General features: G+C 59.0%; 44 protein-coding genes and 8 pseudogenes (1 of these 52 running past the window's edge). 29 read left to right on the top strand and 23 right to left on the bottom strand.

Annotated features, from left to right (window positions below; all coding sequences use genetic code 11):
• A protein-coding gene (locus ASC85_RS01255) for a HupE/UreJ family protein (RefSeq protein ID WP_057447919.1) crosses the window boundary here: on the top strand, positions 1-160 show its final stretch. The gene continues 578 nt to the left of window position 1, outside the view; 160 of the gene's 738 nt are visible here — the last part of the coding sequence; its start codon lies off the left edge, out of view; its stop codon occupies positions 158-160.
• Positions 161-172: 12 nt separating this feature from the next.
• The gene (locus tag ASC85_RS01250) at positions 173-811 is read left to right on the top strand and encodes a hypothetical protein (RefSeq protein ID WP_057447918.1); all 639 of its coding nucleotides are present in this window, start codon (positions 173-175) and stop codon (positions 809-811) included.
• Between the two features lie 519 nt (positions 812-1,330).
• On the opposite strand, the gene ASC85_RS01245 is transcribed toward ASC85_RS01250, so the two are convergent.
• Positions 1,331-2,476: a GNAT family N-acetyltransferase/peptidase C39 family protein gene (locus ASC85_RS01245; protein ID WP_057447917.1), complete on the bottom strand. Its 1,146-nt coding sequence runs from the start codon at positions 2,474-2,476 to the stop codon at positions 1,331-1,333.
• A gap of 92 nt (positions 2,477-2,568) precedes the next feature.
• Between ASC85_RS01245 and ASC85_RS01240 the strand changes: the two genes are divergently transcribed.
• Both ASC85_RS01240 and ASC85_RS01235 read left to right on the top strand, forming a co-directional pair.
• Positions 2,569-4,155, top strand: coding sequence for a RimK family protein (locus ASC85_RS01240; protein ID WP_057447916.1), 1,587 nt, complete (start codon positions 2,569-2,571; stop codon positions 4,153-4,155).
• 66 nt (positions 4,156-4,221) lie between these two features.
• Positions 4,222-5,172 (top strand): magnesium transporter CorA family protein, encoded by a 951-nt coding sequence (locus tag ASC85_RS01235; protein ID WP_013692972.1) that lies wholly within the window; start codon positions 4,222-4,224, stop codon positions 5,170-5,172.
• 30 nt (positions 5,173-5,202) lie between these two features.
• On the opposite strand, the gene ASC85_RS01230 is transcribed toward ASC85_RS01235, so the two are convergent.
• The 4 genes and pseudogenes from ASC85_RS01230 to ASC85_RS01220 form a co-directional block, all read right to left on the bottom strand.
• Positions 5,203-7,104 carry a potassium transporter Kup gene (locus ASC85_RS01230; protein ID WP_057447915.1) on the bottom strand — a complete coding sequence of 634 codons (1,902 nt, stop codon included), beginning with the start codon at positions 7,102-7,104 and terminating at the stop codon, positions 5,203-5,205.
• Positions 7,105-7,423: 319 nt separating this feature from the next.
• Positions 7,424-8,749, bottom strand: a complete 1,326-nt coding sequence (locus ASC85_RS01225; RefSeq protein ID WP_057447914.1) for an NAD(P)/FAD-dependent oxidoreductase — start codon at positions 8,747-8,749, stop codon at positions 7,424-7,426.
• Positions 8,750-8,766: 17 nt separating this feature from the next.
• Positions 8,767-8,877, bottom strand: a pseudogene (locus tag ASC85_RS31985) (haloacid dehalogenase type II); the annotation flags it as partial.
• A gap of 366 nt (positions 8,878-9,243) precedes the next feature.
• Positions 9,244-10,209: a LysR family transcriptional regulator gene (locus ASC85_RS01220; protein WP_057447913.1), complete on the bottom strand. Its 966-nt coding sequence runs from the start codon at positions 10,207-10,209 to the stop codon at positions 9,244-9,246.
• Between the two features lie 296 nt (positions 10,210-10,505).
• Here ASC85_RS01220 and argH point away from each other — a divergent pair, with 296 nt between their 5' ends.
• From argH to ASC85_RS01180, 8 genes are all read left to right on the top strand, one after another.
• Entirely contained in the window at positions 10,506-11,933 is a 1,428-nt protein-coding gene (argH, locus tag ASC85_RS01215; protein WP_057447912.1) for an argininosuccinate lyase, read from the top strand.
• Positions 11,934-12,073: 140 nt separating this feature from the next.
• A complete protein-coding gene (locus tag ASC85_RS01210) occupies positions 12,074-12,952 on the top strand; it encodes an amino acid ABC transporter permease (protein WP_057447911.1) in 879 nt (292 codons plus the stop codon).
• Positions 12,953-12,962: 10 nt separating this feature from the next.
• The gene (locus ASC85_RS01205) at positions 12,963-13,727 is read left to right on the top strand and encodes an amino acid ABC transporter ATP-binding protein (RefSeq protein WP_057447910.1); all 765 of its coding nucleotides are present in this window, start codon (positions 12,963-12,965) and stop codon (positions 13,725-13,727) included.
• A 39-nt stretch (positions 13,728-13,766) separates the two neighbouring features.
• Positions 13,767-14,591 (top strand): ABC transporter substrate-binding protein, encoded by an 825-nt coding sequence (locus ASC85_RS01200; RefSeq protein WP_057447909.1) that lies wholly within the window; start codon positions 13,767-13,769, stop codon positions 14,589-14,591.
• A gap of 155 nt (positions 14,592-14,746) precedes the next feature.
• On the top strand, positions 14,747-15,595 hold the full coding sequence (locus tag ASC85_RS01195; RefSeq protein WP_057447908.1) for a polysaccharide deacetylase family protein: 849 nt from the start codon (positions 14,747-14,749) through the stop codon (positions 15,593-15,595).
• Positions 15,588-16,475, top strand: a complete 888-nt coding sequence (locus ASC85_RS01190; RefSeq protein ID WP_057447907.1) for a polysaccharide deacetylase family protein — start codon at positions 15,588-15,590, stop codon at positions 16,473-16,475. The genes ASC85_RS01195 and ASC85_RS01190 overlap by 8 nt, the downstream gene beginning before the upstream one ends.
• On the top strand, positions 16,472-17,863 hold the full coding sequence (locus ASC85_RS01185; protein ID WP_057447906.1) for an MmgE/PrpD family protein: 1,392 nt from the start codon (positions 16,472-16,474) through the stop codon (positions 17,861-17,863). Before ASC85_RS01190 ends, ASC85_RS01185 begins: the two co-directional genes overlap by 4 nt.
• Positions 17,864-17,883: 20 nt before the next feature.
• The gene (locus tag ASC85_RS01180) at positions 17,884-19,062 is read left to right on the top strand and encodes an MFS transporter (protein ID WP_057447905.1); all 1,179 of its coding nucleotides are present in this window, start codon (positions 17,884-17,886) and stop codon (positions 19,060-19,062) included.
• A 63-nt stretch (positions 19,063-19,125) separates the two neighbouring features.
• Here ASC85_RS01180 and ASC85_RS01175 read toward each other — a convergent pair whose 3' ends face one another.
• Positions 19,126-20,043, bottom strand: a complete 918-nt coding sequence (locus ASC85_RS01175; RefSeq protein WP_014338931.1) for a LysR substrate-binding domain-containing protein — start codon at positions 20,041-20,043, stop codon at positions 19,126-19,128.
• 187 nt (positions 20,044-20,230) lie between these two features.
• On the opposite strand from ASC85_RS01175, the gene ASC85_RS01170 reads away from it, so the two are divergent.
• The 7 genes from ASC85_RS01170 to ASC85_RS01140 all read left to right on the top strand — a co-directional run bounded on the left by ASC85_RS01170 (position 20,231) and on the right by ASC85_RS01140 (position 28,268).
• The gene (locus tag ASC85_RS01170) at positions 20,231-21,751 is read left to right on the top strand and encodes an ABC transporter substrate-binding protein (protein ID WP_057447904.1); all 1,521 of its coding nucleotides are present in this window, start codon (positions 20,231-20,233) and stop codon (positions 21,749-21,751) included.
• A gap of 105 nt (positions 21,752-21,856) precedes the next feature.
• Entirely contained in the window at positions 21,857-22,774 is a 918-nt protein-coding gene (locus ASC85_RS01165) for an ABC transporter permease (protein ID WP_057447903.1), read from the top strand.
• 9 nt (positions 22,775-22,783) lie between these two features.
• Positions 22,784-23,686 carry an ABC transporter permease gene (locus ASC85_RS01160; RefSeq protein ID WP_057447902.1) on the top strand — a complete coding sequence of 301 codons (903 nt, stop codon included), beginning with the start codon at positions 22,784-22,786 and terminating at the stop codon, positions 23,684-23,686.
• Between the two features lie 16 nt (positions 23,687-23,702).
• On the top strand, positions 23,703-24,719 hold the full coding sequence (locus tag ASC85_RS01155; RefSeq protein ID WP_057447901.1) for an ABC transporter ATP-binding protein: 1,017 nt from the start codon (positions 23,703-23,705) through the stop codon (positions 24,717-24,719).
• Positions 24,716-25,705 carry an ABC transporter ATP-binding protein gene (locus tag ASC85_RS01150; protein ID WP_057447900.1) on the top strand — a complete coding sequence of 330 codons (990 nt, stop codon included), beginning with the start codon at positions 24,716-24,718 and terminating at the stop codon, positions 25,703-25,705. Before ASC85_RS01155 ends, ASC85_RS01150 begins: the two co-directional genes overlap by 4 nt.
• Positions 25,702-27,126 (top strand): M20 family metallopeptidase, encoded by a 1,425-nt coding sequence (locus ASC85_RS01145; RefSeq protein WP_057447899.1) that lies wholly within the window; start codon positions 25,702-25,704, stop codon positions 27,124-27,126. The genes ASC85_RS01150 and ASC85_RS01145 overlap by 4 nt, the downstream gene beginning before the upstream one ends.
• Positions 27,123-28,268, top strand: a complete 1,146-nt coding sequence (locus tag ASC85_RS01140) for a M20 family metallopeptidase (protein ID WP_057447898.1) — start codon at positions 27,123-27,125, stop codon at positions 28,266-28,268. Before ASC85_RS01145 ends, ASC85_RS01140 begins: the two co-directional genes overlap by 4 nt.
• A gap of 114 nt (positions 28,269-28,382) precedes the next feature.
• On the opposite strand, the pseudogene ASC85_RS32815 reads toward ASC85_RS01140, so the two are convergent.
• The 6 genes and pseudogenes from ASC85_RS32815 to ASC85_RS01110 all read right to left on the bottom strand — a co-directional run.
• Positions 28,383-28,793, bottom strand: a pseudogene (locus ASC85_RS32815) (IS4 family transposase); the annotation flags it as partial.
• An 11-nt stretch (positions 28,794-28,804) separates the two neighbouring features.
• Positions 28,805-29,896, bottom strand: a pseudogene (locus ASC85_RS01130) (IS4 family transposase); the annotation flags it as partial.
• A gap of 338 nt (positions 29,897-30,234) precedes the next feature.
• Entirely contained in the window at positions 30,235-32,934 is a 2,700-nt protein-coding gene (gene mdeB, locus ASC85_RS01125) for an alpha-ketoglutarate dehydrogenase (RefSeq protein WP_057447896.1), read from the bottom strand.
• Positions 32,931-33,353: a hypothetical protein gene (locus tag ASC85_RS01120; protein WP_057447895.1), complete on the bottom strand. Its 423-nt coding sequence runs from the start codon at positions 33,351-33,353 to the stop codon at positions 32,931-32,933. Before ASC85_RS01120 ends, mdeB begins: the two co-directional genes overlap by 4 nt.
• A gap of 56 nt (positions 33,354-33,409) precedes the next feature.
• Entirely contained in the window at positions 33,410-33,871 is a 462-nt protein-coding gene (locus ASC85_RS01115; protein ID WP_057447894.1) for a hypothetical protein, read from the bottom strand.
• A gap of 175 nt (positions 33,872-34,046) precedes the next feature.
• Entirely contained in the window at positions 34,047-35,063 is a 1,017-nt protein-coding gene (locus ASC85_RS01110) for a 1-aminocyclopropane-1-carboxylate deaminase (RefSeq protein WP_057447893.1), read from the bottom strand.
• A 199-nt stretch (positions 35,064-35,262) separates the two neighbouring features.
• On the opposite strand from ASC85_RS01110, the gene ASC85_RS01105 reads away from it, so the two are divergent.
• The 4 genes from ASC85_RS01105 to ASC85_RS01090 all read left to right on the top strand — a co-directional run bounded on the left by ASC85_RS01105 (position 35,263) and on the right by ASC85_RS01090 (position 38,695).
• Entirely contained in the window at positions 35,263-35,772 is a 510-nt protein-coding gene (locus tag ASC85_RS01105; protein WP_057447892.1) for an Lrp/AsnC family transcriptional regulator, read from the top strand.
• A gap of 138 nt (positions 35,773-35,910) precedes the next feature.
• The gene (locus tag ASC85_RS01100; RefSeq protein WP_057447891.1) at positions 35,911-36,429 is read left to right on the top strand and encodes a transporter suffix domain-containing protein; all 519 of its coding nucleotides are present in this window, start codon (positions 35,911-35,913) and stop codon (positions 36,427-36,429) included.
• A 72-nt stretch (positions 36,430-36,501) separates the two neighbouring features.
• Positions 36,502-37,632 (top strand): HlyD family secretion protein, encoded by a 1,131-nt coding sequence (locus ASC85_RS01095; protein ID WP_082534284.1) that lies wholly within the window; start codon positions 36,502-36,504, stop codon positions 37,630-37,632.
• On the top strand, positions 37,622-38,695 hold the full coding sequence (locus ASC85_RS01090; protein WP_057447890.1) for a DUF2955 domain-containing protein: 1,074 nt from the start codon (positions 37,622-37,624) through the stop codon (positions 38,693-38,695). The genes ASC85_RS01095 and ASC85_RS01090 overlap by 11 nt, the downstream gene beginning before the upstream one ends.
• A gap of 17 nt (positions 38,696-38,712) precedes the next feature.
• On the opposite strand, the pseudogene ASC85_RS33645 reads toward ASC85_RS01090, so the two are convergent.
• The 5 genes and pseudogenes from ASC85_RS33645 to ASC85_RS32810 all read right to left on the bottom strand — a co-directional run.
• Positions 38,713-39,054, bottom strand: a pseudogene (locus ASC85_RS33645) (ATP-binding protein); the annotation flags it as partial.
• A 519-nt stretch (positions 39,055-39,573) separates the two neighbouring features.
• Positions 39,574-39,909: pseudogene (locus tag ASC85_RS33640) on the bottom strand (response regulator transcription factor); the annotation flags it as partial.
• A gap of 210 nt (positions 39,910-40,119) precedes the next feature.
• A pseudogene (locus ASC85_RS33635) lies at positions 40,120-41,169 on the bottom strand (sensor histidine kinase); the annotation flags it as partial.
• A 1,294-nt stretch (positions 41,170-42,463) separates the two neighbouring features.
• Positions 42,464-43,636: an ABC transporter substrate-binding protein gene (locus ASC85_RS01080; RefSeq protein ID WP_057447888.1), complete on the bottom strand. Its 1,173-nt coding sequence runs from the start codon at positions 43,634-43,636 to the stop codon at positions 42,464-42,466.
• A gap of 228 nt (positions 43,637-43,864) precedes the next feature.
• Positions 43,865-44,002, bottom strand: a pseudogene (locus ASC85_RS32810) (AMP-binding protein); the annotation flags it as partial.
• Between the two features lie 204 nt (positions 44,003-44,206).
• Between ASC85_RS32810 and ASC85_RS01075 the strand changes: the two are divergent.
• Positions 44,207-45,772 (top strand): methyl-accepting chemotaxis protein, encoded by a 1,566-nt coding sequence (locus ASC85_RS01075; protein ID WP_057447887.1) that lies wholly within the window; start codon positions 44,207-44,209, stop codon positions 45,770-45,772.
• 558 nt (positions 45,773-46,330) lie between these two features.
• Here the strand turns inward: ASC85_RS01075 and ASC85_RS01070 are convergent.
• The 4 genes from ASC85_RS01070 to ASC85_RS01055 form a co-directional block, all read right to left on the bottom strand.
• On the bottom strand, positions 46,331-47,110 hold the full coding sequence (locus tag ASC85_RS01070; RefSeq protein ID WP_057447886.1) for an EAL domain-containing protein: 780 nt from the start codon (positions 47,108-47,110) through the stop codon (positions 46,331-46,333).
• Between the two features lie 134 nt (positions 47,111-47,244).
• Positions 47,245-48,123: an efflux RND transporter periplasmic adaptor subunit gene (locus tag ASC85_RS01065; protein ID WP_057447885.1), complete on the bottom strand. Its 879-nt coding sequence runs from the start codon at positions 48,121-48,123 to the stop codon at positions 47,245-47,247.
• Complete coding sequence (locus ASC85_RS01060; RefSeq protein WP_057447884.1) at positions 48,120-48,335, bottom strand: DUF1656 domain-containing protein; 216 nt, start codon at positions 48,333-48,335, stop codon at positions 48,120-48,122. Before ASC85_RS01060 ends, ASC85_RS01065 begins: the two co-directional genes overlap by 4 nt.
• Entirely contained in the window at positions 48,325-50,334 is a 2,010-nt protein-coding gene (locus ASC85_RS01055) for an FUSC family protein (RefSeq protein WP_236712300.1), read from the bottom strand. Before ASC85_RS01055 ends, ASC85_RS01060 begins: the two co-directional genes overlap by 11 nt.
• 178 nt (positions 50,335-50,512) lie before the next feature.
• On the opposite strand from ASC85_RS01055, the gene ASC85_RS30690 reads away from it, so the two are divergent.
• The gene (locus tag ASC85_RS30690; protein ID WP_236712316.1) at positions 50,513-51,403 is read left to right on the top strand and encodes an AraC family transcriptional regulator; all 891 of its coding nucleotides are present in this window, start codon (positions 50,513-50,515) and stop codon (positions 51,401-51,403) included.
• Here ASC85_RS30690 and ASC85_RS01045 read toward each other — a convergent pair.
• Positions 51,333-52,442: an Acg family FMN-binding oxidoreductase gene (locus ASC85_RS01045; RefSeq protein WP_082534283.1), complete on the bottom strand. Its 1,110-nt coding sequence runs from the start codon at positions 52,440-52,442 to the stop codon at positions 51,333-51,335. The genes ASC85_RS30690 and ASC85_RS01045 overlap by 71 nt on opposite strands.
• Before the next feature lie 107 nt (positions 52,443-52,549).
• Here ASC85_RS01045 and ASC85_RS32805 point away from each other — a divergent pair.
• A pseudogene (locus ASC85_RS32805) lies at positions 52,550-52,753 on the top strand (AraC family transcriptional regulator); the annotation flags it as partial.
• A gap of 2 nt (positions 52,754-52,755) precedes the next feature.
• Here ASC85_RS32805 and ASC85_RS01040 read toward each other — a convergent pair.
• Positions 52,756-53,211: a hypothetical protein gene (locus tag ASC85_RS01040; protein WP_027912435.1), complete on the bottom strand. Its 456-nt coding sequence runs from the start codon at positions 53,209-53,211 to the stop codon at positions 52,756-52,758.
• A 150-nt stretch (positions 53,212-53,361) separates the two neighbouring features.
• On the opposite strand from ASC85_RS01040, the gene ASC85_RS01035 reads away from it, so the two are divergent.
• The 3 genes from ASC85_RS01035 to ASC85_RS01025 all read left to right on the top strand — a co-directional run bounded on the left by ASC85_RS01035 (position 53,362) and on the right by ASC85_RS01025 (position 57,099).
• A complete protein-coding gene (locus ASC85_RS01035; protein WP_057447882.1) occupies positions 53,362-54,471 on the top strand; it encodes a hypothetical protein in 1,110 nt (369 codons plus the stop codon).
• A gap of 185 nt (positions 54,472-54,656) precedes the next feature.
• Complete coding sequence (locus tag ASC85_RS01030; RefSeq protein ID WP_057447881.1) at positions 54,657-55,373, top strand: hypothetical protein; 717 nt, start codon at positions 54,657-54,659, stop codon at positions 55,371-55,373.
• A gap of 34 nt (positions 55,374-55,407) precedes the next feature.
• A complete protein-coding gene (locus ASC85_RS01025; RefSeq protein ID WP_057447880.1) occupies positions 55,408-57,099 on the top strand; it encodes a thiamine pyrophosphate-binding protein in 1,692 nt (563 codons plus the stop codon).
• Positions 57,100-57,671: the final 572 nt, after the last annotated feature.

Genomic DNA, 57,671 nt, shown 5'->3' with positions numbered 1-57,671 from the left:
CGGCCAGTTGCTGGCCCTCAGCGCGATTCTCATTCTGATGGGGTATTGGCGACGCACCGGCAGTTTCTGGCGCCATGCCTACACCGCCAACGTTGCCATGATGAGTGCCGGTTTCCTTTTGATGGGTTACCAGATCACCGGCCTGTTTGTCTCAGCCTAAGGAATTCTGACCATGTTCAATACGCCACTTCCCACTGTTAATGAATTGCCCAGCACTCGTCGATTGGTACGCTCGACGGTCATCGCATTGGTGACCGCGGCCGGTCTGCTGGTCACGGTCGTCATGCCTGCGGAATATGCGATTGACCCCACAGGTGTGGGCCGCGCACTGGGCCTGACGCAGATGGGCGAAATGAAGATCACGCTCGCCCAAGAGGCGTTGGCGAATGCAGCGCCGCAGCCAGTACAAGAGGCTGCGGCTCCGCAAATTGTAGCTGTAACCCCAGCGGCTCAACCTGCGCCTCCACCCGCAGCTCAACCCGACCCAGCCCTGAAGACAGATGCAATGACCGTCACGCTAAAACCGGGTGAAGGGACAGAAATCAAGCTGGAAATGCTCAAGAACACCACCGTCAGCTATGAATGGGCGGCCTCTGGTGGGCCGGTTAACCATGACACCCATGGCGAACCCTACAACGGCGAAAAGGGCTATTTCCATAGCTACTCCAAAGCCAAGCAGGTCAAAGGCGACAAGGGCGAATTCACGGCTCTGTTTGACGGCACTCATGGCTGGTTCTGGCGTAATCGCAGCAATAACGACGTGACCATTTCGCTGAAAACGACGGGCGACTACCTGAGTGTGAAGCGCTGACTCCAGTCGAAACACACTTTTAGATTCCTACGGAAAACTCAATGAACGCCTCAACCACGCTGCTCCGCTCCGTGCTTCTGATCTGCTTTATAGGGCTGATGGCCGCCTGTGGTAGCGGCGAGAAGCCCGCTGAAGCACAAAGCGTGAGCCATGGGCACTCGCACGAGTGATGTCATGACAAGAGGCCGCGAATGCGGCCTCTTGTCCGAGGTAGATATGGACGAGGCCGCATTTGCGGTCTTGGCTTTTGCGTCCATCCCGCTACTAGGTTTTCGATTCCTCGATTGGAGTCAAAACGATACCCACTGAATATTCATTTTCTGATGTCGCCGAGCAGCCCACACAAGACGTGTTGGGCAGTCGATGAGGATCTACGACTGGAAGCTTGTGTAAAAAGTCGAAGTAGACCCTCCCCGACCGCAACACCCTGACCAAAACGAGGATCGAGTATCGCTTCATACCTTGAGAATGGATTGGCGAACGTAAAAAATCTTCAAAGCCACGATGTTCCAGCCTCCACTAACCCAAACCTTCGTCGGCGCAGACATTTGAAACTTTCCTGCTCGACTGCTCACGAGCGTAAATCGTCACAGAAGCGCGTAGCTTATTGCCGCCGAAAACACACATTTTGTCGAACGCCTTGTGGCTGACGGGAAGGTGCTGGCAGTCAAGTGCCTGACGGTGCTGACTATGATCAATGTCTGGATCATGCAGGTAGACGAAGTCCTCATCGTAATCAGTGACAATGACCCAGTGCGGGGCTTTTGAGCGCGTCAGTCGGTAGCTGCTGATCAACACCAGGGGTTGACCGCCCTCCTTCAGTGCGAGGGCCAGGTCCAGTTGGTTGCTGCTCACCTGCTCCACATCACTCTGCGCGAGTTCGCTGCAGAACGCTTCGTGTACCAGGCGCATTACTTCTTTTTTATGTTCGTCGCGCACGCCGTCGAGAAATAGCGGACCTGCGATACTCACTTGCAAGCGTACTCGAAACCCCCGGCGCCAGGCCGCGAGCGCCAACCCTTGGGGACTGCAACCACCGTGCCCTGAAGTCATGAACACGGTGGTGGCTTCACGCCAGATCTGCAGTTCGTCCCGACGCCCGATTAAACGATCGGGTTGCAATGCCTTCATGGCCATCAAGAGGCAAGCCGGGCCGCAGGTAAACTCAGTGGTCTGTTGGTAGTAAGGTACCTGGAGCTCACGGTTTTCCCGAGGCTGCACAACACGTTTTTCCAAGCGCAGCGCATGCAAATGGTCTTCGTAGTAGTCATTTACCACGGCGAAGCGCCGGTACCCATTGCGCTCATAAAGACTGATGGCAACCGGATTATCCGGTCGGACTTCCAGTCGCACGTAGGCGCAGTCGTGCGCGCGTGCGCACTCTTCCGCCTGATTCAGTAGCTGTTTTCCCAAGCCCAGGCCACGACTATGGGCGGCGATGGCGATGGAGTACAGACGCGCCAGCGAGGTGCCGCGGTGGAACAAGACCAGGCAATAGCCCATCAATTGGCTCTCGGCCTGCGCGACGATCAGGCTGGCATGGGCTCGGCCGATCATCCACTGGAAACTGCGCGGCGTGAGCCGGTCATGAGTAAAGCACTGGTTTTCCAGTTCCAGCAGAGACTTCAGGTCGTCGTGTGTCGCCTTGCGAAATACCAGATTCATATAGCCGCCGTAAAAGTTGCGTAACGAAACGAGACTTTTAAAAAGCATCGTGCTTAATAGATAAGAACTTGTTCTCCAACGGACCTTTTCATATGTCAGCAGCACAGGGTGATTGGCGTGAAGTATCAGAGCAAAATCGACTAGCGGCAATATCAAACCTAACTTATTTATCGAGTGCACCCAGACGGCAAAGCCAAGTCGTTATTATTGTTGAGCGAAAAGAAGACTGGGCGTCTTATTTCCCATCAGACGATGTGATGAGTGCCCAGGAATATCTCGAGCAACCCCTTGAAAGCGAGGCTGGCAAGCGTGTTCAGGTTATTAATCTGTGTCGGAGCTACAAGTACCTGGGACACGGGTATTACTGTTCATTGCTGGCAGAAGCACGCGGCCATAAAGTTATTCCGTCTGTGCGGACCATCAGCGAGTTGACCCGAAAGTCACTGTACAGCCTAGCGCTGGATGACTTGGACAAGGCGCTGGACAAAGCACTGAACAACCACCTTTATAGTAATACCGAAGGATTCACGCTCACTCTTTACTTTGGCAAAACCAACCTTGAGCCTTTGCAGGAACTGGCCCGGCAAATTTTCGAAATATTCCCATGCCCGATCCTCCTGGTGGAGTTCCGTAAAAGCAACAGTTGGCACATCGAGGGGATAAAGCCTGGCGTCTTGCAAAAGCTACGCGAAGACCAGGAGGATCAATTTGCCAACTCGCTGGACAGTTTCAGCCGCAAGATCTGGCGAGTACCGCGGTCACCCCGCGTGGCCCGTTACGACCTGGCCATATTGCATGACCCACAAGAATCGCTGCCACCTTCCAATGCCAAGGCACTGGAAAGTTTTATCAGGGTGGGCAAAGGTCTGGGCATTGATGTCGATCTGATCGAAAAGAAAGACTACTCACGAATAGCCGAGTATGACGCCCTGCTGATTCGCGAAACCACCAGCGTGGATAACCACACCTATCGCTTCGCCAAGAAGGCGGAAAGCGAAGGCCTGGTGGTGATGGACGATCCCACTTCAATCCTGCGCTGTACCAACAAGGTGTACCTGACTGATCTGCTCAAAAGCCATCAATTGGGTATGCCGGCAACCGAGATTCTCTACAAGGAGCGACCGGAAGACTTCGAGCGAGTCGGTGAACGCCTGGGCTTTCCATTAGTGCTGAAGATTCCCGATGGTTGTTTTTCCCGTGGCGTAATCAAGGTCGAAAGCCAGCAGGCGCTGCTGGATGCCACCGCTGAGCTCTTCGAGCACTCGGTATTGCTGCTGGCTCAGGAGTTCTTCTACACCGAGTACGACTGGCGCATCGGTGTGCTCAACCGAAAACCGATTTTCGCCTGCCAGTACTTCATGTCCAAAGGTCACTGGCAAATCTACAACCACAAGGCCAAGGGCCAGGACATTAATGGGGAATGCCGCACCTTGGCGGTTCACGAAGCACCGCGGGCGGTGGTGGAGCTGGCGGTGAAGACCGCAAATCTCATTGGCGATGGTTTGTACGGGGTCGACCTGAAACAGTCGGGGGATAAGGTGGTGGTCATCGAGGTTAACGACAACCCGAACATGGACGCGGGCATCGAAGACGCATACTTGCAGGACGACCTGTATTCCTTGGTTCTGGAAGAGTTCATTCGCCGCCTTGAGCTGAAACGTCGCGGTCAGGCCTGGTGAAGACTTGATCCGCTACACGCCCTGCAAGACACTGACTTCCTCCGTCAACAACGCCATAGGTCAGACGTGATCAAGAGTTTCTTACTCGCCAATGGGGCGCTGGTACCGGTTGAACAGCTCAATGCTGATGTGATGTTGTTCAGTAATCCCGATGCGGCAGAACGAGATCTGTTGCGCAGCGAGTTCAAACTGGACGATCACGCGCTGGCTTCGGCACTGGATCCGGACGAAGTCTCACGCATCGAATTCCATCCGGATAACCTGTTCTTGATCTGGAAGCGTCCGGAAAGTTACTCGGGCGGAGATAGCCTGGCCTTTGAGGTCTCATCGTTCGGCTTGCTCTTCTCTAAGACACGCTTGCTGATAATCGCGACTGACGACTCCCAGTTGAGTGGATTGGGGCAGCGGCACCCCTTGCACACAACGCAAGATGTGCTGCTGGACATACTGTTCAACAACCTCCACCACTACCTGGGTCACCTCAAGGTGATCAAGATGGTGGCTCGCGAGCTGCAGCAGAAATTCAACGCCTCGATGGAGAATCGACATCTGGTCCAGATGTTTAACCTCAGCGAAAGCCTGATCTACTACATCAATGCGATTCACAGCAATGGTGCTGTCCTGACTCGGCTGCGCAACCATGCGGAAAAAGAGCACTTCAGCGTCGAGGCGATTGCGCTTATCGACGATTTGATCATCGAAAACACCCAGTGCAACAAACAAGCGGAAATCTACTCCAGGGTGTTTGCCGGCTTGATCGACGCACGCGGCAATTTGATGAACAACACCATGAACAACCTGTTACGCAAACTGACGCTGATCAATGTGGTTTTCCTGCCCCTCAACCTAATCGCCAGCATTGGTGGCATGTCCGAGTTCAGCATGATGACCTCAGCCGTTCCCTGGTGGGTTGCCTATCCGCTTTTTCTCACGGGAATGGTAGTAGCCGGGGGCCTGATGGTTATCGCGCTCAAGCGTCTGACGCGTGGTTCATCCAGCATGAATGGCCCGCATTGAACGAGCCCCTCTGGATACTCGATGACTCTTTTACATCTCGACCTGTGTGCCCAGCTCTATCACCCGGTTCAACGGCAACTTGAAGTACTTCAGGTTGCTATTGGCGTTCTTCAGCAAAAATGCAAACAGCGTTTCTCGCCAACGGGCCATTCCGATGCGCTTGGTCGGGATCACCGTCTCCCGGCTGAGGAAATAGGTGGTGCGCATCGGACTGAAGTCCAGTTCAGCCAAGTGACAGAGACTCAAGGCCAAGGGGACATCGGGCTCCTCGATAAAACCAAAGTGCAGACTGACTCGGAAGAACCCTTCTCCATAGGCTTCAATCTCAAACCGTCGGTCAGCACTCACACGAGGGCTGTCTTCGGACACCACTGTGAGCAATACCACTTGCTCATGCAAAACCTGGTTATGCAGCAGGTTGTGCAGCAGTGCATGAGGAACAGCATCTGTCCTGGCCGTAAGAAACACTGCCGTACCTTGCACCCGATGGGGAGGCTGCGTGCGGATGCTGCTGATGAATAGCGGTAGAGGAAGTGCGGTTTCATCCAACCGCTCAACAATAATCTTTCTGCCCCGCTTCCAGGTCGTCATCAAAATGAACAGGCTGATGCCGGCAATCACCGGGAACGCCCCACCCTGAAAAATTTTGGGTGCATTGGCCGCGAAATACAGACCGTCTACCAGCAGGAATCCGAGCAGCATTGGGATGGCCAGCCAGCGCGGCGTTTTCCACAGGAGCAGGACGACTGCCGAGGACAAGACTGTCGTGATCAACATGGTCCCCGTCACAGCGACGCCATAAGCTGCGGCCAACGCACTGGACGACTCGAAACCAATCACCAACAGCACGACACCCACCATCAACGCCCAGTTAACCGTACCGATATAGATCTGTCCCTGTTCCTGGCTGGAGGTATGTTGGATAAACATGCGAGGGACATAACCCAACTGGATGGCCTGGCGAGTCAGGGAAAAAGCACCGGAGATCACGGCTTGAGAGGCGATGATGGTGGCGAGTGTGGAGAGCGCGACCATCGGTAACAGTGCCCATTCAGGCGCCAGTAAATAGAACGGGTTGCGCACGGTCTCCGGGTTTCCCAGGATCAGGGCGCCTTGGCCAAAGTAATTGAGCACCAAGCCGGGCAACACGAGAATGAACCAGGCGCGAGCAATGGGCTTGCGGCCAAAGTGGCCCATGTCGGCGTACAGTGCTTCAGCACCGGTCAATGCCAACACCACGGCGCCCAGAATGGCCACGCCAATCCCCGGATGCACCACAAAAAATTGCACTGCCCACGCAGGATTGAGCGCCTGCAGAACTTCCGGACGTTGCAGGATGCCGTAAATGCCGAGCGCACCCAGCACCATGAACCACAGCACCATGACCGGGCCGAACAGGATGCCGATACGCGCCGTGCCATGTTTTTGGATCAGGAACAGCGCTACCAGGATGACCACGGACAGCGGAACGACCCACTGCTCGATTCCATCGAACGCAAGCTGCAGCCCTTCGACCGCCGAGAGCACCGAGATGGCCGGGGTGATCATGCTGTCCCCGTAAAACAGTGCAGCGCCGAACAGCCCGAGCAATACCAAGACCCTGCTCATTTTGGGAAACGGCGCCGCAGCCCGACGTGCCAATGCGGTCAAGGCCATGATGCCCCCCTCGCCCTGGTTGTTGGCGCGAAGGATAAACAGCACGTACTTGATCGAGACGACCCAGATCAGTGACCAGAAGATCAACGACAGAATACCCAGTACACCGTCCTGGTTGGCCTGGACGCCGTAGTGACCGGCGAACACTTCCTTGAGTGTGTAAAGCGGGCTGGTGCCAATGTCCCCATAAACCACGCCCACCGCGGCGACGAGCAAGCCCACTCCTGATGTTTTGGTAGGGGAGTCTTCGTGGGCGGGAATCGCTGCTTCGCTCAAGGGTTGCGTCTCTCAAATTACGGGGGGAAGTGTATGCCATCCTTGAGCAATACGATTTGCCAGGGCCATTGGAAATGCAAGGCGCTTGGACGATCGGAAAATCGCGGCCAGTATCGTTGTGGGCCAAAACACCTACCGTAAAAAAACCGTAAAAATTTTACATTCCCCGTTGGTCTGTCATCGTCGTGACTGCGCGTTAACGGCAAGATCGCTCGGTTCGATCCGTTCGGTCATTGCCAGGTTAATCGCCCGTTCAACTGGCTTGGGCGGGGCAGAAAGTCGACCCTGCGCTTCAAGCTGAGCGATACACAGCCGCCAGTCAGAAGTCCGCAACTTTTCCCCAGGCCGACGTATGAAAGCGGTCCGGGTGATAAGGTCGAGGATCGACGATCGGGGTCATGCCACTGACGATGTCGGCGATCAAATGCCCCGCGCCCGGACCAATGCCGAAACCATGACCACTGAACCCGGCAGCCAATATCAGGCCTGGGAGGCTGGCCATTTCGCCGATCCCTGGTACGCCGTCAGGGGTACTGTCCACATAACCGGCCCAGGCCGCAGTGACCTGAGAGTCTTTCAACAGTGGAACCAGCTCCACCGCACGTTTATAGGTCAGCGCAACTGTCGAGGCATCAGCGGTAGGATCGAGCACGCGCATTTTCTCCATCGGCGTCGGTTGGTCCAGGCGCCAGCGTTGCCAGCTTTCATGACCTGAGCGCCAGCCTTCCAGCCCCCCTGGCGCCAGATTGCGCCATCGGCGATGAAACATTGGTAGAAATTGCGCGGAGAAACCAAGCAACTGAGGGGTGACGTCAACACGCCCCCGGCCGCTGATCGCCAGCGTATAGCTCCCGTCGGAGCGACGAGTCATGGAGGCTCCTGCCGTGTGCAATGCGCTGGGTAATTCCTGGCTTGGAGCAGAGACCGAAAGCACAGTCTGACGAACAGTGGCCTGGGGAAAGCGAATGCCATATTGGCGGCAGAACGAGGACGCCCAGGCACCCGCAGCAAGGACCGCCAAGCGGGTGCGGATAGTGCCTTTTTCGGTGACCACCGCCGACAGCCGCCCGCCTTCGGTCTCGACGCCACGGACAGCGCAGCCCTGATGTACCGTTGCGCCAAGGGCCAGGATGGCCCGAGCGACTGCCGGCGCCGCACGGGAGGGGGCGGCGATCCCATCGGTGGGGGCAAAGACCCCGCCTTTCCACTGTTTGCCGGTAGCCCTTCCCCGCTCGGCGGCTTGTTGTGCGGTCAGCATGTGCGTCGTCACATTGACGGTACGAGCAAACTCCCCCCAGCGCGCCCACCCCGCCAATTCCTTCTCGTCATTGCTCAGGTAAAGCAAGCCACACCGCGTAAAACCCGTCTGCTCACCGGTTTGCGCGCTGAACTGCTCCCACAACTCCAGGCTCTTGGTAGCCATCGGCAGCTCACGCGCGTCGCGATTTTGCTGACGGCACCATCCCCAGTTGCGACTCGATTGCTCAGCCCCTACGTGGCCTTTTTCGACCAGGGCGACCTTCATGCCGCGCTTGGCCAGATAATAGGCGGTAAAGGCTCCGATGATGCCGCCGCCAATCACGACCACGTCAGCGCTCGCCGGCAGGTTGGGGGAAGTTTCTACAAGAACTAAAGGAGCTGGCATGTTCGGGTATCCATCTAGTCTGCACAAACGCGATCAGCGAACAACTCACGCGTCAGGGCCGTCGTCCTGAAGTTGGTCAGTGTGCCGTAGGAGTCGAAGGTGATGTACTTGGGGCGAAGAAAGCTCATGAATGCGGTCCTTATTGGGCATCGAGGCGTCATGGGCTTATTACACCACCATGACACCGTGCATAAATGGTGAAAGGCCCGGGCTACGCAGTACAAATCACCGTTTAACAAGCCGGCCTCGGCAGACTTTACCAATAAGGCAGGCGCAGGCTTGCAACGCGGCAAACGCGCTTTCCAAGGCGTCAAGCAGCCGGTCGGTTTCCCTTTGTATCCAAATCAATGGCGGGCGAATTTTCAGAATGCTCGCGACGCAACAGATTGGCCCAATAGTACGGCGTTAGTATTGTTGTAAATGCTGGGGCTTTAAGCTCGGTCAATCATCCTCATTCGCCACCCGTGTCCGTTAGTGTTTAACGCGGCAAACAATCAAACCGAAGCTTTCAAATCCACGCCGAGTGCCTGGGCAAATGCCTTGACCAGGGGACTGCGCACAATGTTGTGACGCAGTATCAGACTGAACGGTGTGACGATGTTGAACAGGTCCGGGCGCACCGCGCGAAACTCGCCCCGCGCCACCATCGACGCGGCGTAATGCTGGGGCAGGAAGCCCAGGAAACGCCCCGTCTTGATCAGCAGTGCAACGGCTTCCACCTGGGTTGCCGAGGCGGAAAAGCTGTCGTAGTGGGCAAATTTCAGTTTGTCGCGATGAATCGCGTAGCGGTGGTTGATGCACTCGTAATCCTTGAGCACATTTTCCCCCATGTCCGCGTCCGCCATGGAGAACAGAGGATGGCCGAGCGCGCAATAAACCTCCGAGCGTTCTTCGTATAACGCGTAGTAATCAAACTCTTCGCGTTTCTGATAAATCGGCACAATTCCCGCCACCAATCGCCCCTCGACGACACCTCTTTCAACCTCATCAAGTTGCGTGGCCTGAAGTTGAAACCTGACCTTGGGCGATTGTTCATTCATACGTTTAAGCGCGGCAACTAACGGTGAATTGGCATCAGAGATTGTATTGTCAATAACCCCCACACCAAGATCGCCGACAAGTTCATTTTGCGCAGAACTAAGACGATCACGAAAGTTGTCGACCGAGGCAAATAAATCTATTGACGCCTGATACACCAGACGCCCTTCTTCTGTCAGGTGAAAGCCCTCTCGACCCCGCGTGCAAAGGCGCATGCCGATACGAATCTCCAGGTCGGAGATCTGTTTGCTGATGGCTGCCAGCCCCACATTCAGCTCATTTTGCGCGGCACTGAAGCCTCCTGCCTCGACCACGGCCTTGAACACCTTGAGCAGTTTGAAGTCCAGCCCACTGAGGGCTAACGGTGCCCGTTGCTGAGGTTTCGGCGGTGGGTTTCCGGAATTGGAAAGTGGGGTTTCCATAATGCTTATTTACCTCTGGCGCCCTATTCAACAATCTGTGTCCAACAACAAAAAATATAGCTGGCCTAATAATAATGAACACAGAAAAGCAGGCTTGGCAACCGTCAATAAATCCCCGGTTTCAGTGCCAAGTCACTGATCTCGAAACATTAAAAGCTGACACTTCGATCAGCTCTCGCTCCGTTGCAACTGCCCCCTTGAAAACTGCTCTGGCCTGATTTCGCTCGCCTATTTTTCAGCGACGTTTCGGTCCGGATTACCCATTTCAGTTCGCATTACCGACGAGGAAAACAACAATGTCCCAAACCACCGACCGTCTCTGGGGAGCTCGCTTCAAAAGCGGCCCTTCCGAAGCCTTGGCGGCCCTGTCCCGTTGCCCTGAACGCTACTTCCGACTCACCCCGTACGACCTGGCCGGCTCCAAGGCCCATGCCCGGGAATTGCAGCGCGCCGGGCTGCTGAGCGAGCAGGAAACCCTGACCATGCTCGACGCCCTGGAACACATCGGCGCGGACTTTCGCGCTGGCAGCATCGCCCCGACCCTGGATGACGAAGACGTCCACACCTTCATCGAGCGCCTGCTAACCGAACGTCTTGGCGCCCTGGGTGGCAAGCTGCGTGCCGGTCGTTCGCGCAACGACCAGACCGCCAACGACCTGCGGTTGTTCCTGCGTGACCACGTGCGCACCCTGGCCGTTGAAGTGCTGGGCTTGCAGCAAGCGCTGGTGGACCAGGCCGAGCAACACATCGAGAGCATCTGCCCCGGCTTCACCCACCTGCAACAGGCACAACCGATCGTGTTTGCTCATCACCTGCTGGCCCACGCCCAGTCGATGCTGCGCGACGTGCAGCGCCTGGTGGACTGGGACGTGCGTACGTCGCTGTCGCCACTGGGTGCGGCGGCCATGGCTGGCTCGGCTATCGCGCGTCTGCCTCAGCAATCGGCAAAGGAAATGGGCTACAGCGGTGTTTGCGAAAACTCCATCGACGCCGTGGCCAGCCGCGATCACGTCGCCGAGTTCCTGTTCATCGCCAGCATGCTCGGCATCAATATCTCGCGCCTGGCCGAAGAGTTTTGCCTATGGTCGTCGCGGCAGTTCCGCTGGGTCGCGCTGGATGACGCCTATGCCACCGGCAGTTCGATCATGCCGCAGAAAAAGAATCCGGACATCGCCGAACTGGCACGGGGCAAGGCGGGACGCCTGATCGGCAACCTGACCGGCCTGCTGTCCACCCTCAAATCCTTGCCACTGTCCTACAACCGCGACTTGAGCGAAGACAAGAACGGCGTGCTCGACAGCGTCGACACCCTGTTGCTGGTGCTGCCGGCCATGGCCGGAATGGTTGCGACCATGAAGGTCAACGTCGAAGAACTGCGTCGCCAGGCACCGCTGGGCTTCACCCTCGCCACCGAAGTCGCCGACTGGCTGGCGGTGCGCGGCGTGCCGTTCAAGGAAGCTCACGAGATCACCGGTGCGTTGGTCCAGGCTTGCGAGAAACACGACATCGAATTGTGGGAAGCCTCCCCCGCGCTGCTGGCGGAAATCGACCCGCGCCTCACACCGCAAGTACGCGAAAGCCTGACCCTCGAAGCCGCCATCGCTGCCCGCAGCGGCTGGGGCGGGACCGCGCCACAACAGGTGCGCGAACAGATCGGCCGGCTGAAAACCGCCCTCGCCGCCCAGCAGCAATGGACCGAGGACTATCAGGGCTTCCGCCTCTGAAGCTGCACACAAAACCTGTGGGAGCGAGCTTGCTCGCGATTACGGTTTCACCTTCAACATCAACGTGGATTGACCCACCGCTATCGCGAGCAAGCTCGCTCCCACAGCGATAGCGCCGAAACCGAGTACGGAGAACCACCATGAGCCAGACACAGGCAGAACGACTCCAGGCGGAGCGCAAGCTGGCGGAAAACCAGTTCGACATCACCCAGTACGATCATGTGCCCCGGCGCTACTACGGGCGGATCTTCTTCGCCACGGTGATCGTCATCGCACTCATCGGCCTGGTGCGCGCCTTCGCCGAAGGCAAGATCGAATGGTCGTACATCGGCCAGTTCCTGACCTCCCAGGCGATCATGTGGGGCTTGCTCAACACCATCGTCATGGCGGTGCTGGCGATGGCGCTGGGGATCGTGTTCGGCGTGATCACCGCGATCATGCGCATGTCGGCCAACCCGATCCTGCGCTATGTGGCGCTGACCTACACCTGGCTGTTTCGCGGTACGCCGCTGATCCTGCAACTGCTGCTGTGGTTCAACCTGGCGCTGATCTTCCCCACCATCGGCATTCCCGGCCTGTTCGAAATGGACACCGTGAGCCTGATGAGCCCATTCATGGCGGCCCTGCTTGGCTTGAGCATCAACCAGGGTGCCTACACTGCCGAAGTGGTGCGTGCCGGCCTGCTCTCCGTGGACACGGGGCAGTATGAAGCCGCCAAGTCGATCGGCATGCCGCGCCTGCAAGCGCTGCGTCGAATCATCCTGCCCCAGGCCATGCGCATCATCATTCCACCGGTGGGCAACGAGTTCATCGGCATGGTGAAAATGACCTCGCTGGCGAGCGTCATCCAGTACTCGGAACTGCTCTACAACGCCCAGAACATCTACTACGCCAACGCCCGCGTGATGGAGCTGCTGATCGTCGCCGGTATCTGGTACCTGGCCACCGTCACCGTCCTGTCCTTTGGTCAAAGCCGTCTGGAGCGTCGTTTCGCCCGCGGTGCCGGCAAGCGTTCTTGAGGAGCCCCACATGAGAAGCATCGTCAAGGCCGTGAGCCTGAACAAATATTACGACCAGTTCCACGCGCTCAAGGACATCGACATCGAAGTCGAGCAAGGCGAAGTGCTGTGCATCATCGGCCCGTCCGGCTCGGGCAAGAGCACCTTGCTGCGCTGCGTCAACCAACTGGAAAAAATCGACAAAGGCGGCCTGTGGGTCGACGGCGAACTGGTGGGTTACCGGATCGTCGGCAACAAGCTGCACGAACTCAACGAAACGCAGATCGCCCGTCAACGCCTGGCCACCGGCATGGTGTTCCAGCGTTTCAACCTGTTCCCGCACATGACCGTGCTGCAAAACATCATCGAAGGGCCGTGCCAGGTGCTCAAGCGTTCACCCAAAGAGGCAAATGAAGAAGCCCTGGAGCTGCTCGCCCGCGTCGGCCTGGTCGACAAGCGCAACAGCTACCCGATCGAGCTTTCGGGTGGCCAGCAGCAGCGCGTCGCCATTGCTCGTGCATTGGCCATGCGTCCCAAGCTGATGCTGTTCGATGAACCCACTTCGGCACTCGACCCGGAACTGGTCGGTGAGGTGCTGTCGGTCATGCGCGATCTGGCGCAGACCGGCATGACCATGATCGTCGTCACCCATGAACTGGGCTTCGCTCGCGAGGTTTCCAACCGCATGGTGTTCATGGACGGCGGGCAGATCGTGGAGGCTGGAAGCCCCGAAGAAATACTAATAAGTCCGCAAAACCCTCGCACCCAAAGCTTCATTTCTGCCGTTCGAACCTAGGCGCCCGTTGGCGCTCACAACACTCAAAAGAGAACGACCATGAAGAACTTCGTTATTCCAGCATTGCTCGCAGGCGTTATGGCATCCGGCTTCACCTTTGCCGCCGAGTTGCCGGCCAGCATCAAGGCCAAGGGCGAGATCGTCGTAGCGATCATGCCGAACTACCCGCCGATGGATTTCAAGGACCCGGCCACCAACACCCTCACCGGTCTGGACTATGACCTGGGCAATGCCCTGGCCGAACGCCTGGGCGTGAAGATCAAATGGCAGGAAACCGGCTTCGAACAAATGATCAACGCCCTGACCACCGACCGCGTGGACATCGTGCTGTCGGGCATGACCGACACCGCCGAACGTCAGGCCAGCGTGACCTTCATCGACTACTTCACCAGCGGTCCGCAGTTCTACACCCTGCAGAAAAACAAGGACACCAACGAGATCGTCGACCTGTGCGGCAAGAAGGTCGGCACCAGCCGCCGCACCACCTTCCCGACGGAAATCGCCGAGTGGAGCAAGGCTAACTGTGAAGCCGCCGGCAAGCCTGCGATCAATGTGATCGGCACCGAAGGCTCGGCCGATGCCCGTGCGCAACTGCGCCAGAGCCGCATCGATGCGGCCATGCAGGGCAGCGAAACCCTGCCCTACCTCAAGACCCAGGAAAAGGACATGTACAAGACCGTGGGCCTGCCGATCTCCGAGCAGTTCAGCGGGATGGGTGTGAGCAAGAAAAAACCCGAGCTCAGCGAGGCAGTGAAGGTTGCACTGCAGAGCATGATCGATGACGGCAGCTACCAGGCGATCCTGAAGAAGTGGGACTTGGAACTGGGTGCGATCAAGACCGTGACCATCAACGCCGGGAAGTAACCGCGCAGCCTCCCCTAATCCAATGTGGGAGCGGGCTTGCTCGCGAAAGCGGTGGATCAGCCGGCGCAGATGTTGAATGTGCCGGCTTCATCGCGAGCAAGCTCGCTCCCACAGGGATGTGGTTGTGTATTTGAAAGATTATTGGAGCACTACAGATGTCCTCCTCGCCCCAACCCACCTGGCCTGACAAATACAAGGCCTGTCTGGCCCTGGCCTTCGACCTCGATGGCCCGACCGGTGACGCCATGCTCAACGGCTCGATCTGGCGCAAGCCCGAGTACTTCGGTTTCGGTGGCTATGGCCCTTACCGGGCGCTACCACGCCTGCTCGATCTGCTCGACGCGTTTCGTATCCCGACGACATTCTTCGTCCCGGCCTGGGTCGTGGAGAACTGGCCGAGACAGTGCCAGGCGATTGTCGAGCGCGGGCATGAGGTGGCTTATCACGGCTACAAACACGAATCTTTTTACGCCCTGACGCTGGATCAGCAAAAAGAGGTGATGAACACCTCCCGCGAGGTGTTCTGGAAACACCTGAACATTCGCGCTGAAGGTTTTCGGACGCCGTCCGGCGACTGGCGCGCCGAAACCCCGGCAATGCTGGTGGAGGCCGGTGTTACCTACTCCAGCAGCATGCGCGGTGACGATCGACCGTACCTGGTGAACGTACCGGGGTTCGATACGCCGCTGGTGGAAATCCCTGGCCGCTGGGAAATGGACGACTACGCCTCCCTCGCCTACACCCGCGCGCCGAATTTCCCTTCCGGGCTGGACCGCACGGCCAGCTACGCGCTGACCTTGGATAACTGGTGCCGCGAGTACGACGGCGCGATGGACGAAGGGTTATGCCTGACCACCCTGTTCCACCCCAAGATTACCGGTAAGCCGGGGCGCATCCTGCTGCTGGAAAAACTCTTCGAACACATGCGCCAGCGCGACGACGTGTGGTTCGCCACCTGCCGCGACGTCGCCCAGTGGTGGCTGAAGGAGCATCACCATGGCTGATTCCACTCCCTGGCCGAAAGGCTATCGCTGCGCCGTGGTACTGACCGTCGATTACAACGACATTCACGGCATCCTGACCCAAGCCCCGGAAGTCGCCGGGCGTGACAAGACCTTGTCGGTATGGCGCTACGGTACCCAACGCGGCGTGCAGCGGTTGCTCGGCCTGTTCAAGGAACTCGGGGTCTCCAGCAGTTGGTTTGTCCCCGGTATCGTTGCACAGGAAAACCCCGAACACATTCAGGCGATCCAGGCCGACGGCCATGAAATCGCCTGCGCTGGCTATCGTCATCAGGACTACGACACGCTGGACCTGGCCGCGCAAAGCGATGACATCGCCAAGGGCTGTGAGGCCCTGGCCGGGCTGACCGGCCAGCGTCCGCTCGGCTTTCGAATCCCGGCGGGCAATGGTGCGCCGGGGTTCATCGAGGCCTTGAAAGCCCAGGGCATTCGATGGTCCTCGTCGTGGCGCGGCGATGACTTGCCATTCGCTCACCCGACGGCATCCAGCGTCATTGAACTGCCCCTGCATTATGAACTGGAAGACGAGCCTTACTTCGCCTTCAACTTGAGCCCGGCGGTACCGCCGGCGCAATCGCGGATCGCATCCTACAGCCACACCTTGGGCAACCTGCAAATGGACTTCGCCGGGTTTCATCGCTTCGGCCTGTGCTACGTGCTTCGCCTGCACCCGGAAATCATCGCCACGCCAGGACGGATAGGCGTGTTGCGCGAGTTGATCGAGGGCATTCAACAGCACGATGACGTGTGGATCGCCACGGGTGCCGAGGTCGCGCAGTGGTGGGCAGAAACCGCAACACCGGTCGCCGAGGATCATCCGGCGTCAGTTTACGAGCGGCATTATCGGGATTACGTTTTATGAGCGAACGTTTGCAACGTCTGGCGCAATTCTGTGTTGACCTGCGCTTTGAAGATTTGCCGCCTGCGTTGGTGGCGCAAGCCAAGCGGCACATTCTCGATACGTTCGGCGCAACGCTGGCCGGAGCCGATAGCGATGTCGCGCAACAGGCGCGCAAGGTGTTTGCCGGTGAAACGGGGGAGGTGTCGGTTTGGGGCACTGACCTGCAGGTAGGCGCGGCTCAGGCAGCGATGCTTAACGGTGTTGCCGCCCATGCCCTGGAGCTGGACGACACCGGTGGCTGCGATCATTCCGGTGCCGTTGTGCTGCCGGCGGTGATGGCGGCCGTTTCGCTGCTCCCGCGGCCAGTGAGTGGTCGTGAGTTCATCAGTGCCGTAGTGATCGGCTACGAAGTGGGCCGGCGGGTGCTCGAAGCATGCGGTGGCTATTCAGCCCACAACGGCGCAGGCTGGCATTCCACCGCCACCTGTGGCGTGTTCGGTGCCGCAGCAGCCAGTGCGCGGATCCTGGGCCTGGATGCGCGGCAAACCCTCGCGGCGCTAGGCATTGCCGGCAGCTTCAGCGGTGGCCTGTGGGCCTTCATCCACGACGGCTCGCAAAGCAAGAAACTGCACAGCGGACGTGCCGCAGAAGGTGGGCTACTGGCGGCGCGGTTTGCCCAACAGGGCATCAGCGGGCCGACGCAGTTGTTCGACGAGGTCTGGGGTGGTTTTCTGAAAACCCTCGCCCCGAAGACCTCCATGCCCGAAGCGCTGGATGCAGACCTCGGTGTGGTCTGGAAGCTTGCCCGTTGCTCGATCAAACCCTATGCCTCCTGCCGCGGGACCCATTCGGCCATCGACGCCCTGGGGCTGCTGCTGGATCAACTGAATGTACGGGTCGACCAGGTCGAAGACGTGCAGGTGCTACTGAGCGGGTTTCTTCACAACATGTGTGGCAGCCGGGACGTCAGCACCCTTGCCGCGGCGCAAATGAGCCTGTCGTATGCCTTGGCCGCGCGATTGGTACAAGGGCATTGTCGATTGCAGGCGTATGACGATTCACAAAGTAACGATCCGCGCATGACCCAATGGCTGTCGCGCATTCACCTTGAAGTCGACCCGCACCTGTCCGAGGATGGCGAGCCCGTGGTGACGCTGCGGACCGTGGACGGCCGGCAGGCGAGCTTGTGCGTAGAAGTGCTATTGGGCGCGCCAGGCAATCCGCTGACTGATGTGGCTCTGGAAGAGAAATTTTTCAGCCTGGCGATGCGGGTGATGCCGCGGGAACAGGCTGAAGGATTGCTGGGGCAACTGTGGCGCATTGAAGAACTGCAATCGGTACGCACACTGGATCGGTGGCTTGTCCGCGATAGCCGCGACGCGGTATTGCGGCGAACGCCAAACATCTGAATAAGGACATTTGCACCCCCGTGGCCACTTACTCGCTCGTTATCCGACGCTTGATGATCGTGTCACTGACCATCGTCGTCAGCCGCGCCATTACCAGTCCATTGCTCACGTTATTCCTGAGCAATAAGTTGGGCCTCAACCAACAGGACGTCGGCTTGCTGCTCGGTATCGCCGTGTTCATCGCCACCCTGTTGGCGCTGTATGGCGGCTATGTCATCGACCGCCTGGAAAAGCGCCGCCTGTTGATCCTGGCGATGCTCTCCAGTGCCATCGGTTTCATCCTGCTGACCTTTGCCGAAAACCTCTACCTGACCACCCTGACCGTGGTGATCACCGAGACCGCGTCGGCGCTGTTCCTTATCGGTTCGAAAACGATCCTCAGCGAAAACCTGCCCATGGGCCAACGCGCCAAGGCATTTTCCCTGCGCTACACCCTGACCAACATCGGCTATGCCACCGGCCCCATGCTCGGCGTGGTGATTGCCGGTGTCTACCCGATCGGGCCATTCCTGATCGCCGGTGGCATCGCGTTTTTCAGCATCTTCCTGATGACCGGCATCCCCAGGGATGCCGCGCCGACACCGGTCATTGGTCAACCACCCAGTTTTCTCAAGACGCTCAAGACCCTGAAAAACGACCGTACCCTGATCATGTTCACCTGCGGCTGCCTGCTCAGCACCGTGGTGCACGGACGCTTCACCCTCTACTTGTCGCAATACCTGCTGGTGACCCACGACTCCAAACGCGCGCTGGACATCATGGCCGCCCTGCTCGCCTGCAACGCCATCACCGTAATTGTGCTGCAATACCAGATCGGCCGGTTCCTCGATCGCGAGAAGCTGCGCTACTGGATTGCCGCGGGCACCAGCCTGTTCATGCTTGGCCTGATCGGCTTCAGCCTGGCGGACGACATGGTGAGCTGGTGCGTGGCGATGTTCATTTTCACCCTCGGTGAAATGATCATTTACCCGGCCGAATTCCTTTTCGTCGATACCCTGGCCCCGGAAGAACTGCGCGGCAGCTACTACGGTGCTCAAAACCTGGCAGCGCTCGGCGGCGCCCTGAGCCCGGTGATCTGCGGATACCTGCTGATGCATACTCCGGCACCGACGATGTTCTATGCGTTGAGCGCGCTGACCGCGATGGGTGGTCTGTTGTGTTTCATGAGTGGTCGCAGGATGGCTATTGTGAAAAAGTAACGTGAAGTGCCCGACCGCCATTATCTGACGCGCCCCGCCGAAGCCTCACGGAGTGCCTCTTTTTCAGAGACGCTTCGCTTTCGCCAGATCCGCAATCAGAAAATCCCTGAAGGCACACACCGCTGCCGGTAGATTGCGGCCAGCCATGCTTTGCAGTTCGATGCGGCGTGCCTGCATGCCTTCGTCAAGGATCGGCACGCATTGCAAGACCCCGTCCGCCACCTGCTTTTGCAAGGTCATTTCGCTGGCCAAGCTGATAACGCCCTCTTCGCGGACGAAGCTATAGAGGGCGGCAACGTAGTTGGTGGTCAGCACCGGGTCGAACAACAACCCCTGTACCCCGCAACAGATGTCGAACAGTTGCCGTATCGTGGTGTCGGCCTTGGGTAACGCAATGGGCCAGGGCTGCAGCTCAGCGAGGCTGACCGCTTCACGCCCGGCCAAGGGATGGGAATTGGCGACCACGGCAAAAATCGCCCCGCTCAGGACATGTTCGACCTTGATCTCCTTTTGCGGCGTCAGGCTGAAGGTCATCGCCAGATCGGCTTCGCCGGAACGCACCTTCTCGGTCGCTTCGGCAGGCGCACAGACCTCCAAGGTGAAATGAATGCCCTGATACTCACGCCGGAACGCGCTGATGCTCCTGGGCATGTATTCCAGTGCAAACCCTTCAGAGCAGGCAACGTGCACATGGCCCCGCTGCAAGCCATGCAACTCGGTGATCTCCAGCACCACCTGCTCGGCCTCAAGCTGCGACTTGCGCGCGTAGGCCGCCAGTCGCGCCCCCGCCTCGCTGAGCACCATGCCTCGGGCACGGCGCTCAAATAGGCTGGCATCCAGGGCCAACTCAAGCTTGGAAATCTGTCGGCTTACCGCTGACGCTGCAACATTGAGCCGCACCGACGCTTCGCTGATCGATCCGCACCGCGCGACTTCCAGAAAATAGCGCAACGCCGTGGATTGCACGCCATACAGCTGCATCGGAGCCCCCGAGGATTGCCTTTTCGGCAAAGCAAGTATCGAAAGATTGTGCTTGTGGCATTGATAGCCTTTCCCTACATTCGTGTCCAGACCAAAAAAAACTACGCCTGAGCTTCTCCTCCTCGTTTACCGCATTTGCGATTCGCTGCCCTTTGATTCAACCACTCTCGCCAACGGAGACGACGGCATGGGCATCAAAGGTTTCGCCTGCAGTTTTGCGCTGATGGGCCTCATCAGCAGTTTTCCGGCGCATGCCGGTAAAGCCAACGACACGCTGGTTTACGCTTCCGACAGCGAGCCTGAAAACATCAGCCCCTACCACAACGATTTACGCGAAGGGGTGATTCTCGGCCGGCTGATCTGGGACAACCTGATCTACCGCGACCCCACCAGCGGCGAATACAAACCCATGTTGGCCACCCGCTGGACACAGGTCGACGACACCACCCTCGACTTTGAGCTGCGCAAAGGCGTCACATTTCACAACGGCGACACCTTCACCGCCGACGACGTGGTGTTCACCCTCAACTACGTGGTGTCGCCCGAAGCGAAAGTCGTTACCGTGCAAAACGTAGACTGGATCAAGAGCGCCGAAAAAACCGGTGACTACAGCGTCCGCCTGCATTTGAAAAAACCTTTCCCTCCGGCACTGGAATACCTGTCCAACGCCGTTCCCATGTTTCCCAAGCAGTACTTCGAGAAGGTCGGCCTGGCCGAATTCAGCCGCAAGCCAGTGGGTACCGGGCCGTATAAAGCCGTGTCGGTGGTGGCTGGCGAAGGCGTGACCATGGAGATCAACAAGGACTACTTTCCAGACAGCCCACAAGGCAAGCCGCATATTGGCCACCTGAAGTTCCGGGTGATCCCGGATGCAGAAACCCGCCTGGCCGAGTTGATGACCGATGGTGTCGACTGGACGTGGCGTGTGACCCCGGATCAGGCAGTCGACCTTAAAGGTATGCAGAACCTGACCGTGACCAGCGGCGAAACCATGCGCATCGGTTTCCTGATTCTCGATGCTCGAGGCACCTCTACTGAAAACTCGCCGATGAAGCACCTCAAGGTGCGCCAGGCCATCAACCATGCGATCAACCGCAACGCGCTGGCCACGCAATTGGTGGGGGGCGAAGCCAAGCCCTTGCAGGTGGCCTGTTATCCAGGCCAGTTCGGCTGCGATACCACCGCGGCCACGGTCTACAACTACGACCCGGCCAAGGCCAAGGCGCTGCTCGCCGAAGCCGGTTACCCCAATGGCTTCGAGACAGAAATCTTCGCTTATCGCGACCGGGATTATGTCGAAGCCATCATCGGCAACCTGCGGGCCGTGGGCATCAACGCCAAGTTGCGCTACTTGAAGTACGCCGCCCTGCGCGATCAACAACGTGGCGGCAAGGTGCCGATGTCGTTTCAGGCCTGGGGCTCGTTCTCGATCCTCGACACCTCGGCCTCGGCCGGCACCTGGTTCAAGGGCAATCCGGACGACAACATCAAGGATCCGCAAGTCCAGAGCTGGTTGCAGACCGCTGACAACGCCCTCGACCCGCAATTGCGCAAGGACAACTACCGCAAGGCGTTGCAGCGCATCAGCGAACAGGCGTACTGGGCACCGCTGTTCAACTACTCGATGAACTACGCCTACACCTCCGAACTCGCGTTCACGTCGTACCCGGATGAGCTGCCGCGTTTCGTTCAGTCCAGCTGGAAGTAATCCGTAACCGAGCGGATTGATCGAGAGGTGCCGTGGCTTGCGAACTGACCCGCACCACGGACACCTCCCCATACCTGTCATCCATTGGATATGAGGAAACTTGCCATGCTTGGATTCCTTCTGCGCCGTCTGGGCATCGCCATTTGCGTTGCCATTACCGTGTCGGTGATCAGCTTTTCTCTTTTGCACCTGTCCGGCGACCTGGCCACGGCCATTGGCGGACCGGAAGCCACCAGCGAGCAGATCGAACAGATCCGCGTGCAGTACGGTTTGAACAAACCGCTACCGACCCAGTACTTCAACTGGCTGGGCGATTTGTTGCGGCTGGACCTGGGCAACTCGTTTTTCTTTCAGGAGTCGGTCTACAACCTCGTCGCCAGCCGCTTGCCGATTACCCTCGGGTTAGGCGCCATGGCGCTGGCTATCGCCTTGCTGGTGGCGATTCCACTGGGCGTGCTGGCCGCGGTCAAACGCGACACCTGGGTTGACCGATTGGCCTTGAGCATCGCGGTGCTGGGTCAGGCAATGCCAAGTTTCTGGTTTGCGCTGATGCTGATCGTGGTGTTTGCGGTAACGCTCAAGTGGCTGCCGGTGTCCGGCAACTCGACTCTGCTGCACTTCGTCATGCCGGCCATTGCCCTGGGCTATTACGCGACGCCGGCAATCATGCGCCTGACCCGTGCCGGCATGCTTGATGTGCTCAGTTCCGATTACATCCGCACCGCCCGCGCCAAGGGCCTGCGCCCTGCCCGCGTGTTGTTCAAGCATGCGCTGCGCAACGCCTTGATTCCGGTCGTCGCCCTGGCGGCGGTGGAATTTGGCTTCATGCTCGGCGGTTCGGTAGTGATCGAAACCGTGTTCTCCCTGCAAGGCATCGGACAACTCGGCTGGGACGCCATCGCCCGTGATGACTTTCCGGTGGTACAGGCCGTGGTCCTGCTCATCGCAGTGATCTACATCATCCTCACCTTGCTGGCCGATGTGCTCAACGCACTGCTCGACCCGCGCATTCGCGTGCGCTAGGAGGCTTACATGAGCACCCCCACTACCCTCGCGATCAATGACTACCTGCCACCCCCCAGCAGCCTGAGCCGCGTACTTGGCAAGAGCTTTCGTCATCGTGGCTTCGCCATCGGCACGGTGTTGTTGTTGATGATCTTCACCGGGGCACTCTTCGCGCCGTGGCTGGCACCTTATGACCCTTATGCGCAAGACGTGATGCTGCGTATGAAGCCGCCGGTATGGATGGCCAACGGCACCTGGGAATACATCCTGGGAACCGACAAGCTGGGCCGTGATTACCTGTCACGACTGCTCTACGGCGCACGTATTTCATTGTTCATCGGCATTGCGGCGGCGCTTATTTCCGGCTTTATCGGCACCGTCATGGGGCTGTTGGCGGGTTACTACGGCGGCAAGGTCGATGCGTTTATCAGCTACCTGATCACCACCCGGCTGGCGATGCCCGTCGTGATGGTCGCGCTGGCCTCGGCCTCGCTGATGGGTGGCTCGCTGAAAGTGGTGATTGTGCTGCTCGGCTGCCTGCTCTGGGATCGCTTCGCAGTAGTGGTCAGGGCTTCGGTGCAACAGATTCGCGATGCTGAATATGTGGCCTCGGCCCAGGCGCTGGGCTGCTCGACCCTGCGCATTCTGGTCAGTGAAATCCTGCCTAATCTGGTCGGCGCGCTGATCGTCGTCGCGACGCTGGAAATGGCCCACGCGATCCTGCTGGAGTCGGCACTGTCATTCCTCGGAGTGGGTGTGCAGCCGCCGACGCCGTCCTGGGGCTTGATGATCGCCGAAGGCAAACCCTACATGTTCTTTTCCCCGTGGGTCATCGCCATTCCCGGCGTCGCCCTGATGATTCTGGTGCTGGGCATCAACCTGGTCGGCGATGGCCTGCGCGATCTGATCCTGCCCGACGGCCGCAACTGATAGAGGAGTACCTAACATGGCACTACTCCATGTAGAAAACCTGCGCGTGGATATCCCCATGGGCAACAGCCCGACGCCGGATGACACGCTGCATGCAGTTCGCGGCCTGAGCTTTGAAGTCGAGCGCGGTGAAATGCTGTGCATCGTCGGCGAATCCGGCTGCGGTAAATCCTTGACGTCGCTGGCGCTGATGGACCTGTTGCCACGCAAGGCCAAACGTACCGCGTCGCGGCTGACGCTGGACGGTATCGACATGATCGGCCAGAGCGAACGGCACATGTGCGACCTGCGCGGCAATCGCCTGGCGATGATCTTCCAGGAACCGATGACCTCGCTGAACCCGGCCTACAGCATTGGCGATCAACTCAGCGAAGTGCTGACCCGGCATCGCAAGGTCTCGCGCAAGGATGCCCTGGTTCGCGCCGGGCAGATGCTGGAGAAAGTCGGCATCAGCAATGCCACCGAGCGCTTGCGGCAGTATCCGCATCAACTGTCTGGCGGTTTGCGCCAGCGGGTGATCATTGCCATGGCGTTGATGTGCGAACCGGACCTGATCATCGCCGATGAGCCCACCACTGCACTGGACGTGACCATTCAAGCGCAGATCCTGCGCCTGATTCGCGACATTCAGAAAGAACTCGGCCTGGCGGTGATCTTCATCACCCACGACCTTGGGCTGGTGGCACGGATCGCCGATCGGGTCGCCGTGATGTATGCCGGGGAAATCGTCGAGACCGCCCCTGCCCTGCAACTGTTCGAGAACCCGCAGCATCCGTACACCCGTGGTCTGCTGGCCAGTATTCCAATCCCTGGCCAGACCAAACCGGGTGAGGCGCTGGGTTCGATTCCAGGCCTGGTGCCGAGCCTGGTAGGCGAACAGCAAGGTTGTGCCTTCCGCAATCGTTGTGGTCAGGCGATACCGACCTGCGCGCAGGACATCCCCGAAGTCGAACAGAACGGACACATGGCCCGCTGCCTGTTCGCCGCACCGGCGCCGGCACCGATTCGCCTTCAGGAGCGTGCACAGTCATGAAAAAAGACATCGTTTTGGAGCTGTGTGACATCCGCCGCGAGTTTCGGATCAACCAGGGCTTTTTCAAACCCGCCGCCACCCTGAAAGCCGTAGATGGCGTTTCCCTGCGTCTGATGCGGGGCGAAACCCTCGGTCTGGTAGGCGAGTCCGGTTGCGGAAAAAGTACCCTGGCAAAGCTACTGCTCGGTCTGTTGCCGCCTACCAGCGGCGATGTGCTGGTCAACGGCAAACACCTGGCGGCGACTGATCGCAAGGCAATGTCCCGGCACATTCAGCCGATATTCCAGGACCCGTATTCCTCGCTGAACCCACGCAAGACACTGCGCGAGATCATTACCCTGCCGCTGATCGTGCATGACATCGGCAGCCCCGCCGAGCGGCGCAAGAAGACCGAAGCGATGCTTGATGTGGTCGGTCTGCCCAAGCGGGTGATCGACAGCTACCCGAGCCAGCTGTCCGGCGGACAACGCCAGCGAGTCGCGATCGCACGGGCGCTGATCATGCGCCCCGATGTGCTGATCTGCGACGAGCCCACCTCAGCACTGGATGTGTCGGTGCAGGCGCAGATTCTCAACCTGCTGCAAGACCTCAAGCGCGAATTCGGCCTGACCTATCTGCTGATCAGCCACAACCTCGCGGTCATCGAACACCTCGCCGACCGGGTCGCGGTGATGTACCTGGGGCGCATCGTCGAAGAGCGTACGCGCGAATCGTTGTTTGCTGAACCCGGCCACCCCTATACCCGCGCCTTGCTGGATTCGGTACTCACGCCCGATCCGCACCTGGGCATTCCCGATATCGGCCTGCACGGCACCTTTCCCAATCCGATGTCACCGCCGTCCGGTTGCGCTTTCCACCCGCGCTGCCCGAGCTGCTTCGCACCGTGCAAAACGGCCTACCCGGCCAATGATTCCATTATCGGGGGCAACGTGCGTTGCCACCTTCACGACAATCCTGCCCAAACACTGGAGCTCGTCCACTCATGAGTCGTTCATTGGCCATCAGCAACACCACAGAGCAATTCGACAACGGCGCCTTTTTCAATCTGCTCGAACGTAGCGTCGCCTTGCCCACCGAAAGCCAGGCAACGGACAGCCAGCCCGAGTTGTATCGCTACCTCAATGACTTCATCACCCCCCACGTCAAGGCGATGGGCTTCAGCGTCAATATCTATGACAACCCGGTGGCAGAGCGTGGGCCCTTCATGATCGCCACCCGCATCGAGCATCCAGAACTGCCGACCGTACTCAGCTACGGCCACGGTGATGTGGTGCGCGGCTATGAGGCGCAATGGCGTGAAGGCCTGTCACCGTGGCAAGTCACGGTCGAAGGCGATCGCTGGTATGGCCGCGGCACGGCGGACAACAAAGGCCAGCACCTGATCAACCTGACCGCGCTGGAGCAAACGCTCAAGGCTCGCGACGGCAAGCTGGGTTTTAACGTCAAACTGCTGTTGGAAATGGGCGAAGAAGAAGGCTCTCCGGGCTTGAATGCGTTCTGTGCCGCCCACAGCGAAGAGCTCGCGGCGGATGTTTTCATCGCCTCGGACGGCCCGCGCCTGGCTGCATCCCGACCGACGATTTTTCTCGGCTCGCGCGGGGTGTTCAACTTCGAACTGGTGGTCAATTTGCGCGAAGGCGCCCATCACTCTGGCAACTGGGGCGGCTTGCTGGCCAACCCTGGCATCATTCTGGCCAATGCCATCGCCAGCATGATCGATGAACAGGGCCGGGTGAAGGTGGCAGGCCTGCAGCCCGAGACACTGCCGGAGCCGGTTCGCCAGGCGCTGGCCGACATTGACGTGGGTGGCGGGCCGGGCGATCCGGACATCGACGCCAACTGGGGTAACCCGCAGCTCTCCCTGAGCGAAAAGGTGTTCGGCTGGAACACCCTCGACGTCATCGCCTTCAAGACCGGCAACCCGGACGCCCCCGTGCATGCGATCCCTGGTAAAGCCAATGCCCACTGCCATATCCGCTTCGTGGTGAACAGCGACTACACGACCTTCATCCCGGCTGTTCGTGCCCACCTGGATGCTCATGGCTTCAGCAATGTCGAGGTCAAGCCAAGCCGCATCGATGTGATGCATGCCACTCGGCTGGACCCGCAAAGCCCGTGGGTCAATTGGGCCCTCAGCTCCTTGACACAGACCACCGGCAAAAAGCCTGCGCTGCTGCCAAACCTCGGGGGTTCGCTGCCCAACGACGTGTTCGCCGACGTGCTCGGCCTGCCAACATTGTGGGTGCCGCACTCGTACCCGGCCTGCTCGCAACATGCGCCGAACGAGCACTTGCTGGCACCGGTAGTCAAAGAAAGCCTGCAAATCATGGCCGGCCTGTTCTGGGACCTGGGCAACGACGCGGCACGCCTGGCTCAGGAGCATCAGTTGCGGGAGCAGGCGCAATGAGCGCCACGCCACAACAGGCGCTGGACTGGCTTGCCGGCCAGCGCCACGCCATGGAAGCGCTGCTGCAGCGTATCGTCGACACTGACTCCAATAGCTATGACAAGGCCGGCGTCGACGCGGTGGGCGCGCTGCTCGCGGCGGAACTGGAAGCCGACGGCATCCTGCTCAAGCGCATGCCGGTCGATGGTTTTGGCGACGTGATGCTCGCCGAAGTGCCAGGCACCTCTGGAAAGCCGGTGCTGTTGCTGGGCCACCGCGACACGGTGTTCCCCAAAGGCACCACCTCGACTCGCGGCTACAGCCGCGACGCCCACCTCGCCTATGGCCCCGGCGTCGCCGACATGAAAGGCGGCCTGGTGCTCAATTGCTTCGCCCTCAAGGCACTCAAACGCGCCGGTCCGTTGCCCTATCCGGTGCAGGCTCTGTACACCGGTGACGAAGAAATCGGCTCCGGCAGCGCCAGACCCCATATCGAAAACGCCGCCCGTGCCGCCCGTGCCGTGCTCAATACCGAACCCGGCCGGGCCAGCGGCAACGTGGTCAGCGCACGCAAAGGCGGCGCCACGCTGATCATCGAAGTCAGCGGCCGCGCGGCGCATGCCGGGGTCAACCATGCCGACGGCGCCAGTGCCATCGAAGCCCTGGCGCGCAAGATCGTCAAGCTGCATGCCTTGACCGATTACGCGGCAGGCATCACGACCAATGTTGGCCTGATAGCCGGTGGCACCTCCAGCAACACCGTCGCGCATAGCGCCTCTGCCCGGCTGGACGTGCGCTTCATCGAACTCGAGCACTGGGATCAGATTTTTACCGCGATCCTGGGCATCGTCGCGGAAGAAGAGCTGATCGGCACCCGCGCCATCCTCAAGGAGGCGACAACCTTTCTGCCGATGGAAGCCTGTCACAGCGAACGGCTGCTGCACATCTACCAACAAAAGGCCCTGGCGCTGGGTTTCAGTGTGGAGGGCGAGTTCACCGGTGGTTGTGCTGACTCTGGATTCACTGCCAGCCTGGGCATTCCGACGCTGTGTGGTCTCGGGCCGGTGGGTGGCAAGGTTCATACCGAGCGTGAGTACCTGGAACTGGATACGCTGGTGCCTCGGGCTCTGGCGTTGGTGGCGACTATTCTGGCTGTTGGCTAGGGCAGTTGGGGCTTTTTTGGGGAAGAATCTATTTGCGTTTTTCTGGATGGGTGGTGTGTATATCCGTTTTTTTGGTAACGGCGGCTGGCGGTTCCGCTCTTACAGCCAGCCCTTTCAAGGTCTTTTGGCTTTAGCGGCCTTGAGCACCCGATCCGTCGACACGTGAGCATTCGCGGCTTTGCCTTCCAGCCACTCTTTGGATTTGGGCACCTTCGGGCCCCGTTTGCTCTTGGCGACGGCTTTGGGTAAGACGTTTTTCGCCAGCATCAGTAGGTACGGAGCCAGCCCATCTGCGGGGATGGGGATCGATAAGGGCTCTGGCGGCAAGGCAATCTGCATGCCCTCATATCCGCTGCGTACCTGTACCGTCAGGTGAAAAATCGATGCTTCCCAATCGTCGGGCACGGTCTGACGATGGGCCTGTTCGACGCTGCGCTTGAGCACCGCCAAGACGTTGTAAGCCAGCACTGCGGATGCAAACCCGAGCAAGGCTGCCTTGGGGTTGCCCAAAGTTTCGATTTCACTGCGGGGATGGGGATCGATAAGGGCTCTGACGGCAAGGCAATCTGCATGCCCTCATATCCGCTGCGTACCTGTACCGTCAGGTGAAAAATCGATGCTTCCCAATCGTCGGGCACGGTCTGGCGATGGGCCTGTTCAACGCTGCGCTTGAGCACCGCCAAGACGTTGTAAGCCAGCACTGCGGATGCAAACCCGAGCAAGGCTGCCTTGGGGTTGCCCAAAGTTTCGATTTCACTGTCCAGCACCGATTCCAGGCGCTGGAACATCCCTTCGATGCTCCAGCGACGGCGGTACAAATCGGCGATTTGCTCAGCACTGATCGAGTCGGGCAAGTTGCTCCAGAACAACAGCCTGGTGTCGCCAGACTCGGTAGGGCTTTGCAGGGTCAGTTCGATACGCCGCCACTGGCGACCACCTTGAACTTCGATGATTTGCTCGCGCACGCTACCTGCCGCGACCGCGACAGGCTCCTGCCAGTCGTTTTCCTTAAGCAGGCGTGGATGCTTGCTCGGCTCGCGGATGATGAACGAAGCCCTGGCATCTTCGCAGGCCTCCATGACGGGGAGCGTGCAGTAGAGTCGATCAGCCATCCACAGTTGCCCCGCACAAGCCTTTTTCAGCAGGGGCAGTACGCTGACACGCTCACTGGCGTAGGCATCTTCACAAGGCTGCAGATCGACGACCTGGTCCAGATCGGGGTCGTAGACCACGACGGAAAAACCAGGCCGGGCRGCGCCACGCTCACGGCGCAAAGCGCCCAGGCGTTTTTCGCTAGAAGGCAGGTGGTTGCCGTCGACGACCCGCAGTTGCCAGCCAGGCAAAATGGCTGAGTGCCCCAGCTCTTTTATCGTTGGGGCCAAGCGCTCTGCGCTGCCGATGATCAGAGCGCGCAACAGCGCAGGCTCTGTCCGGCTGATCTTGTCATACAGCGCCGCCARACTGACAGGAAGGTCTTCCATCTGCCGCGCAGCGGCATGCAGTGAAGGCCGCAAGCCCAAYGAAACAAGGGACATCAGCTCAACGATGGTTGAGAACAACAGCTCACGCGGGTACTGCCGTTGACGATGTTCTTCGAACATCTGATCGATCCATTCGGCAGGAACAGCNGAAACAAGGGACATCAGCTCAACGATGGTTGAGAACAACAGCTCACGCGGGTACTGCCGTTGACGATGTTCTTCGAACATCTGATCGATCCATTCGGCAGGAACAGCCTGCTCCAGAATCGCTCTGGTCATGACACTGGCCGGTGCTTTTTTCTCAAACCGCGCTAGAACTTCTGCCCACATCGCTTTCGTCACCCTGACTGGAGTTTTGTGGGATTTTATCAAAGACCTTGAAAGGGCTGGCCGTAAGGGCGGAACCATAAGCAGCCGTTACCAAAAAAACGGATATACACACCACACCTGAAATCCCGAAAATTCGATTCTGTCCAAAGCCGGCCTCAAGCATCCCAAGGGGCCACCGCGTCCACATCAATGGCGTACCGCTCAATGGCCTCGGCACACACACTGGCATCGAGGCGCCCCATGTGCATCAGGGCAGTCAGCGCACTCAAGACAATCTGGTGGCGGTCCACTTCGAAGAACCTGCGCAACTGGTCGCGGGTATCGCTACGGCCAAACCCGTCGGTCCCGAGTACCGTGTAGCGGGCATCGAGATAACTGGCGATCAACTGCGGCAAGGCGCGAACATAGTCAGTGCAGGCAATGATCGGCGTCGAGTCATTGAGCGACGCCTGGACATGACTGCAGCGCGAAGGCTGTCCAGGATGCAGTCGATTCCAACGTTCCACTTCACGGGCATCACGTGCCAACTCGGTGAAGCTGGTAACGCTCCAGACCTGACTGTCGATGCCCCAATCGCTGGCCAGCAACTCGGCGGCGGCAATCACTTCGCGCAGGATGGCGCCGGAACCCAACAACTGGACACTTCCACGCGCATCCTCGACTTCATGCCGGGCGAACCGATACATGCCCTTGATAATCGCCTGTTCGACACCATCGGGAAGGCTGGGCTGCGGGTAGTTCTCGTTCATCAAGGTGACGTAATAAAACTCGTCCACCTGACGCTCCAGCATCTGGCGCATGCCATGGTCCAGGATCACCGCGAACTCGCCGGCAAATGCCGGATCGTAAGCACGGCAGTTGGGGACCATCGCCGCCATCAGATGACTGTTGCCGTCCTGGTGCTGCAGACCTTCGCCACCCAATGTCGTGCGGCCTGCGGTGGCCCCGAGCAGAAAGCCGCGGGCCCGTTGATCCGCCGCCGCCCAGATCAGGTCGCCGATGCGCTGGAAGCCGAACATCGAGTAGTAGATGTAGAACGGCAGCATCGGCAAGCCATGCACCGAATAGCTGGTCGCCGCTGCAACCCAGGAGCTGATTGCCCCGGCCTCGCTGATGCCCTCTTCGAGAATCTGGCCGTCCAGCGCTTCTCGATAGCTCAGGATCGAACCGATGTCTTCCGGCTCATATCGCTGCCCCACGCTGGAGTAAATGCCGATCTGCTTGAACAGGCTGGCCATGCCGAACGTACGCGCTTCATCCGCCACGATCGGCACGATGCGCGGACCCAGCTGTTTGTCCCGCAGCAAACCACTGAGCATTCGAACGAACGCCATGGTGGTGGACATTTCCTTGCCTTCGGCAGCAACAGCAAATGCGCCATAGCTGCTGACGTCAGGCACCGCCAATGATTCGGCAGTCGAAGGACGCGATGGCATATAACCACCCAATGCACGGCGACGCTCATGCAGATAGCGCATTTCAGCACTGTCTTCATCGGGTTTGAAGAAGCTCAACAAGGCGGCCTGTTCATCGGTCAACGGCAGGTTGAAACGATTGCGGAACGCGATCAGCGCCTCCCTGTCGAGCTTCTTCTGCTGGTGCACGGTCATCTTGCCCTGCCCGGCATCGCCCATGCCGAAGCCCTTCTTGGTCTGCGCCAGAATCACGGTGGGTTTCTTGCCTTCGAGCAGCGCGCTTTGATAGGCGGCGAAGATCTTCACCATGTCGTGACCGCCGCGTTTCAGGCGGTCGATCTGCTCATCGGTCAGGCCTTGTGCCAGCTGCGCCAATGCCTCGTTCTGGCCAAAGAAATGATCACGGTTAAAGCGCCCATCTTTTGCCGCGAACGTCTGGAACTGGCCATCGACGGTGCTCGATAGCGCCTTGACCAGCGCGCCATCCGCATCGCGCGCAAACAAGCCGTCCCAGTCGGCGCCCCAAACCAGTTTGATGACGTTCCAGCCTGCACCACCAAACAACGCCTCCAGCTCGTCGATGATGCGACCATTGCCACGCACCGGCCCGTCCAGCCGTTGCAGGTTGCAATTGACCACCCAGACCAGATTATCCAGCCCTTCCCGCGCGGCCAGCGTCAGTGCCGACATGCTTTCCGGCTCATCCATTTCGCCGTCGCCAAACACGCCCCAGACGGTTCGCCCGGAGGTGTCTTGCAGGCCTCGATGCTCCAGGTAACGCATGAAGCGCGCCTGGTAGATCGAGCTGATCGGACCAATGCCCATGGAACCGGTCGGAAACTGCCAGAAGTCCGGCATCAACCAAGGATGCGGGTAACTCGACAGACCTCGGGCACCCTTGGCGCGCGCGCTGATCTCTTGCCGATAATGCAGCAGGTCCTTTTCTTCCAGGCGTCCCTCGAGGAACGCCCGGGCATAGACCCCTGGCGCCGAGTGCGGCTGATAGAACACCAGGTCGCCACCGCTGCTTTCGGTTCGCGCTTTGAAAAAATGGTTGAAGCCCACTTCGAACAAATCCGCCGCGCTGGCATAACTGGCGATATGGCCGCCCAATTCGCCATAGGCATAGTTGGCCCTGGCAACCATGGCCAGCGCATTCCAGCGCATGATCGAGGCCAGCCGTTCTTCGATGGCCAGGTCCCCTGGAAATACCGGCTGGCACTCAACGCTGATGGTATTGATGTAAGGCGTGCCATGGCTGGGCCGCCAACCGATGTCCGAGGCGCTTGCCACAGCCACCAGCATGTCGAGGATCTGTTTGGCCTGTGCCGTGCCGCTATGGGCGATAACCGACAGCAAGGCGTCCCGCCATTCAGCAACTTCTTGAGCATCTTCGGTGGTCTGATCCGGCCATTGGGCACGAATATCGGACAGGTTCATGGGCATCTCCTGCAAATGTCGGGCAACGCTTCCAGGTGGCGCAAATAGCTCAATCGGGCGAGTTTCTTGACTTGCTCTACCGCGTCAATGACGGAGCGCTCGGCCCAGCTGTCTTGCCCTATCTGGTAGATGCACGGGTTGCCAATGGAAAGATTGTTCAACAGATACTCTTCAAGTTCACCGCAAACGAGAAAGCTGTAATCACACCCCGCTACGTGTACTTCAACGCACCTGTCGGCCCCAATTTCCGAAGGCTCGACCTGTACCAGCGCGATATTGTCAAAACAGCTGAACCCATGATGCATCAGGTCAATATGATCACTGTCAATTGCGGACACGATGACAACGATGCGGGTACAGCTTGAAGGTTCACGCATCCACTTCATGGTTTTAGAACGACAGTCGGCAGATCGGCTCATGAGTGTGGCCTTTCCATTGGGGTCATAAATTCAGGCGTGTGTGGCGATGACTTTCGCTAGATGAAACAACGCTCTTGCAACCCACTTTTCACCAGTGTCCGGGTCACCGATAAAATCTCTTCCACCTGCTTATCGATCGCTGCATGGGAGGCTGTGTCTTCCAATTTGAGGACACGCAGTGGGTGACCGCAGACTGATCCCAGCCAGGTGAGACGGGGTATCGGGCTGACTTCGACATCCAGTAAAAAGCAGCCTTTGGATACGCCGCGCAGCAGTTGGCTGGCCCGGCAAGTGGTCGCCGACGCTGCATCTATCGGGTTGGACCCAAACTGCAACCAGTCGAGCATAAACGCCCTGGATTGCTGGACCACCAGATAAGCAACCTGGTCCCAGTCGTCGATCTCCATATGCAACTTGTCAATCAGGTACTTGGGCAACGCGGCGCTGGTCACGATGACGACCCCGGTATCCGCCAGCGGTTCTTTCACCCAGATTGCAGACTGCGATATCGCATGCATGGTGGTACTCCCGGCGTGATTCCTGAGCCTAAAGGCTGACACAATTCCCTGTGGGAGCGAGCTTGCTCGCGATAGCGATTTGTCAGTTACCTCTGTAGGCACTGAACCAACTCAATCGCGAGCAAGCTCGCTCCCACAGGGGCTCCCACAGATGACTCCAAAAGCACTTCTACGCTTAGCCGTTACGAAACAGGAAGCTGTAGGCGTTCAGCGCCGGCGCCCCACCCAAGTGTGCGTAAAGCACTTTGGAACCTTCGGGGAATTCGCCACGACGGACCATTTCAATCATGCCGTGCATCGATTTACCTTCGTACACCGGATCTGTCAGTACCCCTTCAAGGCTGCCGCACAGTCGGATTGCTTCCAATGTGCCTTCGTTGGGCAAGCCATATTCCGGGTAGGCGAAACGCGTATCGAGCACCACGTCCTCTTCCGTAATCTCGCGCCCCAGCTCCACCAGCTCAGCCGTATGTCGGGCGATGCGCAGGATCTGTGCCTTGGTCTGTTCCGGCTTGGCCGAAGCATCGATACCAATCACATTCTTCGAACGACCGTCAGCCGCGAAACCGACAACCATGCCCGCCTGCGTACTGCCGGTCACTGAGCAGACCACGATGTAGTCAAACTTGAAGCCCAGTTCTTTTTCCTGCTGCCGCACCTCTTCGGCAAAGCCGACGAAACCGAGGCCGCCATAGGGGTGCTCGGAACAACCCGCCGGAATCGGAAACGGTTTGCCGCCCTGCTCCACGACATCGCTCATGGCCTTTTCCCAACTTGGCCGAATGCCAATATCGAAGCCAGCGGCGTCAAGCCGCACATCAGCGCCCATGATCCGCGACATCTCGATGTTGCCTACGCGGTCATACACCGCGTCGGAATAGTTCACCCAGTTTTCCTGCACCAACACGCACTTCATGCCCAAGTGGGCAGCGACGGCAGCGACCTGACGGGTCTGGTTCGACTGGATGCCGCCGATGGAAACCAGCGTATCGCAGCCTTGCTCGATCGCTTCGGGAATGAGGTATTCGAGCTTGCGCGTCTTGTTCCCACCAAAGGCCAGGCCACTGTTGCAGTCCTCACGTTTGGCATACAGCTCGACCTTGCCGCCCAGATGTTGACTGAGGCGCTTCAAGGGCGTGATGGGCGAAGGACCGAAGGTCAATGGATAACGTTTAAAACGATTCAGATTCATGACTCTGCTCCTTGATATTGGATATCCAAGCGCCAGACCGAAAGGAAAAAGGCCGCATTCCTGGCTCTTTCCGGAGGGGCTTCGATGAGTTCAATATTAAGAAGAATACGAAAAATATGTGTTGCAAGTTTCCATCACATAAAGAAACATAACTTTCTAAACAGCAGACAAAACATACTTTTATTGCGCAGAAATCGATATGAAAGCAACAAATACTCACAAGAAGCCAGGCACCACAGAGCCAGTGCCGCATCCGCTGGATCGAACTGACCGCGCCATTCTCAAGACCCTGCAACGAGACGCCTCCATCTCCAACGTGGCGCTGGCAGAGAAGGTGAAATTGAGTGCCCCTGCTTGCCTAAGGCGCGTCGAGCGGCTCAAGCAGGTCGGCCTGATCAAGGACATCGTCGCCCTGCTGGACAATGAAGCGCTGGATGCGGGGATGGTGGTCTTGATCGGCGTGGTGCTGGACCGCTCCACCCCCGAATCCTTCGCCGCATTCGAGGCGGCCGCACAAAAGGTGTCCGGCTGCATGGAGTGCCATGTGGTGACGGGGGAGTTCGACTACTTCATGTTGCTGCGCACCAAGGACAGCAACAGTTTCAACCGGCTCCACGCGGAGCAATTGCTTTACCTGCCCGGGGTTCGCCAGATTCGCTCGTTCATGGGCTTGCGCCAGGTCTTGTCGACAACCCACATCCCCCTTTGAGGCTCCGGTCAGCCCGAGCAGGCATCGGGGGCATGCGCAGAAAAACTGACACGACTGAATGCGTTGGCAATCCAGCTGCTAAGCTCAATTTCGCTCCAGACCACAACCAATAACAATGCTAAAGAAAGGTAAGGCAGCATGACCACGGCACAGTCTCCGGCAACGTCTGCGAAATGGCGCTTCAAGTTAGGCATCGCCATTCTTTGTCTAATGCTCACGTTGTGGTTGTTGGTGCCACTGGCAGCGGCAGCGGATGTGCCCCGCTCCACCATCGCCGCTATCACCGGCGCCCTGTTCATCATCAACAAAGTGTTGTTGCTGCTGGTGATCGCCGTGATGGGCAAGGCGGGTTTTCAAGAACTCAAGCAGCATGTGTTCCGCTATGTGTCGGGCCTTGTGCCCAGCGCTGAGAAAGAGGTAAGCGTGACCCGCCACCGTATTGGCCTGGTGATGTTCTGCTTGCCGTTGGTGTGTTCCTTTCTCGAACCCTATGTCGACACCCTCGCGCCCGGTCTGCGCCCCAATAGCTGGGCATTGCAACTGCTGGGCGATGCACTGTTGGTTGGCAGTTTCTTTGTACTGGGTGGCAATTTCTGGGAGAAATTGCGCGCGCTGTTTATCCGAACCGCACGGGTCACTGCCTCCGACCCGGTCTGAGTCAACGCCCGGATCGCCTCCCCCGGCGCGCTGTCAGTTGTTCTTGAAGCGCCATGACTTACAGGTGCCGATATGCCCGAAACACAGAATCCTCCCGTTTCCGTCGAGCCTGAGCGCCAAACTGAACCGCCTCCTGAAAAGCCCGCGCCAGCCAATCCGCTGCGGCGCATTGCACGAGGTGTGGCGGTGTTGATCGTCGTGCTGTTTACCCTCTCCATTTTTATGGAACGACGCACGCCCTCGACGTCGCAAGCCGTGGTGCAAGCCTATGTCGTGCAAATGGCTGCCGAGGTGGGTGGTCGTGTGACTGAAATTGCGGTGCTCGACAATGCCCGGGTGAAGACTGGCCAGGTGCTGTTTCGTATCGACCCGCAACCCTACAAGCTTGTCGTCAACGAGGCTGAAGCGCGGCTGGAAGAAACCGGCCAGGCGTTGGGTGCCAGCACCGCCTCGGTGGATGCCGCCCAGGCACAGTTGGTGTCGGCGCGCGCGCAGCGTGACAACATACGCGAGCAAGCCAGGCGGGTGAACCAATTGGTCGAGCGCGGAGTGTTCGCCCCGGCGCGCCAGGATGAAGCCAAGGCCTCGCTGAGCTCCGCCGAGGCGGCCGTGAGCAAAGCCCAAGCCGACCTGGAACGGGCGCGTCAGCAATTAGGGCCCAAAGGCAACGACAACCCGCAATTCAAGCAAGCCCTGGCCGCGCTGGAAAAAGCCCGGCTCGATCTGGTGCGTACCGAAGTCATTGCACCGGCCGATGGCGTGATTACCAATCTCCAGCTCGCCGTGGGTCAGGTCGTCAGCGCTGGCCAACCGGCACTGACCTTCATCGACAGAAGCACCGTATGGGTGTCTGCCGCCTTCAAGGAAAACAGCCTGGAGCATGTGCAGGCTGACGACCCGGCGGAACTGGTGTTCGATGTATTGCCAGGCCGCGTGTTCAAGGGCCGCGTTGAAAGCGTCGGCTGGGGTGTCGCGCAACAGGATAGCAGCAACTCCGCCCTGCCCTCGGTGCGCAACGACAGTGGTTGGGTGCGCGACCCGCAGCGCTTTCCGGTGCGCCTGCTCGTGGAGGAACCGCACCCGATCGGCCCGCGCTACGGCTCGCAGGTGACCGTGGTGATCTACACCGATGACAACCGCATGACTAACGCGCTGGGGGCATTTATGGCACGCCTGGGCGCCTGGCTGAATTATGTCAATTGATGGGCAAGCTGCGCTGGAGCAGCTGCGGATAAAACGCCAGGGATTGCGTGTCGCCCTGGCAGCGACCGTGGGCCTGTGCACGGGTCTGGTCCTGGGCGACATCCTGCCTTTTCTCGCGCCCTTGTTCGCCATCCAGTTCCTCTTGGCCAGCCGCCGCGCACCAGCGTTGTCTCAGGGATTGATAACGTTGCTGGTGAGTCTGCTGACCGGCGCACTGCTGGTGTGTATGACCAGCATGCTCGGTGAGCGGCCGTGGGTGCTCCTGCCGGTGCTGTGGCTGTTTTATTTCGCCTGTTTTACCGCGCAAGGCCAACAACTGGGCGGCGCGGGGCCGGCGCTGATGCTGGTCATTGCCATTGTGGTACCGATGCTCGATATCGTGCAGCGCGATCTGGGCGAGTCCATCGTGCTAGTGCTGGTCAAGGCGGTCAGCCTGGGTTTGTTGCTGACTTGGGGCGCCCATGCGCTGCTGCCCGACCCTGCTGGTGAATACACCGACCAGCAAACCGCACAGCCGCGCGAGCTGACTCTGGTGATTCACCAGGCCATGGCCAGCGCGGCGATTCTGCTGGCGATGGTTGCCCTGTGCCTGAGCGACCCGCGGCTGGCCACGGCGATGGTCGTCCCCATCACGGTGGCCTCGTTGCTTAGCCAGTTTTCGCTAGGCATGAGCAGCCGCACCGCCCTTGGCCTGGTGATGGTCAACCTGCTGGGCGGGGTGGTGGCCTCCCTGGCCTTTACGCTGTTCGAACTGCGGCCGACCCTGTGGCTGGTGGCGCTGATCCTGCTGTTGGTAAGCCTGCTGTTTGCCGGCAAAGCCGCCATCGGCAACACCGCTGGCAAAGTATTCGGCGGGGGGCTCATGACCTTCCTTATTCTGTTCGGGCTCGGTGTATCACCATTGCCGACGGAAACGCCCCAGCTGTTTTCCACCCGGATCGCCTACGTGTTGTTTGCGGTTGTCTATGCCATTGGCCTGGCCGCGCTGCTGTGGCCAAGGGCAGGCGTCATGCCGGCCGAGGCGGCCAACGCCCATCGCAGCCTATCGTCCGTCGACCATTAGCATCTGCGGTCCAGTGTTCATCGCTTACTCAACGGCGCATCAAGGGGAATATCGAGGATAAAGGTAGCGCCCTGTCCGACCCCGTCGCTGCGCACGCTCAAGCTGCCACCCATTTCCTGCGCGGCCAGCGCGCAGCTGTGCAGGCCAAAACCGTGACCTTCTTTGCGCGTCGTGAAGCCATGGGAAAAGATACGCGCCAGGTGCTCGGGCGCAATCCCATTGCCGTTGTCGGCCACGGTGATACGCAATACTGCCCCGTCAGCGAGGGACGCGCCGAACGTGACGCATCGGCTGCGATCGATCACGCCGTCCAACGCCTGCTTGGCATTGTTGATCAGGTTCACCAGAATCAGCAGCATCCGGTGCCGGTCCAGGGGCAGCAGGGGCAAGTCGGCAATGTCCTTGACCACCGTCACCTCCTGGCGCGCCAGTAATCCAGCACTCATTCGCAAGGCATCGTCGATCAACTCTGCGACCGGCACTGTCTCGACAATACTGACAGCAACGGCATAGGACTGCTGGGCAGCGACAATGGTCTTGATGTGGTCAATGCCTTTGGTGAGTTGCCCGAGTTCGTCGATAATGCCCTGTTGCTCTTGCGCCACCACTTTCGCCAGCTTGAGCAGGTAATCAGGCAGCATCTTCCCCTTGTGGTCTTTGGTGAGAAAGTCGCTCAGGTCATGGGCGTGTTCGTTCATCATTTGCGCCACTTTGCCCAGCCCCTGGGCCTTGGAGGTGCGCATCTGGCTGCTGACCAGTTCTGCCGATACGTTCACGCTGTTGAGGACGTTACCGACGTTGTGCAGCACAGTCGTAGCGATTTCGGCCATGCCCGCCTGACGGGACTTTGCATTCAATTCGGTTTGCACCTGGGTCATGCGTAGCACCGCCCGTACGCGAGCCTTGAGCTCCAATGGCGAGAAGGGTTTGGCGATATAGTCATCGGCGCCACTCTCCAGCCCGGAGACGCAGGCCTCGCTACCGCCGCGGGCGGTCACCAGGATCACGGGCAAATGGGCAAAACCGGGGCTGCCTTTGATTCTGGCTGTCAGGCCGAAGCCGTCGAGCTTCGGCATCATCACATCCGAGACGACGACATCGATGGGCCGACGCTGCAGGAGTGCCCAGGCCTGCTCTCCATCAGTTGCGGTGGCGACGCTGTAGTCGTCGCGCAACAGCTCGCGGAGATAGCCAAGCATTTCCGGGCTGTCGTCGACTACCAGCACTTTGGATCGCAAGGCGTGTTGCGGGTGCTGCTCGTCCGCTTCTTCCATCGGCGCCCGGTCATTGCGAATGCCAAGGCGACCGTCGTCGAAACGCAAGTGGCGCTGCTCGGTTGTGCTTGCCGTGCTCGGTGACGATCGCTCGAGCATATCGCTGACTTCGGTCGGTACGGTGTTTTGCTCAGCCCCCAGCGGAAGTCGAACAAAGAAGCACGAACCCCGTCCGGGCTCGCTGTTGACGCCGACTTCGCCGCCCATCAGTTCGACCAGATCCTTGACCAGGGCGAGGCCGATGCCGGTGCCGCTGTAATGGCGCGTGGCGGAATTGTCGATCTGGGAAAAACGCTGGAACAGCAACGGTAGTTTGTCAGGCGCAATGCCAATCCCCGAGTCTTGCACTGCAAATTCAAATCGCTCGCCATCAAGCGGAGTGACTGCCAGGTGCACGGTGCCGCCAGCGGGCGTGAACTTGATGGCATTGCTCACCAGGTTGAGGAGAATTTTCTCGAAGTGCCGGGGGTCCAGGAACACCGTGCCGAGCGCGGGATCGATGCTGCAGGTCAAGGTGCAGCCTTTACCCTCGGCCACCATGGCGGCATCCTCGGCCAGCACACCCACCGTCTTGTTCAAGTCAACTGGCATCGGATACAACTCAAACTTGCCCGCTTCGGCCTTGGAGAAATCGAGGATGTCGTTCACCCGGTTCATCAAGCGCAGCGCGTTGCGTTGGGCGCGGTCGATTTGCACACGCCAATCCGCCGGCGGGGTGGTCGCCGCCGAGAGCTGCTCCAGAGGGGCGAGAATGAGGGTCAAGGGCGTGCGTAGTTCGTGACTGACCGTGGCCACGAAATCGCTCTTTGCCTGGTTAGCCGTATCGGCCTGGTTGCGCGCCTGGATGAGTTCGATGGCCTGCGCCTCGAGCACCTCGGTCTGGTGGTGCAGCGTGTCGGTCCGTTCGGCGACCATTCTCTCCAAAGAAGCCTGGACTTGTTGTCGTTCGGCTTCGGCCTCGGCCTCCAGCACCCGGATGCGCAGGGCATTCTCCTGGAACACCCGTACGGCGCGGGTCATGATTCCGATTTCGTCGCCGCGTTCGGCGCTGGCGATCTTTGCGTTCAAGTCGCCGGCCGCAAGCCGGCGCATGACCGAGGCCAGGGCCACGATGGGCTGGGCGACAAATCGCGACGTGCTCCAGGCGATGGCGCCGGCCAGCAGGATGGCGACGGTACCCGCAACGATCGTCGCAAGCATGCCGCGATCATTGTGGATCAAGGCATCGGAGCGTGCCTGGCCAGCGAAGCGCGCCACCAACAGGCCGGCGCTCCGTGCCTCGTTGCGAACCTGGTCGCGCGCGCCGCTCAAGGCGTTGCTCGCCTGATGGAACCGGGCGAATGCCGCTCGGTAGCCGGCAATCTGATCGCTGACAGTCAGGGGGGTAGCCTTGGCTTGCAGCCCCGCGGACGACGGGAGAACGCGCGCGAGACGGGAGAGCTCGTCCAGGATGCCGCCGACCGAGCCGGCGACCTCGGCCGACGGTGACAGGCGAAACGACAGGGTCTGCGCCTCCAGGGTGGCAACACGCTCGGCAAAACGCTTGGACAACGCGGCGGCATTGTGCAGCAAACCGGTTGCAGCCTGAATGTCGCTTGCGTCATGGACAACCTGCCCTTCCACTTCAGCCAACATTGCCTCGAGGCGCTCGACCACATCCCCGACGGCGGCGAGCTGCCGCAAAGCCTCGTCTCCCCGGAGCTTGGGCGCCTCGCCAAGGCGCTCGAGCGCCAGACTGACCGCAGCGACCGCCGTCGCCAACTGGTCCACGTTCTCTCGCTCCTGCGGCGCCGTCATCAACTCGCGCAATTGCTCGACCACCGGCGGGAGTGCCGCGCTGGCGTTGCGCGCCGCGGTGGCGGCCGCCCCATTACCGGTCACCAGCATCTTGGCCACATTGGCGATGATGATCCGTTCGCCGTTGCGCAGGATATCCAGAATGCGGTGAGCACTTTCGATGTTGCTCACCCGCGCCTCGTGCTCAGCGGCGCGGGCGTCGATCCCCTTCAGCCCATCGGCGATGCCCTGTTCGACGAGGATCGTCGCCTCTCGCATCCGGCCATAGTGGGCTGTCATGTTCTCCGTTTCGCCATCCATGGTCAGGGTCGCCGCTCGCAAGGTGGCGATCGCCGCAGCGAGCCGTTCCAGACTGCCCTTGAGCGATTGCGCCTCTGCCACCGCAATGGCGGAGAGGCCGGCGATCGCCGTCGCCACCATGCCTTCGGCCTGGGACAGGCTTTCCTGGTCGCGGGTGGCGATGAAGTTTTCCACCCGCCCGGTGGCACCGTTGACCGAGGCCAGAATTTCCGCGGAATGGCTGGCGGAATCCACCGCACGAACCATGCCTCGCAGGCCATAGAGGTTCACCAGCGATACCACCAGCATCAGGAACACCAGCGCGGCGACCGCCAGGCCAATCCTGACGGCAATGGGCCTGTCCGTGGAGGATTTGAATGTCAACATGGCGCCTCGCCTCCTCGCTCCACGCCTGCCACTACTGCTTCGTCACCTCCGGCAAAGGCGTCGGCGGCGCCGTATTGCTGATGGCCGCGTCAATCATCGCCGCAACGGAAGCCTGGCTGTAGGGAGGATTGGCAGCGCCGCCCACCGGCATCGTGGCGAGCCAGGTGTCCAGGTCTTTCGCATCGATGCGTACCAGCGGCACCTCGACGAACTTCGGCACTTGCTTGCCCGCCAGAATCTGTTGGGCCACCCAAAAACCCACCTGGGAGACGCTCGGGGAAGCGGAGACAGAGACGGTCTCGTAGCCATTGGCATCGCGCTCCTGTTTCCACAGGGCGAGTTCGTCCTGACGGTTGCCCATCACGATGATCGGCAAAGGGCGTCCCGCCGCCTTGAACGCCATGGCCGCGCCATAACCGTCACCGCCCTGAGTCGCAACGGCATCAATATTGGGCAGCGACGGCAGCGCCAGCGCCACCTCCTTGCGTGCGACAGAAGCCGTCCAGTTCCCGTATACCGTCTTGGCGAACTTCAGGCCCGGATAGTCGCCAGCGGCCTTGCGAATGCCATCGCTGATATTTTTATCGGTGGCATCGCCGGCAATACCGCGAATCTCCAGCAGCGTTCCGTTCCCCTTGAGGCGCCCGGCGATATAGTCCATTTCCACGCGGCCCATGGCGGACCAGTTGTAGTCCACGGTATAGACGCAGGGTTCGGTGACCAGGCTGGCCATGACGACCACCACGATGCCGGCGTTGCAGGCATCGCGGATCACCCCGTTGAGGGCCGTGTCGGACGCAGCCAGGATGACGATGGCGTTGGCGCCCTTGACGATCATGTCCTGGATATGGGCCGCTTGTTCCGATGCCGAGTTATTGGCGCTGACCACCGGAGCCTCGCGGATCAAGCCATCCTTTTGCGCCTGGGCCGCAATCTCCTGCCAGTTGCGCACCATCACCTTGCGGAAATCGCTGCCCGCGTAGGAGTTGCTCAAGGCAATGCTATAGCTTGCGGTAGAGCCGCCGGCGATGCCCGCGTCGGCAGCTTGGACTGGAGGGGTGGCAAGCAGCGCCAGCCCGGTCACGCAGCCGGCCAAGCGCCAGAAGATTTTGTGGGCGTTCGAAATACGCCGATGGACACGCGTTACCAGACTGCGCATTCGACCATTCAGATAATGGAACCGGGCATGAAGAACCGGACACATACAGACTCCTTTCCTTGGTGGGCGACACGTGAAACCAGTACATTGCCTGCAGTGGCAATGAGCATAGTCTCAACGTGCCCGCTTCGCGCGGCCATGGAAGGATTTCGGCCAACTGAGTGCCCCGCAGGGTCACACTGGCTACGACACCTGGGTGAGCGAGCGCGGTACCAAGCTTTTGGGCGGTCGGTGCTCAAAGCGGAGCGGCCTGCAGCGAATAGCCAATGACTATCAAACGTCGCTTCTCGGTGCTCCCTGTTCCTCTACGCTGATTTCACGCATGCGGAATTTCTGCACCTTGCCGCTGACGGTCATGGGGAAATCATCAACGAACTTGAAATGGCGTGGCGCTTTGAAGTGAGCGATCTTGTTAATAAATGAGCTAGCCTCATCGATTCTAACAACGATTTTTTAATCAACATCAAGTCGATATTCACAAGCGCGTTTCGGCCCCATAAATAATTCAGAAACCTAAATACAACTCATTGTTATAAAAGAATTTTTTATAACAATGCACTCATTTTTCTTGAACACTGGCCGATGGCCTTTTCACGGAATCAAGGAACAGTCGGAATGAGAAATAATCAGCCAGTTACGCAGCGTGAAATTTCACTCGCGCCTCAACAGAAACTCATCTCGACGACCAATGAACGAGGCGTTATCACGTACTGCAACGACGCCTTCGTCGAGATCAGTGGGTTTGATAGAGCCGATCTAATTGGCGCTCCGCAAAATATCGTCCGCCATCCTGACGTCCCCCCTGCCGTTTTTGCCCATATGTGGGGTGCGCTCAAGCAAGGACGCCCGTGGATGGGTATCGTCAAGAACCGTTCCAGGAACGGCGATCACTACTGGGTCAACGCCTACGTCACACCGATATTTGAAGGCAGCCAGGTGGTCGGCTTTGAATCGGTCAGAGTCAAGCCGACGACTGATCAGATTCGTCGAGCTGAGTCCCTGTATAAGCGCATCAGCCAGGGAAAACCAGCCGTCCCCCGCCAAGACGCTTGGCAAGCGTCCCTGCTGGATTGCTTGCCGTTCTTAGTCATGGGGCTGGCAGGCACCATGGGCGGCTTGTTCTTCAGTACACCCGTTGCGATTGCCGTGGCCGCAGGCATCGCCGTGCCGATCGGCTTGCTCTCTTCACGCTGGCAGATGCGAGGCACTTTGCGCCTGCTGCAGATGGCAGAGCCCTCAACTTCCGACTTACTGATTGCTCAGATGTACAGCGATGCGCGCGGACCACAAGCGCGCCTGGAAACCGCCTTCGTCAGCCAGACTTCGCGCCTGAAGACTTGCCTGACTCGCCTGCAAGACACCGCTGAGCAACTCAGCAAACTGGCGGAACAATCCGATGTACTTGCCACGGACAGCTCCAAAGGGCTGGATCGTCAGCGCGTCGAAACCGAACAGGTGTCTGCCGCGGTCAACCAGATGGCCGCGACCACCCAGGAAGTCGCCAGCCACGTCCAGCGCACGGCTGACGCTACTCAACAAGCCAACCTGCTGACCAATCGCGGCCGCGATGTGGCCCGAGACACCCGAGAGGCGATCGAGCGCCTCTCCGCCGCGGTCGGCGAGACAGGCCTGACCGTTGCACAGCTGGCCAAAGACAGCAATGAAATAGGGACAGTCGTTGACGTGATCAAAGGAATCGCCGACCAGACCAATCTGCTGGCATTAAATGCCGCCATCGAAGCCGCGCGCGCCGGCGACATGGGCAGGGGTTTCGCCGTCGTGGCCGATGAGGTTCGTCAACTGGCCCAACGCACCGCGCAATCCACCACCCAGATCCATGATCTGATCACCAAGCTCCAGGCGTCGTCCAACAACGCCGTGCAGACCATGGAGAGCGGTCATCGTCAGGCCCAGGAAGGCGTGACCTGGGTACTGGAGGCAGACAAGGCATTGGTGGGCATCAGCGAAGCGGTCTCCCACATCACCGAGATGACCACCCAGATTGCCGCGGCCACTGAAGAGCAAACTGCCGTCGCCGAGGAAATCAGCCGAAACATTACGACCATTGCCCACTTGGCCGATAAAACCTCGGAACAGGCGCACCAATCGGCAGATCTGAATAAGGAACTGACCAGGACCGCGTCCACGCAATACTCATTGGTCGAGCGGTTTAACCGATAACCGATCTTTCTTCAGGGGGAAGCCCGCCTTACGCGGGCTGTTGAGGGCCGGTTTTTTCGCTTCCGTAACGTGCTTTTCACGAAATATTTACATTACGAAGCACAGATTGAACAGACAAAAGGATTTGACCCCATACAGAGAGCCCGTCATGCACGGGCTTTTTGTTGTCTGACATTCCAGCTGCCAAGCTCGCCACTTCTCGAATGGAGTCGATGAACATGCATGCAAGGTAATCCCGGTTTTCAGCACCCTGTTTAAATTCAATGGCCTACGGTGGGATGATACCAATCTGCCTGTACATTTTTTGAGCACCCGTTAAAAGGCTCTGCCTACCTGGCCTCAGCGCGGTTATCCACAGACATACTCACGGATTTCTTGGATAACTGGATGGCGTCAGGGGCACTCTGGTCGGAGTGAACCTAAGGGTCTATGCTCGCCGTATTCCGCAAGCTGCTAGCCTGCCTTTTACGTCCCGACACTCGACCTGTAGATCCCCCGACAACACCATCGTCGTTTACACCCGACATACCATCACTATGGTAGAAACTCGGTGAAGGATTAGCGCACCAAGTCAAAGCATCCAGCCGGGAGATGACCGACCTCGGGCCTTGCATACAAATATCCCTGCATCAGCTCGATCCCCATGCCTAGAAGCGTCGAGCTTTCTTCACGGGTCTCGACACCTTCGGCGATGACCAGGATATCCAAGCGCCTGGCGACCAGGATGATGCCTTCGACGATCGCTTGTTTGACCGGTTCTCGATCGATGCCCCGGGTCAGTGCCATGTCAATCTTCAGCACCTGCGGCTGGAACATGGCCAGCAGGTTAAGGCCCGAATAGCCCGCGCCAAAATCGTCGACGGCGGTAATGAAACCCTGGCGCTCGTACTCCACGAAAATCGATTTGAGGTGCTCAGGGTCTACCACCTTCTCGCCTTCGGTCACTTCGAACATGAGCCTTTCTGGCGGGAAATGGGTCAGGCGCGCCGCTTCCAGGGTGGCCCGGATACACGTCTCTGGTCGGTATACGGCGTTGGGCAGGAAATTAATGCTCAGCAAGCAATCGGGAATATCCAGCAAGCCCAGCCTTGCAGCTTCCTCGATGGCTTTCACCCGGCAGGCCTGGTCGAATCGGTAGCGGTTGCTGTCGTTCACGAGCCCCAGGATGTGGCCAGCCGATTCGCCATTGACGCCTCTGACCAACGCCTCATAAGCAAACGCAGCGCGTGTCCGCACGTTGAAAATAGGTTGGAAGGCCATGGTGAAATCAAACCCCAACGCCTCGTGGTTGCGGCATTCGGCGCAGCCAAGCGATTGGAACGGAGGGCGTTTCGTCATGATCAATATTGCGTGGCGGTCGTGATATCCCTGCGGTTACAAGGAACTGTAGCCGACACCATCTGAGTCGGCGCGGGTCGAGGTTTCTGAAGCGCCATCGGCCCCCAACGCTTATCTTGGTCGGTACGGAATGCTTATCGAACTGTATTGGGGGGGATGATCTCAACACTCGCGGTCATGCCAGCGGCCAATTCAACGCCTGCTGGCACCCTATCGATATGGATACGAACCGGGATCCGCTGCGCAAGACGCACCCAGGTAAATGTCGCCGCCACATTTGGCAGGCCGAGATGACCTGGCGAATCGTTACTGTTCTCGATACCGCGACCGATGCTTTCGACATGTCCCGACACAGGCTGATCAAAGCCCATCAGCATGATCCGCGCCGGTTTGCCGACGTGGATCTGCCGGATCTTCGTCTCCTCAAAATAGCCAGTAACCCAGAAGCTCGCCGCGTCGAGGACAGCAACCGTTGCCGAACCGGCCGTCGCATAGTCGCCAGGCCGCAACCTCAGGTTAGTGATATAGCCATCGACCGGCGAGCGGATAGTAGAGCGGGCGAGATTGAGCTTGGCGAGGTCCAGAGCCGCCAGCGCTGCTTGGTAGGTGGCGCCCGCCACTGCAGCCGCGCCTCCTGTTTGCTGAACATCCTCCTGGGACACGATATCGCGGAGTTGGCCGCGCCGCCGCGCCGCCGCCTGGCGAACGAGCCTATCCTGACGCTTGGCTTCGACGTCGGCTTCGGCCGACGCCAATGCGAGCCGGTACCGCTGCGAGTCGATCACGTAAAGAATGTCACCCCGATGGACATACTGGTTATCAACGATCGGGACGGCACTCACAGTACCGGAGACTTCCGGTGCGATTTGCACGACATCCGCGCTCACTCGCCCGTCGCGAGTCCAGGGCGTTCGCTCGTGATGGTTCCACGCCCCCAGCGCAATGAGCGTGGCGCCAGCAACGAGGCAAAAAGTCAGGGCATAGCGGCTGAGCAAGGATAGAACAGGCTTCAAGATAAGTGTCCGATTGAGGGCAGGTGCTGCACGAGCAAACCGTAGATGAGCGCGAAAATGGCGAGTTCGACGAGCGGCCAGTGAGCGAACAGGCGGTAGATGCCCACGACGCGGAGGCCGCGGATTATCGCGACGGTGGTAAAAATGGCGACGAATACCAGCGCCAGTAAACCGGGGATGAGGACGCCACCGACGTCGAGATCAACGATCATGAGGCGCACTCGCCGTATGACTGGAACCTAGGGCAAACCTAAGGTCGATGAGCAGGTCGGCGATCCGCGAGCGGTCGTTGATCGAGCGGTCAGCGATCATCACCTGCAAGGTCTCGATACGCTGGTCAATACCGATCGGATCAACATGCGCCTTAAGGTCTCTGGCGCTGAAGCGTGCGGCGATTGCGCAAAGCAGCTCACCGAGTTTTTCGGCAATGTCGCCGTCGACCTGCGGGATGATCTTGCGAAGCGATCCAACAGCGTGGCCGACACGCAGATGGTGCAAGGTATCGTCGAGAACATCTGAATAGCCTTTGTTGGACACCCGTAACCTGGGTAGCAGCAGCGCCGTGCGATCGATCATAAGGTTCGTCCAATGCCGGTCATCAGGTACATCACCCAGCGCTCGACGGCTGACGCCCCTGCGACTCAATCGAAGCAACCGGCTGATCGCCGCGTCGACCGGGACGGTCTGGAACAAGGTCATGCTGACCGCCCCGAATCCGACCGCCGCGAAGAGCGCAACAACAGTATTGAGGGATGCAGCGAAGTCGCCGGCGTAGGTGGCGCGCAGCCCCGAAAGAATCGGGATGGTCAGGGTGATACCGAGCGCCATGAACGTTGTCGGCGGATGCGCTTGCAGGGAACCCGCGAACAGGAACGTCGGTGCTAGCACTGCAACAAGAAGAGCGAAGTCCGTGACCTGAGGAAGAATGACGAAGCTGTAGGCAAAGCTGATGACCACCCCATAGATCGAGCCGAGCATATATTTGATGACGTTAGGGGCTGGCGCATCGACATTCCCGAACAGCGTGCAACATACGCCGAAAATCGATACGGCCGTCGCGCCCTCAGGCCAGGCCGAGCAGATCCAGAAAGCACAGCTGATCAGGATGCCGACGATGGCACCCAACGCGGCCCGGCCCGCCATCCAGCGATCGCGGTGATAGATGTAGCCCTTCGCGGGCTTGGGCCAATGAAGCTCTGTCGCCTCGTGTGATGGGTCGGCAGTCACGATGTGGCGCCCCAGGTTGTCGCAGTCCTGGAGCAGGCCGATCATTTCGCCAAGATAACCGGCGAGATTAGCGGCGAGCCTGACGCCAGGCGCTGCGGCGTCTACGCCGAAATGTTTGTTGATCGCCCGCGCGCGGGCGATTAAACACATTGCGACGCCCTCCCGGTCGACCGCCTCGACAGCTGGGATCCACCTCGCGATATCATCGAGCAAAGCGACCAGTTCATCGGGCAAGTTGTAGCCGCCCATACCCAGGGAATGGATCCGGTCCTCGATCTCCGCAGCGAGCGCAAGCAGTCGCGCCAGCCGGTCATGGATCAGCTGTACCGACTCGTGCCGCAGCGCAGGGGCCGGATCATAGGGTAGGTGCGTTGCAAGCCCCTGAAGGGCAAGGAGATCCACTGCGAGCTGGGTGCGGTCGCGACGATTCTCGCTCGGCGTTCCCTTCAAGGCGTCAGCCGCCAACTGACGGGCGTCCCGCAGTGCCGCCAACAGCTTGCCAATGAACTGACCCGTCATACGCTTGGGCAGGATGTAGCGATGCACTAGAACCGCACACAGTATCCCGATGGAGATTTCCTGGACCCGCACGGAGGCCGTATCAAACACCGTGCCTGGATCAAGGACGCAGGGAAATCCGATCAGGCTCGCGGTATAACCAGCAAGAACGAAAGCATAGGCCCTTGGCGTGCGATCAAGCAGCGAGAAATAAAGACACAGGCCGATCCAGCAAGCGAGCACCACGCTGCATACGATAGGGTCGTTCACGAAATTCGGAATGATTGCCACCGTTGCCGCCGCCCCGACGAAGGTTCCCACGAAGCGATAGACACCGCGACTGAGCGACGCACCCGCAGAGGTCTGCGAGACGATGTAGACGGTCACTATCGCCCAGTAGGGATTGGCAAGTCCTATACGCAGCGAAACATAGTAGGCCAACATCGCCGCGGCAAAGCTCTTCGCCGAAAACAGCAAGGCGTCCACATATGCCCTCATGGCAGGGGTTCGCAGGAGGGACCCCACCGCGTGCGCGATGCCGACGTCGGCGCGCCCAGGTGGTTTGTTCACAGCAGATAGGATGTTCATGCGAACCATTATTGCTGCGTTGCAAACGCAAATAAATTCAGTATTCTTCCAAAATATCCCTAAAAACTGCCAACTGATGCCACCCACACGATCAGCCGTCTCTGTCTTCGACCCGGACCTCACGGATCGGCTGGCGGTGGCCCGGCAGCTCGACTTTGCAGATCACCAAGCGGAAGTGCCGACGCATGTGCATCGCAAGGGTCAACTGATCCTCGCGCTGCACGGGGCGGTCACTTGTACTGCGGACAACGAGATCTGGATCGTACCGCCCAACTGCGGTGTCTGGATTCCGGGCGGCGTGCCCCATAGCGCACGGGCGACAGCGAATGCCCGGCTCAATTATCTGTTCGTGAACCCCGGAGCGGCGAAGCTGCCCGAGGATTGCTGCACGCTGTCCATCTCCCCGATGATCCGGGAAATGGTTGATCGGCTGGCACAGGAGCCTGCCGATTATCCTCCGGTTGGCCATGCCGCCAGGCTGGCGAGAGTGATCCTCGACGAACTGGTCGAAATGCCGCGTGAGCGCTTCAACCTCCCCATCTCCAGTCATCCCAAGATTCGTGCGATAGCCCATGCACTGACGCTCGCCCCTTCCGACCGCAGTACGTCAGCCGAATGGGCCAAACGCGTGGCGATGAGCGACAGGTCGCTGTCTCGATTGATGATTCGTGAGACGGGCCTTACGTTTGGACGCTGGCGGCAGCAATTGCACCTTGTCGTTGCACTGCGAGAATTGGCCAGTGGTGCGAAGGTGCAGAACGTTGCAACCGAGCTGGGCTACAACTCGGTCAACGCCTTTATCACCATGTTCAAAAAGGCACTGGGGAGCACGCCCGCACAGTATTTTGCACAACGCGGGGCGCAGCTGCCGTCGGCTCCAAAACGAAGTCCGGCGTCTACAACAGTACGGCTTCGATTGGGCGCCTCAAGGATCTGGGCATCTCGGGTCCACGACCGAATCGAATGACAAGATCAGGCCTTTCACCCAAGATACCGATTGATTTGGCGAACTGCGGCCTGAGTGACGCGACTTCCACCGGCTGATTAAGGTGAGCGGTTCGAACATCCATCGCCGTTGCCTGCAAAGCAAACCGTTGAAAGGCACGACCCACCTCGATCCAGTGATGCTTGTCCTCAAGCGCGGAAACAAATACCGCAATGCCGGAGGAGCTCCGAACATGTCGCGCGTACTTGTCATTCTCGGACTCTTCGGAAAAAAAGAAATCAAACATCAGGCCACCAAGCCAACTGGGGACAGTTGGGTTGCCGGAAGCACCTGTAAACAGTCCATCGCCCTGCCTTGCGGCCTGTCCTCCGTTGAAACGCAACCATTCTTTGAGTTCGCGCACAAATGCCGGATCACGCATCTGTGCGGTGTTTCCCTGAACCACGAAGTCAAGGACATTCTCCATGTCCTGTTTATCCGTGAGCAACTGAACCCGAACGCCATTTCCCGAGCCGGCTATTTCCAGAAGCCGCAGTTCGTCGTTTGAAAGAGGCTTGGCATCAAATTCGGCCCTGGTCGACTGCCGACGCGGGATTGCCTCGAAAAGCGGAGTTCGGACCTGCGCTGCGCGCTCCAAGGAGATGTTCCATGATTCGTTCTTCCCGGTATTGAAAACGGCATCGCCCCTAAAGCCCATAGCTGCCGCTGCCTGCACAAGATTCTCGGCGGCGCAGCCGAGGCTGACAAAAAGGTGGTGATCGTCTGGATCGACAATCGGACATCTGCGTTGATAGTCAGGCAGGATTGAAATCGACTGATCGTCCAGCCCGAACTTCCAGCACTGGGTGTTGTGACTGGATGGCGCTAAGGTTGCGTAGCGCACAAGTTCCCGCAGTACTGCAGGAACGTTACTCGAATCGAGTTCGCTGTGACGCCATATCTGCTTCACGGCATGCTCATACTCCACACTGCCCTTGCTCGAGGTGTAGAACGCAAGGGCCCCGGCGGCACCCACCCCCGTTGCTGCTGCAGTAGTGATGAACTTTCTTCTCGTCAACATTGAACTACGCCCCCCATCTTTGAACGCCTAACGTTTGGTTAGTGGGCGGGCGTTAGCCCTGAGTGCCGTAGCGCTCTTGAGCTTCTTTATAACTCAACTCGTTTTTTTCGACAGGCATGGTCGCTGCATTACGCGATCCACGCTTGGCAAGTGCGCTTCTCGCGCTCCATCAACAACCGGGGCGCGACTGGACAGTCAATACCTCTCGCTCGGTCTTCGCGGACCGTTTCCAAGCGACTATTGGCATGGCCCCACTGCGCTACGTCACTGAGGTGTGGATGCGGCTTGCGAGCCAGTGGTTGACGCTTGAAAGTCACCGTACCTGGTACAGCACAGCAGCCCCTGGCTTGGGTTCGAAAGCCGGCACAGTGCGCTGCTCGAGTGGCATACCCTTGGCATCCCAAACCAAGGTGTCCGATGGGTACTCGTCCTTGCGGGTCATGGCGTCGATCTGCTTGGCGATCACCTCCGAGCTTGCAGGCACTTCGGGGTTCCATTCAAATACGCCAACTCTACCGTAGAACACAGCTGGCGCGTCGACATCGAGGCGTCGGTCGGGACACATGACCAAGCCGCGGTCGAGCATAACCCGCAACGCGCCGACAGGCACCGCCTTCACCGTGGGCGTGGTGCGTTCGGTGCTGTGGCCCGGGCAGACATTGGCCGAGCGAGTAACCATGTCCTCGACCACTTGACGATCGGATTGGGCCTGCGCCGAAAAGGCAACGGCAGACAGGGCGAGCACTACAAGATTTGACTTCCAGGGCACGCGAGACCTCCTATGGAAAAAATACTCCAACGTTGCGGACCGCCTCCATGTAAGAACAGTCCGTTGCCAAGGGCAAATTTTAAGACTACCACGACATTATTCTGTTCCACTTGCTGAGACATCCCATGGCAGTTAGTAAAGGTGATAAGAATGTTTGACTTCAGCAGGCTCATGAAAAGCCAGTTCACGCCCCCAAGACCTCTGTGTCTGTTAATGGCTTTGGCCCTGTGTGCGCCTTTCTCAATAGCCTATGCGGCAGACACTCAGCCGAACTCGGCAGAAATAGGCGCAACAAAAAACCGCACCAAAATGAACGACATTCCTCCACGCCTTCAATGGGAAGCGAACTATGGCTATTGCGGTGAGACCGCGCTCATCAGTGCCGGACTTTACTATGGCCAATACGTTTCACAATTCGATGCCCGCGCAATCGCCAGCCCGAACGTTAAACAATCCAAGCGGGGCAGCCAGTTACTATTAGGGAGGAACGATGGGGCCACCGCTGCTCAAATGCGCTTGAAAGCTGTTGAGTGGGACAGCCCAACCACGGCGAACGCAAACAGATTCCTGGCATGGGTCAAGGACAATGTGGTGTCCGGCTATCCGGTCATCATCGGCGTTTACGAAAATTTTTCCCAATTCGAAAATGAAGAGGGGGGCGAAGGCGATGGCGAATACGACCATATCGTTCCCGTCATTGGCGTTTCTTCCACAAAACCAGTCACCCAGCCTGCTACCTATTACGCTGATGACGTCATTACGTTCAGCGATAACGGTCTTTGGTCGCCCAATGGAAAACCGGCCTATCTTTACCGCTTCAAGTTCGGAGCATTTCAGGCAAACCGCGAAGAGGCCAATGACGAGTCTCGACCGGTGTATTCATTGCCTGGCGGCGGAAAAAACTATGGCGTGGCCATAACCGGGGTTATCGACCGAGACGGCAAGACGCTGCCGGTTCGTCTGACAACCGACGCGAATGAAGAAAAACCGGCCATGGGCGAAGGCTCCAGTACTCGTCCTGCTTCCGCTAAGGTGAACTTGACTGTCACTGTATCGGGACTCAAGCCAGGCGTGCCTTACAACCTGTACCGATACGACAGCTTCGACAACGTACCTGAGTCGGGCTTTAACGCTAAAGCATCAAAGGCGGAAAAACACTGGGAGATCGACATCAAGGAAGGGTCGACTTACGTGTTGAAAGAAACCATAGGTTCAGACCAGGTCGCCGTGTACCGAGCCGTTCCGGTGACTGCTCCATAAGCCCATTGGTTGGAAAGCCGACTCGCCCAACGCCTGACATGTTCCTGTCAGCCTCCGGTCACTCTGACGTCAGATCCTTCCCCCTAAAGTACCCCAATGACCGCCCCTACGGTGCCAGCGCTACAGGCACCAAGGACACATCGCTTTAGCTGGACCTCTTGCCATCAACCGGAAGGAGAAATGCAATGAGCCATCCTGATGCGCACGTCAGTGCCCTTGATCCATTCACTTGGCAATCGACGCTCGACAGCAATCTGGACAGAAAAGACCTGTTGCTCCGCCTGTTCGCCGAACAGCGATTCATGGCCGCGCAGGTGCGAGTCTGCAAGCTGGATCACAGGGACTATCTGCTTTCGCTGATTGATCCGGCATCGACGCTGAACGACGGCACTCGGCACTCATCAAGCGTCGATGGTCATCGAATGCGGAGCGTCATCACCGAAGCGGCAAAGAAAGCTCATTGGGGCAAGCCCCCAAGACATGGTCGAGCGCAAGGCATCGCTGCCCACTATGACGCGCAGACCTGCATGGCGGTCGTTCTCGATATCGAGGTGAGCGACGAAGGCCGCTTGATCATTCATGACGCGGTCGTTGTCGCGGACTTGGGCTTCTTGAAAAATCCTGGTCGTGTGCGCTCGCAGCTCGAAGGCGCTTGCCTGATAGGGATAGCGTTTGTGACATCCTGCGATTTTGATCCGACCACCGGAGATACCCGGCCCAAATCTGCCTATCGCCCCCGTTGGCCACTCGTCTCATGGCTGCCAGGACAGATCGCGGTGCACCTGATCAATCCCACCGGGGCTCCCGAAGCCGGCCAGCCCAGCCAGACCAGTTACGCACCTGTCGCCCGGGCCTTGTGCAATGCGATTGCCACACGACAGTCGCCACAGCAAGCCAGCTAAATCAAAGCTTCCAGACCAGATGAGGTTCTGCGCCATGCCCTTAGGATCCAGTGTTTTTTTCAACAGTCGTGGGCAACGCGGCGCGGACCTGTTCGTAGAAGTGCTTCGCAGCGAAGGTGTACGCTACGTCTTCGGCAATCCGGGAACAACCGAACTGGCTTTGCTCGACGCCCTCTCAGGCGCCTCAGACATCCAATACATCCTCGGCCTCCAAGAAGCCTCAGTCGTAGCGATGGCCGACGGTTATGCGCAGGCATCCGGTCGCCCCGGCTTCGTCAACCTCCATACGGCCGGTGGACTCGGCAATGCAATGGGCGCCATTCTCAACGCGAAGATGGCGAATACGCCGCTTGTCATCACGGCGGGTCAACAAGACACGCGACATGGCGTGACCGACCCGCTGCTCCACGGAGACCTCGTCGCGCTCGCCAGACCGAGCGTCAAATGGGCGGAGGAAATTCATCATCCCGAACACATCCCGATGCTGCTGCGTCGTGCGTTTCAGGACTGTCGCACGGGGCCGGCCGGCCCGGTTTTCCTTTCCCTGCCGATTAACGTGATGGAGCAACACACGGATGTAACGGCTGGCCCGCCATCGCGAATCGAGCGCGGTGCCGTGACCGGGGCGATTGAGGAATTGGCCGCGGCCTTAGCGACAATTACCCCCGGTCGTCTGGCGATTATCGTTGGCGAAGAAGTGATCCAGTCGAGCGCGGAAGTTGAAGCCGTGATGCTCGCCGAAGCACTCGGCGCGCCGGTCTACGGGCCATCCTGGCCCGGGCATATTCCGTTCCCGACGGCTCATCCGCAGTGGCGGGGAACGCTGTCTGCGAAGGCTTGCGATATCAGGGAGACATTCTCTGACTTCGACGCGGTCTTCCTGCTCGGCGGCCATTCGTTGATCAGCTATCAATATTCCCAGGGCCCCGCTATTCCATCTCACTGTCGCCTTATCCAACTGACCGGCGATGGACACCAACTAGGCAGAGTCCACGAGACCGCGCTAGGGCTGATCGGGGATTTAAGACTCTCCTTGCAAACGCTGTTGCCGATACTGGACAAGAAATTGGCCCCACACAGCGAGGCAATCGCGACGCTGCGAAACGTCGCGGGCCAAGAACGCGATACACGTCGTGCCGACGTCGCCGCTCGCGTCAGTCGCGAATTCAACACTCCGGTGACAACGCCTTTCGTGGCTGCCCACGAGGCTATCCGGGCAATCGGGCCAGACGTCTGGATCGTCGACGAAGCACCCGCCACGATTCCTCATGTCCGTGCCTGCCTGGATTCCCATTCGGCCCGCCAGTATCTTTTTACCCGCAGCGCCATCCTGGGCTGGGGCATGCCGGCGGCCGTCGGTACGTCGCTTGGCCTGGACCGCAGCCCGGTAGTCTGTCTGGTCGGTGATGGCTCGGCAATGTACTCACCGCAAGCACTCTGGACGGCGGCGCATGAACGGCTACCGGTCACGTTCGTTGTCATGAACAACGGCGAATACAACATTTTGAAGAACTACGCTCGTAGCCAGGCGCACTATCTAAGTACAAGCACTCACCAGTTCATCGGCATGGAACTTTGCGACCCGGCGATCGATTTCCTGGCCCTCGCCTCTTCCCTGGGAATCCCTTCCCGCAGGATCGAGCGCGCCGGCGATATTGCGGGAGCTGTCGAAGAAGGTATTCGCTCAGGCTGCCCGAATCTCATTGAACTACCGATCATGCCCTGAAGGAATGGGCGCACCTTGTCCCTGCCCTGCTTATACGGGACTTATTCGGGCATTCCGAACTGTCATTTCTGAGAGTGCAATCGCAAGTTCCTGAACAGAGTTAGGCCTAGATATTCATCTCGCGGTGCAAACTGCTCCAGCGACAAGCCGATTCAGTGCACATCAGCATCCTGGACTCGATCCTGGACCTGAATGCACCGGATAGCGCCGAGTTTCGGTGCTTTCCGCCGGAAACGAAAAAAGGACCCGGAGGTCCTTTTTTCGTTCGCTGCATGCTTCAGTTGAACTATGCAGCGCTATGTTTGGAGCGGGAAACGAGACTCGTATCTGGCGTCCGACCCATTGAAATCTAAAGGGTTTCTTTTCTTGCCGAAGCAGGGAAAGACTTGATTCTGGACTTGTTTTGGAGGGGTATCAAGGACCAGAGGCATGATTCCCAGCTCTGCCATCGGGTCTACGCGAGCATCCGTAGAATGTTTCAGTGCGTCTATGTCACCCATCATCCGTTCTCTTTAGCCAATCGCTTCATGAGGCAGATGCAAATGTTGTTTTGGACATTCGCGAGCGGGCTC

The sequence above is a fragment of the Pseudomonas sp. Root401 genome (assembly GCF_001425105.1).
In the GTDB taxonomy this organism is placed as follows: Bacteria; Pseudomonadota; Gammaproteobacteria; order Pseudomonadales; family Pseudomonadaceae; genus Aquipseudomonas; species Aquipseudomonas brassicacearum.
The sequence above is the reverse complement of the archived record's forward strand: the minus strand, read 5'-3'. Positions and strand labels throughout refer to the sequence as shown.

What these genes read in the sequence shown, in the direction of transcription:
- ASC85_RS01240 (WP_057447916.1), top strand. Translation starts at nt 2,569, where the DNA reads ATGTCAGCAGCACAGGGTGATTGGCGTGAAGTATCAGAGCAAAATCGA.
- ASC85_RS01145 (WP_057447899.1), top strand. Translation starts at nt 25,702, where the DNA reads ATGAGTCGTTCATTGGCCATCAGCAACACCACAGAGCAATTCGACAAC.
- ASC85_RS01025 (WP_057447880.1), top strand. Translation starts at nt 55,408, where the DNA reads ATGCCCTTAGGATCCAGTGTTTTTTTCAACAGTCGTGGGCAACGCGGC.
- ASC85_RS01200 (WP_057447909.1), top strand. Translation starts at nt 13,767, where the DNA reads ATGAAGAACTTCGTTATTCCAGCATTGCTCGCAGGCGTTATGGCATCC.
- ASC85_RS30690 (WP_236712316.1), top strand. Translation starts at nt 50,513, where the DNA reads ATGCCACCCACACGATCAGCCGTCTCTGTCTTCGACCCGGACCTCACG.
- ASC85_RS01070 (WP_057447886.1), bottom strand. Translation starts at nt 47,110, where the DNA reads ATGACGAAACGCCCTCCGTTCCAATCGCTTGGCTGCGCCGAATGCCGC.
- ASC85_RS01155 (WP_057447901.1), top strand. Translation starts at nt 23,703, where the DNA reads ATGGCACTACTCCATGTAGAAAACCTGCGCGTGGATATCCCCATGGGC.
- ASC85_RS01195 (WP_057447908.1), top strand. Translation starts at nt 14,747, where the DNA reads ATGTCCTCCTCGCCCCAACCCACCTGGCCTGACAAATACAAGGCCTGT.
- ASC85_RS01210 (WP_057447911.1), top strand. Translation starts at nt 12,074, where the DNA reads ATGAGCCAGACACAGGCAGAACGACTCCAGGCGGAGCGCAAGCTGGCG.
- ASC85_RS01220 (WP_057447913.1), bottom strand. Translation starts at nt 10,209, where the DNA reads ATGGAAACCCCACTTTCCAATTCCGGAAACCCACCGCCGAAACCTCAG.
- ASC85_RS01245 (WP_057447917.1), bottom strand. Translation starts at nt 2,476, where the DNA reads ATGAATCTGGTATTTCGCAAGGCGACACACGACGACCTGAAGTCTCTG.
- ASC85_RS01165 (WP_057447903.1), top strand. Translation starts at nt 21,857, where the DNA reads ATGCTTGGATTCCTTCTGCGCCGTCTGGGCATCGCCATTTGCGTTGCC.
- ASC85_RS01060 (WP_057447884.1), bottom strand. Translation starts at nt 48,335, where the DNA reads ATGATCGTTGATCTCGACGTCGGTGGCGTCCTCATCCCCGGTTTACTG.
- ASC85_RS01190 (WP_057447907.1), top strand. Translation starts at nt 15,588, where the DNA reads ATGGCTGATTCCACTCCCTGGCCGAAAGGCTATCGCTGCGCCGTGGTA.
- ASC85_RS01170 (WP_057447904.1), top strand. Translation starts at nt 20,231, where the DNA reads ATGGGCATCAAAGGTTTCGCCTGCAGTTTTGCGCTGATGGGCCTCATC.
- ASC85_RS01250 (WP_057447918.1), top strand. Translation starts at nt 173, where the DNA reads ATGTTCAATACGCCACTTCCCACTGTTAATGAATTGCCCAGCACTCGT.
- ASC85_RS01045 (WP_082534283.1), bottom strand. Translation starts at nt 52,442, where the DNA reads ATGTTGACGAGAAGAAAGTTCATCACTACTGCAGCAGCAACGGGGGTG.
- ASC85_RS01160 (WP_057447902.1), top strand. Translation starts at nt 22,784, where the DNA reads ATGAGCACCCCCACTACCCTCGCGATCAATGACTACCTGCCACCCCCC.
- ASC85_RS01100 (WP_057447891.1), top strand. Translation starts at nt 35,911, where the DNA reads ATGACCACGGCACAGTCTCCGGCAACGTCTGCGAAATGGCGCTTCAAG.
- ASC85_RS01120 (WP_057447895.1), bottom strand. Translation starts at nt 33,353, where the DNA reads ATGAGCCGATCTGCCGACTGTCGTTCTAAAACCATGAAGTGGATGCGT.
- ASC85_RS01150 (WP_057447900.1), top strand. Translation starts at nt 24,716, where the DNA reads ATGAAAAAAGACATCGTTTTGGAGCTGTGTGACATCCGCCGCGAGTTT.
- ASC85_RS01095 (WP_082534284.1), top strand. Translation starts at nt 36,502, where the DNA reads ATGCCCGAAACACAGAATCCTCCCGTTTCCGTCGAGCCTGAGCGCCAA.
- ASC85_RS01185 (WP_057447906.1), top strand. Translation starts at nt 16,472, where the DNA reads ATGAGCGAACGTTTGCAACGTCTGGCGCAATTCTGTGTTGACCTGCGC.
- ASC85_RS01110 (WP_057447893.1), bottom strand. Translation starts at nt 35,063, where the DNA reads ATGAATCTGAATCGTTTTAAACGTTATCCATTGACCTTCGGTCCTTCG.
- argH (WP_057447912.1), top strand. Translation starts at nt 10,506, where the DNA reads ATGTCCCAAACCACCGACCGTCTCTGGGGAGCTCGCTTCAAAAGCGGC.
- ASC85_RS01175 (WP_014338931.1), bottom strand. Translation starts at nt 20,043, where the DNA reads ATGCAGCTGTATGGCGTGCAATCCACGGCGTTGCGCTATTTTCTGGAA.
- ASC85_RS01105 (WP_057447892.1), top strand. Translation starts at nt 35,263, where the DNA reads ATGAAAGCAACAAATACTCACAAGAAGCCAGGCACCACAGAGCCAGTG.
- ASC85_RS01115 (WP_057447894.1), bottom strand. Translation starts at nt 33,871, where the DNA reads ATGCATGCGATATCGCAGTCTGCAATCTGGGTGAAAGAACCGCTGGCG.
- ASC85_RS01140 (WP_057447898.1), top strand. Translation starts at nt 27,123, where the DNA reads ATGAGCGCCACGCCACAACAGGCGCTGGACTGGCTTGCCGGCCAGCGC.
- ASC85_RS01090 (WP_057447890.1), top strand. Translation starts at nt 37,622, where the DNA reads ATGTCAATTGATGGGCAAGCTGCGCTGGAGCAGCTGCGGATAAAACGC.
- mdeB (WP_057447896.1), bottom strand. Translation starts at nt 32,934, where the DNA reads ATGAACCTGTCCGATATTCGTGCCCAATGGCCGGATCAGACCACCGAA.
- ASC85_RS01035 (WP_057447882.1), top strand. Translation starts at nt 53,362, where the DNA reads ATGTTTGACTTCAGCAGGCTCATGAAAAGCCAGTTCACGCCCCCAAGA.
- ASC85_RS01225 (WP_057447914.1), bottom strand. Translation starts at nt 8,749, where the DNA reads ATGCCAGCTCCTTTAGTTCTTGTAGAAACTTCCCCCAACCTGCCGGCG.
- ASC85_RS01205 (WP_057447910.1), top strand. Translation starts at nt 12,963, where the DNA reads ATGAGAAGCATCGTCAAGGCCGTGAGCCTGAACAAATATTACGACCAG.
- ASC85_RS01075 (WP_057447887.1), top strand. Translation starts at nt 44,207, where the DNA reads ATGAGAAATAATCAGCCAGTTACGCAGCGTGAAATTTCACTCGCGCCT.
- ASC85_RS01030 (WP_057447881.1), top strand. Translation starts at nt 54,657, where the DNA reads ATGAGCCATCCTGATGCGCACGTCAGTGCCCTTGATCCATTCACTTGG.
- ASC85_RS01080 (WP_057447888.1), bottom strand. Translation starts at nt 43,636, where the DNA reads ATGTGTCCGGTTCTTCATGCCCGGTTCCATTATCTGAATGGTCGAATG.